The organism is Actinoplanes couchii (assembly GCF_016862075.1).
Taxonomy (GTDB): domain Bacteria; phylum Actinomycetota; class Actinomycetes; order Mycobacteriales; family Micromonosporaceae; genus Actinoplanes; species Actinoplanes couchii.
Map to the genome: position 1 here is coordinate 56,349 of NZ_BOMG01000080.1, position 57,040 is coordinate 113,388.

Annotated in this window: 52 protein-coding genes and 1 pseudogene (2 of these 53 only partly in view); 29 read left to right on the plus strand and 24 right to left on the minus strand. The window is 70.3% G+C overall.

The features are described from left to right. From Aco03nite_RS31980 to Aco03nite_RS54245, 4 genes are all read left to right on the plus strand, one after another. Window positions 1–289, plus strand: the 3' end of a protein-coding gene (locus Aco03nite_RS31980; RefSeq protein WP_203801520.1) for an acyl-CoA dehydrogenase family protein. It extends 1,406 nt beyond the left edge of the window; 289 of the gene's 1,695 nt are visible here — the last part of the coding sequence; its start codon lies off the left edge, out of view; it ends in the stop codon at window positions 287–289. A gap of 167 nt (window positions 290–456) precedes the next feature. Then, window positions 457–2,760 (plus strand): putative bifunctional diguanylate cyclase/phosphodiesterase, encoded by a 2,304-nt coding sequence (locus Aco03nite_RS31985; RefSeq protein WP_203801522.1) that lies wholly within the window; start codon window positions 457–459, stop codon window positions 2,758–2,760. A gap of 180 nt (window positions 2,761–2,940) precedes the next feature. Beyond that, window positions 2,941–4,065 (plus strand): acyltransferase family protein, encoded by a 1,125-nt coding sequence (locus Aco03nite_RS31990; protein WP_203801524.1) that lies wholly within the window; start codon window positions 2,941–2,943, stop codon window positions 4,063–4,065. Window positions 4,066–4,124: 59 nt separating this feature from the next. Then, a complete protein-coding gene (locus Aco03nite_RS54245; protein ID WP_203801526.1) occupies window positions 4,125–4,712 on the plus strand; it encodes a TetR/AcrR family transcriptional regulator in 588 nt (195 codons plus the stop codon). Between the two features lie 40 nt (window positions 4,713–4,752). Here Aco03nite_RS54245 and Aco03nite_RS32000 read toward each other — a convergent pair whose 3' ends face one another. Next, window positions 4,753–5,484 (minus strand): YwiC-like family protein, encoded by a 732-nt coding sequence (locus Aco03nite_RS32000; RefSeq protein WP_239145615.1) that lies wholly within the window; start codon window positions 5,482–5,484, stop codon window positions 4,753–4,755. A 406-nt stretch (window positions 5,485–5,890) separates the two neighbouring features. Here Aco03nite_RS32000 and epsC point away from each other — a divergent pair, with 406 nt between their 5' ends. Beyond that, the gene (gene epsC / locus Aco03nite_RS32005; RefSeq protein ID WP_203801531.1) at window positions 5,891–6,538 is read left to right on the plus strand and encodes a serine O-acetyltransferase EpsC; all 648 of its coding nucleotides are present in this window, start codon (window positions 5,891–5,893) and stop codon (window positions 6,536–6,538) included. Next, the gene (gene cysK, locus Aco03nite_RS32010) at window positions 6,535–7,455 is read left to right on the plus strand and encodes a cysteine synthase A (protein WP_203801533.1); all 921 of its coding nucleotides are present in this window, start codon (window positions 6,535–6,537) and stop codon (window positions 7,453–7,455) included. Before epsC ends, cysK begins: the two co-directional genes overlap by 4 nt. A gap of 54 nt (window positions 7,456–7,509) precedes the next feature. Here the strand turns inward: cysK and Aco03nite_RS32015 are convergent, their stop codons facing one another. Next, window positions 7,510–8,004 (minus strand): hypothetical protein, encoded by a 495-nt coding sequence (locus tag Aco03nite_RS32015; RefSeq protein WP_203801535.1) that lies wholly within the window; start codon window positions 8,002–8,004, stop codon window positions 7,510–7,512. Between the two features lie 290 nt (window positions 8,005–8,294). Between Aco03nite_RS32015 and Aco03nite_RS32020 the strand changes: the two genes are divergently transcribed. Beyond that, window positions 8,295–10,583: a putative bifunctional diguanylate cyclase/phosphodiesterase gene (locus Aco03nite_RS32020; protein WP_203801537.1), complete on the plus strand. Its 2,289-nt coding sequence runs from the start codon at window positions 8,295–8,297 to the stop codon at window positions 10,581–10,583. Between the two features lie 111 nt (window positions 10,584–10,694). Here the strand turns inward: Aco03nite_RS32020 and mnhG are convergent, their stop codons facing one another. Genes mnhG through Aco03nite_RS32055 form a run of 7 tightly spaced genes read right to left on the minus strand, consistent with a single transcriptional unit; the run spans window position 10,695 to window position 17,738 of the window. Next, entirely contained in the window at window positions 10,695–11,063 is a 369-nt protein-coding gene (mnhG, locus tag Aco03nite_RS32025) for a monovalent cation/H(+) antiporter subunit G (RefSeq protein ID WP_203801540.1), read from the minus strand. Next, on the minus strand, window positions 11,060–11,749 hold the full coding sequence (locus tag Aco03nite_RS54570) for an MrpF/PhaF family protein (RefSeq protein ID WP_203801542.1): 690 nt from the start codon (window positions 11,747–11,749) through the stop codon (window positions 11,060–11,062). The genes mnhG and Aco03nite_RS54570 overlap by 4 nt, the downstream gene beginning before the upstream one ends. Beyond that, on the minus strand, window positions 11,746–12,543 hold the full coding sequence (locus Aco03nite_RS32035) for a Na+/H+ antiporter subunit E (RefSeq protein WP_203801544.1): 798 nt from the start codon (window positions 12,541–12,543) through the stop codon (window positions 11,746–11,748). The genes Aco03nite_RS54570 and Aco03nite_RS32035 overlap by 4 nt, the downstream gene beginning before the upstream one ends. Then, the gene (locus tag Aco03nite_RS32040) at window positions 12,540–14,030 is read right to left on the minus strand and encodes a Na+/H+ antiporter subunit D (protein ID WP_203801546.1); all 1,491 of its coding nucleotides are present in this window, start codon (window positions 14,028–14,030) and stop codon (window positions 12,540–12,542) included. Before Aco03nite_RS32040 ends, Aco03nite_RS32035 begins: the two co-directional genes overlap by 4 nt. Then, entirely contained in the window at window positions 14,027–14,458 is a 432-nt protein-coding gene (locus tag Aco03nite_RS32045) for a Na(+)/H(+) antiporter subunit C (protein WP_203801548.1), read from the minus strand. The genes Aco03nite_RS32040 and Aco03nite_RS32045 overlap by 4 nt, the downstream gene beginning before the upstream one ends. Then, the gene (locus Aco03nite_RS32050; protein ID WP_203801550.1) at window positions 14,455–17,274 is read right to left on the minus strand and encodes a Na+/H+ antiporter subunit A; all 2,820 of its coding nucleotides are present in this window, start codon (window positions 17,272–17,274) and stop codon (window positions 14,455–14,457) included. Before Aco03nite_RS32050 ends, Aco03nite_RS32045 begins: the two co-directional genes overlap by 4 nt. Next, complete coding sequence (locus tag Aco03nite_RS32055) at window positions 17,268–17,738, minus strand: cation:proton antiporter regulatory subunit (protein ID WP_203801553.1); 471 nt, start codon at window positions 17,736–17,738, stop codon at window positions 17,268–17,270. The genes Aco03nite_RS32050 and Aco03nite_RS32055 overlap by 7 nt, the downstream gene beginning before the upstream one ends. Window positions 17,739–17,942: 204 nt before the next feature. Between Aco03nite_RS32055 and Aco03nite_RS32060 the strand changes: the two genes are divergently transcribed. Together Aco03nite_RS32060 and Aco03nite_RS32065 are read left to right on the plus strand one after the other, a co-directional pair. Beyond that, window positions 17,943–18,938, plus strand: coding sequence for a sensor histidine kinase (locus Aco03nite_RS32060; protein ID WP_203801556.1), 996 nt, complete (start codon window positions 17,943–17,945; stop codon window positions 18,936–18,938). Continuing rightward, window positions 18,935–19,594, plus strand: coding sequence for a response regulator (locus Aco03nite_RS32065; protein ID WP_203801559.1), 660 nt, complete (start codon window positions 18,935–18,937; stop codon window positions 19,592–19,594). Before Aco03nite_RS32060 ends, Aco03nite_RS32065 begins: the two co-directional genes overlap by 4 nt. A gap of 140 nt (window positions 19,595–19,734) precedes the next feature. On the opposite strand, the gene Aco03nite_RS32070 is transcribed toward Aco03nite_RS32065, so the two are convergent. The 4 genes from Aco03nite_RS32070 to Aco03nite_RS32085 all read right to left on the minus strand — a co-directional run bounded on the left by Aco03nite_RS32070 (window position 19,735) and on the right by Aco03nite_RS32085 (window position 23,101). Next, complete coding sequence (locus tag Aco03nite_RS32070) at window positions 19,735–20,343, minus strand: TetR/AcrR family transcriptional regulator (protein ID WP_239145616.1); 609 nt, start codon at window positions 20,341–20,343, stop codon at window positions 19,735–19,737. Then, window positions 20,340–20,666, minus strand: a complete 327-nt coding sequence (locus tag Aco03nite_RS32075) for a DMT family transporter (protein WP_203801561.1) — start codon at window positions 20,664–20,666, stop codon at window positions 20,340–20,342. Before Aco03nite_RS32075 ends, Aco03nite_RS32070 begins: the two co-directional genes overlap by 4 nt. A 55-nt stretch (window positions 20,667–20,721) precedes the next feature. Beyond that, on the minus strand, window positions 20,722–21,177 hold the full coding sequence (locus tag Aco03nite_RS32080) for a hypothetical protein (RefSeq protein WP_203801563.1): 456 nt from the start codon (window positions 21,175–21,177) through the stop codon (window positions 20,722–20,724). Between the two features lie 136 nt (window positions 21,178–21,313). After that, entirely contained in the window at window positions 21,314–23,101 is a 1,788-nt protein-coding gene (locus Aco03nite_RS32085; protein ID WP_203801565.1) for a carbohydrate-binding module family 20 domain-containing protein, read from the minus strand. Between the two features lie 321 nt (window positions 23,102–23,422). Between Aco03nite_RS32085 and Aco03nite_RS32090 the strand changes: the two genes are divergently transcribed. The 4 genes from Aco03nite_RS32090 (at window position 23,423) to Aco03nite_RS32105 (ending at window position 28,575) form a co-directional block, all read left to right on the plus strand. Beyond that, window positions 23,423–24,583: an MFS transporter gene (locus Aco03nite_RS32090; RefSeq protein WP_203801567.1), complete on the plus strand. Its 1,161-nt coding sequence runs from the start codon at window positions 23,423–23,425 to the stop codon at window positions 24,581–24,583. Then, window positions 24,583–24,972, plus strand: coding sequence for a VOC family protein (locus Aco03nite_RS32095; RefSeq protein ID WP_203801569.1), 390 nt, complete (start codon window positions 24,583–24,585; stop codon window positions 24,970–24,972). The genes Aco03nite_RS32090 and Aco03nite_RS32095 overlap by 1 nt, the downstream gene beginning before the upstream one ends. Window positions 24,973–25,303: 331 nt before the next feature. Further along, complete coding sequence (locus tag Aco03nite_RS32100) at window positions 25,304–28,039, plus strand: helix-turn-helix transcriptional regulator (RefSeq protein WP_239145617.1); 2,736 nt, start codon at window positions 25,304–25,306, stop codon at window positions 28,037–28,039. 239 nt (window positions 28,040–28,278) lie between these two features. Then, window positions 28,279–28,575: a hypothetical protein gene (locus Aco03nite_RS32105; RefSeq protein WP_203801571.1), complete on the plus strand. Its 297-nt coding sequence runs from the start codon at window positions 28,279–28,281 to the stop codon at window positions 28,573–28,575. Here Aco03nite_RS32105 and Aco03nite_RS32110 read toward each other — a convergent pair. Then, on the minus strand, window positions 28,557–28,973 hold the full coding sequence (locus Aco03nite_RS32110) for a VOC family protein (protein ID WP_203801573.1): 417 nt from the start codon (window positions 28,971–28,973) through the stop codon (window positions 28,557–28,559). The two genes, Aco03nite_RS32105 and Aco03nite_RS32110, sit on opposite strands and share 19 nt — an antisense overlap. A 63-nt stretch (window positions 28,974–29,036) precedes the next feature. Here Aco03nite_RS32110 and Aco03nite_RS32115 point away from each other — a divergent pair, with 63 nt between their 5' ends. The 9 genes and pseudogenes from Aco03nite_RS32115 to Aco03nite_RS32155 all read left to right on the plus strand — a co-directional run bounded on the left by Aco03nite_RS32115 (window position 29,037) and on the right by Aco03nite_RS32155 (window position 40,422). Beyond that, on the plus strand, window positions 29,037–29,963 hold the full coding sequence (locus tag Aco03nite_RS32115) for a helix-turn-helix transcriptional regulator (protein ID WP_203801577.1): 927 nt from the start codon (window positions 29,037–29,039) through the stop codon (window positions 29,961–29,963). Window positions 29,964–29,987: 24 nt separating this feature from the next. After that, complete coding sequence (locus tag Aco03nite_RS32120) at window positions 29,988–30,575, plus strand: helix-turn-helix domain-containing protein (RefSeq protein WP_203801580.1); 588 nt, start codon at window positions 29,988–29,990, stop codon at window positions 30,573–30,575. Continuing rightward, a complete protein-coding gene (locus tag Aco03nite_RS32125; RefSeq protein WP_203801583.1) occupies window positions 30,572–31,783 on the plus strand; it encodes an MFS transporter in 1,212 nt (403 codons plus the stop codon). Before Aco03nite_RS32120 ends, Aco03nite_RS32125 begins: the two co-directional genes overlap by 4 nt. Window positions 31,784–31,873: 90 nt before the next feature. Next, a complete protein-coding gene (locus Aco03nite_RS32130; protein WP_203801586.1) occupies window positions 31,874–33,190 on the plus strand; it encodes a hypothetical protein in 1,317 nt (438 codons plus the stop codon). Between the two features lie 123 nt (window positions 33,191–33,313). Continuing rightward, a complete protein-coding gene (locus Aco03nite_RS32135; RefSeq protein ID WP_373872648.1) occupies window positions 33,314–36,937 on the plus strand; it encodes a nitrate reductase subunit alpha in 3,624 nt (1,207 codons plus the stop codon). Next, a pseudogene (narH, locus tag Aco03nite_RS32140) lies at window positions 36,937–38,391 on the plus strand (nitrate reductase subunit beta); the annotation flags it as partial. The gene Aco03nite_RS32135 and the pseudogene narH, both read left to right, overlap by 1 nt. A gap of 47 nt (window positions 38,392–38,438) precedes the next feature. Next, a complete protein-coding gene (gene narJ, locus Aco03nite_RS32145; protein ID WP_203801592.1) occupies window positions 38,439–39,047 on the plus strand; it encodes a nitrate reductase molybdenum cofactor assembly chaperone in 609 nt (202 codons plus the stop codon). After that, a complete protein-coding gene (gene narI, locus Aco03nite_RS32150) occupies window positions 39,035–39,817 on the plus strand; it encodes a respiratory nitrate reductase subunit gamma (protein ID WP_203801595.1) in 783 nt (260 codons plus the stop codon). The genes narJ and narI overlap by 13 nt, the downstream gene beginning before the upstream one ends. After that, the gene (locus tag Aco03nite_RS32155; RefSeq protein WP_203801598.1) at window positions 39,814–40,422 is read left to right on the plus strand and encodes a class I SAM-dependent methyltransferase; all 609 of its coding nucleotides are present in this window, start codon (window positions 39,814–39,816) and stop codon (window positions 40,420–40,422) included. The genes narI and Aco03nite_RS32155 overlap by 4 nt, the downstream gene beginning before the upstream one ends. Before the next feature lie 76 nt (window positions 40,423–40,498). Here the strand turns inward: Aco03nite_RS32155 and Aco03nite_RS32160 are convergent, their stop codons facing one another. After that, window positions 40,499–40,795, minus strand: coding sequence for a hypothetical protein (locus Aco03nite_RS32160; protein ID WP_203801601.1), 297 nt, complete (start codon window positions 40,793–40,795; stop codon window positions 40,499–40,501). A gap of 144 nt (window positions 40,796–40,939) precedes the next feature. Here Aco03nite_RS32160 and Aco03nite_RS32165 point away from each other — a divergent pair, with 144 nt between their 5' ends. After that, window positions 40,940–42,124 carry an MFS transporter gene (locus Aco03nite_RS32165; protein ID WP_203801604.1) on the plus strand — a complete coding sequence of 395 codons (1,185 nt, stop codon included), beginning with the start codon at window positions 40,940–40,942 and terminating at the stop codon, window positions 42,122–42,124. Between the two features lie 235 nt (window positions 42,125–42,359). Here the strand turns inward: Aco03nite_RS32165 and Aco03nite_RS32170 are convergent, their stop codons facing one another. Both Aco03nite_RS32170 and Aco03nite_RS32175 read right to left on the minus strand, forming a co-directional pair. Beyond that, window positions 42,360–42,836: a hypothetical protein gene (locus Aco03nite_RS32170; RefSeq protein ID WP_203801606.1), complete on the minus strand. Its 477-nt coding sequence runs from the start codon at window positions 42,834–42,836 to the stop codon at window positions 42,360–42,362. 58 nt (window positions 42,837–42,894) lie between these two features. Continuing rightward, window positions 42,895–43,371: a hypothetical protein gene (locus Aco03nite_RS32175; protein ID WP_203801608.1), complete on the minus strand. Its 477-nt coding sequence runs from the start codon at window positions 43,369–43,371 to the stop codon at window positions 42,895–42,897. A 44-nt stretch (window positions 43,372–43,415) separates the two neighbouring features. Between Aco03nite_RS32175 and Aco03nite_RS32180 the strand changes: the two genes are divergently transcribed. Further along, window positions 43,416–43,943: a GrpB family protein gene (locus tag Aco03nite_RS32180; RefSeq protein WP_203801610.1), complete on the plus strand. Its 528-nt coding sequence runs from the start codon at window positions 43,416–43,418 to the stop codon at window positions 43,941–43,943. Next, window positions 43,940–44,302, plus strand: coding sequence for an iron chelate uptake ABC transporter family permease subunit (locus tag Aco03nite_RS32185; protein WP_203801612.1), 363 nt, complete (start codon window positions 43,940–43,942; stop codon window positions 44,300–44,302). The genes Aco03nite_RS32180 and Aco03nite_RS32185 overlap by 4 nt, the downstream gene beginning before the upstream one ends. Here Aco03nite_RS32185 and Aco03nite_RS32190 read toward each other — a convergent pair whose 3' ends face one another. Both Aco03nite_RS32190 and Aco03nite_RS53315 read right to left on the minus strand, forming a co-directional pair. Next, window positions 44,303–45,100, minus strand: a complete 798-nt coding sequence (locus Aco03nite_RS32190) for a hypothetical protein (protein WP_203801613.1) — start codon at window positions 45,098–45,100, stop codon at window positions 44,303–44,305. After that, window positions 45,097–45,684 carry a sigma factor-like helix-turn-helix DNA-binding protein gene (locus Aco03nite_RS53315; RefSeq protein ID WP_239145618.1) on the minus strand — a complete coding sequence of 196 codons (588 nt, stop codon included), beginning with the start codon at window positions 45,682–45,684 and terminating at the stop codon, window positions 45,097–45,099. Before Aco03nite_RS53315 ends, Aco03nite_RS32190 begins: the two co-directional genes overlap by 4 nt. Window positions 45,685–46,031: 347 nt before the next feature. On the opposite strand from Aco03nite_RS53315, the gene Aco03nite_RS32200 reads away from it, so the two are divergent. Together Aco03nite_RS32200 and Aco03nite_RS32205 are read left to right on the plus strand one after the other, a co-directional pair. Further along, window positions 46,032–48,191 carry an HIRAN domain-containing protein gene (locus tag Aco03nite_RS32200; RefSeq protein ID WP_203801614.1) on the plus strand — a complete coding sequence of 720 codons (2,160 nt, stop codon included), beginning with the start codon at window positions 46,032–46,034 and terminating at the stop codon, window positions 48,189–48,191. A gap of 41 nt (window positions 48,192–48,232) precedes the next feature. Further along, a complete protein-coding gene (locus tag Aco03nite_RS32205; protein WP_239145619.1) occupies window positions 48,233–49,867 on the plus strand; it encodes an SNIPE associated domain-containing protein in 1,635 nt (544 codons plus the stop codon). Window positions 49,868–49,990: 123 nt separating this feature from the next. Here Aco03nite_RS32205 and Aco03nite_RS32210 read toward each other — a convergent pair whose 3' ends face one another. Together Aco03nite_RS32210 and Aco03nite_RS32215 are read right to left on the minus strand one after the other, a co-directional pair. Then, window positions 49,991–50,950, minus strand: coding sequence for a rhamnogalacturonan acetylesterase (locus Aco03nite_RS32210; protein WP_203801616.1), 960 nt, complete (start codon window positions 50,948–50,950; stop codon window positions 49,991–49,993). Between the two features lie 61 nt (window positions 50,951–51,011). After that, on the minus strand, window positions 51,012–51,641 hold the full coding sequence (locus Aco03nite_RS32215; protein ID WP_239145620.1) for a hypothetical protein: 630 nt from the start codon (window positions 51,639–51,641) through the stop codon (window positions 51,012–51,014). 178 nt (window positions 51,642–51,819) lie between these two features. Between Aco03nite_RS32215 and Aco03nite_RS32220 the strand changes: the two genes are divergently transcribed. Both Aco03nite_RS32220 and Aco03nite_RS32225 read left to right on the plus strand, forming a co-directional pair. Beyond that, on the plus strand, window positions 51,820–52,836 hold the full coding sequence (locus Aco03nite_RS32220) for a LacI family DNA-binding transcriptional regulator (protein WP_203801618.1): 1,017 nt from the start codon (window positions 51,820–51,822) through the stop codon (window positions 52,834–52,836). Between the two features lie 83 nt (window positions 52,837–52,919). Further along, window positions 52,920–54,866 (plus strand): right-handed parallel beta-helix repeat-containing protein, encoded by a 1,947-nt coding sequence (locus Aco03nite_RS32225; RefSeq protein ID WP_203801620.1) that lies wholly within the window; start codon window positions 52,920–52,922, stop codon window positions 54,864–54,866. Here Aco03nite_RS32225 and Aco03nite_RS32230 read toward each other — a convergent pair whose 3' ends face one another. The 3 genes in view from Aco03nite_RS32230 to Aco03nite_RS32240 are tightly spaced (at most 15 nt apart) and all read right to left on the minus strand, a layout consistent with a single transcriptional unit that may run on beyond the window. Beyond that, window positions 54,867–56,333, minus strand: coding sequence for an acyl-CoA synthetase (locus Aco03nite_RS32230; protein WP_203801622.1), 1,467 nt, complete (start codon window positions 56,331–56,333; stop codon window positions 54,867–54,869). It abuts the gene before it with no gap. A 15-nt stretch (window positions 56,334–56,348) separates the two neighbouring features. After that, complete coding sequence (locus Aco03nite_RS32235) at window positions 56,349–56,804, minus strand: MaoC family dehydratase (protein ID WP_203801624.1); 456 nt, start codon at window positions 56,802–56,804, stop codon at window positions 56,349–56,351. After that, window positions 56,804–57,040, minus strand: partial view of an amidohydrolase family protein gene (locus tag Aco03nite_RS32240; protein WP_203801626.1) — the final stretch only. Its footprint extends 633 nt past the window's final position; 237 of the gene's 870 nt are visible here — the last part of the coding sequence; the start codon falls outside the window, past its right edge; the stop codon is at window positions 56,804–56,806. The genes Aco03nite_RS32235 and Aco03nite_RS32240 overlap by 1 nt, the downstream gene beginning before the upstream one ends.

Here is a 57,040-nt window from a genome sequence, read left to right on the forward strand (position 1 = left end):
TCTGGACTTCCTGCTGGCGATCGGGCACCTGTTCGCCCTGATCGTCTACGGCCAGTTGATCCTCGAGAAGGGCGGCGTGGGCGACCACCTGCTCGACGAGATCTTCGCGATCCTGGTGCGGGACTTCTCCGCGTACGCCACCGAGCTGCACGGCAAGATCGCCACCTCGGAGGAGCAGGCGGCATGGGCGCTGGCGCACATCCGCCGCCCGGTCGCCGACGAGGCCCGCGACGAGGCCGTCTGGCAGCAGGTCCTGGCACTGGCCGGCGCCTACGAGATGCGCCCCTGACCCGGGCCGGGGCTGCCCACCAGCAGAGGCGGGCGGTCCCGGTGTCGCGGCGCACCCTTGTTTCCCGGCGGCTAATCCTCGGATCGTGTCGGCGCCACCCGATCACTACGGCGATCACCGGGCGAGAGGACACGGGTTTGAGCGGCATGCAGCCAGCCGGACGGCCAGTGGATCACCTGCGCCGTGATCCGGTGCTCCGTGGTCTGATCGGGCTCACCTTTATCGGATTCGTGCTGTTCTTCGTGTTCTCCGGGCAGCCTGATCTGCAGGTCAAGACCTTCTGGTTGTTCCAGGTGCCCCTCGACGCGGCGCTGGCGGTCGGCGGGTGGCGGCTGCGGACCCTGGCACCCGCGCGCTATCGCCGGTTCTGGTCGATGATCGCTTTCGCCGGTGCCGCGTTCACCGTCGGCGACGCGTACCACAGCCTCTCGAACCTGATCTTCCCGACCGAGCCGTCGCTGAACGGTGGCCTGGTCCAGACAATCTGCTTCGCCGTGGGGATGAGCAGCAACGTCATCGCCTGCCTGATCTTCCCGCAGGGTCTGCGGACCGCGCGGGAGCGGTTCATCTTCTGGCTCGACGCCGCCACCGTGCTGGTCGGCGGAGGCGTGGTCGCCTGGTGCTTCGCGGTCAACCCGGTCGGCGGCTCGCACACCGACCGGCTCACCGCCGCTCTCACCGCGGCGCTGGTGCTGGTCGCGACGTTCAGCGCGACCAAGGTCGCCCTGATCAAGGACCCGCCGATGGCCCGGATGGCGGCTTGGCCGATGGTCTGCGCGGCGATGGTCCAGGGGGTCAGCACGTTCCTGCCCGGCCCGTTCCAAACCCTCGATCACCCGTACGTCTACGCGATCCGGCTCCTGCCCAGCCTGCTGATCGCCTGCGGCCCGTGGATCCAGATCATCGTGCTGCGTGTCGGCGACCCGAGCTCCGTCGCCAAGCGCCGCCCCTACAGCCTGCTGCCGTACGGCATGATCATGGTGACGTTCGCGGTGTTCTTCATGATGCTGCCGATGGCCGCATCGTCCCAGCTCGTCGGCGCGACCATCGGCGTCGTGGTGATCACCTGCCTGGTCGCCGGCCGTCAGCTGGTCGCCTTCCACGACAACATGAATTTGATCGGCAGGCTCGACGTCGCGCTCGGTGAGCTGCGGGATCAGGCCCTGTTCGACGGCCTGACCGGGCTGGCCAACCGGACCCACTTCAGCGCCGAGACGGTGCGCCTGCTCGACGCCGAGTCCACGCTGCTCCTGATCGACCTGGACGATTTCAAGACGGTCAACGACACGATGGGGCATGCCGCCGGTGACGCGCTTCTCGTCACGGTCGCGTCCCGGCTGCGCGGTTCGCTGCGCGAGACCGACGTGGTCGCCCGTCTCGGCGGCGACGAGTTCGCGGTGCTGCTGCCCCGGACCACCGCCGACGACGCCGGCCTCATCGTGCAGAACATGCTGAACCGCCTCGCCGAGCCGATCGTGCTGCTCCAGCACACCGTCGTCACCCGCGCCAGCGTCGGCATGACCGTGGCGCGTCCCGGTGACGACCCGTCGACCCTGCTCAGCACCGCCGACATCGCGATGTACGAGGCGAAACGCCGCGGCAAGGGCATGTGGGTCACCTACACCGACGAGATGGGATCCCGGATCTCCGCCGAGGCCGTCCTCATCCGCGAGCTGGACCAGGCCATCGAGGAGAACCAGTTCGTACTGGTCTACCAGCCGATCGTCCGGCTCGCCGATGGGGAGATCAGCGGGGTGGAGGCGCTGATCCGGTGGAACCATCCGGAGCGTGGGCTGGTCTCACCGATCGAGTTCATCCCGATCGCCGAACGCACCGGCCAGATCGTCGCCATCGGCCGCTGGGCCCTGCAGGAGTCCTGCCGCCAGGCCGCGGCGTGGCGGGCGGCATCGCCGGACACCGTTCCGCTGTACGTCGGCGTCAACGTCGCCGGCCGGCAGCTGCGTGACCCCGATCTGGTCACCGACGTGGCCGACGCGCTCGCCGCCGCCGGGCTGCCGGCCGGGCTGCTCGTCATCGAGGTCACCGAGACCGCGGTCCTCGACGACGAACAGTCCCACGCCACCATGGAAGCCCTGCGTGACCTGGGCGTGCGGCTCGCCCTCGACGACTTCGGGACCGCCGCGTCGTCGCTGGGACTGCTGCTGACCTGCCCGGTCAACTCCCTCAAGCTGGACCGCTCGTTCGTCGAGTCGATCAACACGGTGAGCCGTCAGGCGGCGGTCGCCACCGCGGTCAGCCAGATGGCGTCGGCGCTGGAGTTCGCGACGGTCGCCGAGGGCATCGAGACCGTGGAGCAGGCCGAGTTGCTCCAGGGCCTCGGCTACCGGTACGGGCAGGGCTATCTCTACTCACGCCCGGTCCCGCCCGACGGCATCGTCAGGCTGCGCTCCGCCCTCGCATTATCGGTGACCGGCATCGAGGGCGGCGTCCTGCTGGAGAGCGGCCGATGAAGAACTCGGCACCGATCGGCCGGGCCGCTCACACGTCCTATGTATAGTGATCAATTCTTATCCTCAGTTCATGCCACCCCTGCCGGAGAAGGGGCCGAAAGCATTGATCACCGGGCACGCTCTGGGCCGCCGGCAGGGCGTCCGCGCTGTCGTGAAGGAACCGTCAGGAAGTTGCCGAGAATGTCGCTGAGCCCCACGATCACGAGTTCGGCTCCGGCGCCATCGACGAGCGCCCCGGCCTCGCCGGGACTCGTACGGCTCCCGTCGCTCACCGGGCTCCGCTGGCTGGCGGCCTTCATGGTGTGGGGATATCACCTGGGAATCGTCAACCCCGCCCAGAACGCCGCCCTGGTGCCGTTCTTCCGGGCCGTGCACCACGGTGGCATCGGCGTCAGCTTCTTCTTCGTGCTGAGCGGCTTCGTGCTGGTCTGGAGTTTCCGGCCGAACGACACCACCCGCGCCTTCCTCCGGCGCCGCTTCGCCAAGATCTACCCCAACTACGCGTTCTCCCTGCTCTGTGCGCTCGTCATCATCGTTCTCACCGGCGGGGTCGTCAGCGGCTGGCCCCTGCTGGGTAACGTCCTGCTGGTCAACAGCTGGTTCCTGGGCGCCGGATTCCCGAACGCGATCAATCTGGTCGCCTGGACGCTCTGCTGCGAGGCGTTCTTCTACGTCTCGCTGCCCTACGTGCTGCCCCGGCTGCAGCGTCTCACCACCGAGCGGCTGTACACGTGGCTGGCCGTCGTCCCGGTCCTCGCCCTGCTGGGGAACACCGCCGCCGCCAACCTGCTCCCCGCCGAGGCCGCGGCCCACTTCGGTTTCTTCCCGCCGACCCGCTACCACGAGTTCCTGGTCGGTGTCATCGTCGGCGTGCTGGTCCTGCGCGGGAGCTGGGCCGGCCCCGGGCTCTGGCCGAGCACCGCTCTGGCCGTCGTCACCTATGTCGCGCACAGCTGGGCCGACGTCAGTGTCGTGGTGCCGCTGGTGTTCGCCGCCCTCATCGCCGCCGCCGCCAAGGCCGACGTCGACGGCCAGTGGTCACCCTGGCGGTGGCAGCCGGTCGTGGTCCTCGGCGAGGTCTCCTACGCCTTCTACCTCATGCACTTCCTGGTCATGACGGCCGCGGTCGACGTGATCCGGCACCTGGGCCAGGAGAGCTTCTGGTTCGGTGCGCAGCCGCTGGTCGGCGGTGCCGGGTTCTTCCTCGCCGGCACCATGATCGTCACTCTGCTGATCTCGTTCCCGATGTACTACTGGCTGGAGCGCCCGATGATGCGGGTGCTCGGCACGAAGAAGAGGCCCTGACACCCGCGGGGTGGGCACGGTGCTCTTCCCGGCCGTACCCCAGTGATTAAGGTTTGGTCGTGCCACGCGTCTCCGAAGCCCATCTTGCCGCCCGCCGCCAGCAGATCCTCGACGCCGCGGCACGGTGTTTCGCCCGCAACGGCTTCCATCAGACGTCGATGCAGGACGTGATCAAGGAGGCGGGCCTGTCGGTCGGAGCCTTCTACCGCTACTTCAAGAGCAAGAACGAGCTGATCACCGCCATCGCCGGTGAGAAGATCTCCGCGGTCACCGACGTCCTCGACCAGCTGCTGGAAACCGAGCCGATGCCGCCGATCCCCGTCATGCTGGAGCAGGTCCTGGAGGTCGTCGACGCCGCGGTCGACAACGGCGGCCCGGTGCTGATCGCCGTTCAGGTGTGGGGTGAGGCCGTCCACGACCCTGAGGTGGGGGCCCTGGTCGCGGAGATCTACGGCCGGGTCCGGGGCCGGGCCGTCCGGACCGCCGAACGGGCCCAGGCCACCGGCCAGCTCCCGCCCGACGCCGACCCGGCCGGCATCGGCGCCGCTTTCTTCGGCCTGGTGCAGGGTTACATCCTCCAGCGGGTCCTGCTCGGCAACGTCGACCGCCAGCTCTACATGAACGGGGTCCGGGCCCTCCTCGGCTGAGGCCTTCCCCGCTGTTCGGCTGGTCCTCGTTGCTCCATCGTCAAGGAACAGTCGCCGCCGCGACCAGGATCAGCACACTCGCGCCGATCTCCACGAAGCCGACCTGCTGGGGCGTCAGAGGCCGGCCGGGCAGCACCCACGCCCGGACCAGCAGGAGCCCGAACACCGCCGCGGCGAGCACTCCGAACATCGCCGCCGTGACGAGGGCGGCCACGTGGTAGAGCACCGACGCGCGCCGGTAGGTGACGCTGCCGCGTTCCCGGATCATCGTCTTCACGTAGAGCACCGTGCCGGTGAAGTACAGCAACACGATCAGGAACGGCTCCCAGCGCGGCTCGGTGGCGGCGACCACCGCGACGACCGGGACCATGAGACAGCTCTGCAGCACCGAGGCGAGGTCGTTGAGCAGAGCACGCTCGTGGCGACGCCAGGCGAACCAGGCATTGACTCCGAGCAGCGCGGCATAGGCCGGTGCGAACCACAGCAGCGCCGGCCGGGCCGCGATCACCGGTAGGGACAGGGCCACCGTCAGGGGCGCATAGAGCTGGATCTGAACGCGGAAACGTGCCAAGCGGCGGGTCTTGATCGCCTGGAGCACGTAGTAGGACAGCAGGTATCCGCACAGCCAGGCCCCGAGCAGCGGAAGGTCCGGCCAGGCGAACCCGAACGTGATCAACCCGGCCAGGTAGGGCAGCAGCAGCATCGCCCAGGCCCCGTGCTGCGGCGGGACGAACTGCCGGATCCTGCGCCGGCGTACGGGTGTGGTGGTCACGGGTTCACCTCGATCCGGCCGTGGGCACCGCGTTCGGTGTCCACGAGCGGACGTTACGACGGGGAACGACGTCGTGAACAGGGTCGGAGGTCCCGTCGGTTCGGGCCGGTGGGCCGGGCCCTTCAGCCCCTGAACAGCCCTGCCGTGATCGGTTAGCCTGGCCGTCATGAGTGAGCGGGACACCCTGCGGCGGTCGGCCGGTTACCGGTTCGCCGTGCCGATGGCGGGCCCGCACGTGCGACGGGTCTTCGACGAGCGCTGTCCCAGCCGGCCCGCCTGAGCCCGGCCCGGACTCCGGACATCTCCCGGCCTGCCTCCACCGTCCCGGACCCGGTGTGTCACGGTTGCCCCGGCCGGGGCCGGCGCCGTTCCCGCCTCCGCCCGCTCACCACCTGAGGAAAGACCCGTGCTGGAAGACATCCGCGCCTACTGCCGGCGCGACCCCGCCCTGTACGGGATCCGGGTGGCCGAAGTGCTGCTCTATCCCGGACTGTGGGCGCTCTGGGGCCACCGGACGGCCCACCTGCTGCACCGCGCCCGCATTCCGTTCCTGCCCCGCCTCGTCTCCCAGCTGATGAGGTTGTTCACCGGGATCGAGATCCATCCCGGCGCGGTGATCGGCAGACGGCTCTTCATCGACCACGGGGCGGGCGTGGTCGTCGGGGAGACGGCGCGCATCGGCGACGACGTCACCATGTACCACCAGGTCACACTCGGCGGCCGTGGCTGGCAACGGGACGCCAAGGGCAGCCGCCGTCACCCGGAGGTGGGAGATCGTGTGGTGCTCGGGGTCGGCGCCACCGTGCTCGGCCCGGTGCGGATCGGGGACGACGCGGAGATCGGGGCGCTCGCTCTCGTCCTCTCCGACGTTCCCGCGGGCGCCCGGTTGCGGGCGCCGGCCGCCGAAGCCGTACCTGATTCACGCCCGGATCCGGCGGCGGATCCGCATTCACGCCCGGATCCGGCGGCGGATCTGCGCAAAGACTCCTCACCACTCTCTGATAGACCGAACTACACCACGATCGCCGGCGCCAACCCAGGAGCGAGGACATGATTTACAACGACGTCACCGAGCTGATCGGCCGGACCCCGATGGTGCGGCTGACCCGTTTCGAACCCGGTCTGCCGGCCAAACTGATCGCCAAACTCGAGTCCGCCAACCCCGGCGGCAGTGTCAAGGACCGGATCGCCCTGGCGATGATCGAGGCCGCGGAGGCCACTGAGGAGCTGCGCCCCGGATCCTCGATCGTGGAGGCGACCAGCGGGAACACCGGCATCGGCCTGGCGCTGGTGGCAGCTGCCCGGGGGTACAGCCTGACCCTCACGATGCCGGACAGCATGAGCGCGGAGCGGCGGGCGCTGCTGCTGGCGTACGGCGCGAAACTGGTGTTGACCCCCGCTGCCGAAGGCATGAGGGGCGCCGTCAACCGGGCCCTGGAGATCGCCGAGGAGCAGCGTGCCTGGCTGCCGATGCAGTTCGACAACCCGGCCAACCCGGACATGCACCGGCGTACGACCGCGCTGGAGATCTGGAACGACACCGACGGGCGGCTGGACCTGTTCGTCGGCGGGGTCGGTACCGGCGGCACCCTGACCGGAGTCGGTCAGATCCTCAAGGAGAAGCGTCCCGAGCTGCAGGTCTACGCGGTCGAGCCGGACGAGTCGCCGGTGCTGTCCGGTGGCCCGTCGGGACCGCACGGGATCCAGGGCATCGGCGCCGGGTTCGTGCCGGAGGTGCTCGACCCGACCATTTACGACGAGGTCGTGCGGGTGACCGTCGACCAGGCCCGGGAAGCCGGGCGGCAGCTGGCCCGCACCGAGGGCATCCTGGCCGGGGTCTCCAGCGGCGCCGCCCTGCACGCCGCGCGGGAACTGGCCTGGCGGGCCGAGAACGTGGGCCGGACCATCGTCGTCATCCTGCCCGACACCGGCGAGCGTTACCTGAGCACCCCGCTGTTCGCGGAGTCCTGACAACGGCATGACGTCCCGGCGCGGACAGGCGCCGGGACGTCACCGGTCGGACGATCAGAAGTTGGTCTTGACGCCGGCCGACTTGCAGGCCGCGTTGAGCGCCTTGCTCGCCTTGCCCGACTCCGGGGAGTCGATGGCCGAAGCCGGGTCCGCGGCCTCGGTGGCCTTGGTCGTCTCCGCCGCGATGATCAGCACGTTCTTGCCGACCTCGGTGGTGGAGGTCCCGGCCGCCTCGGTCAGGCCCTTGGCGAAATCGGCCATCATCAGCTTGGCATCGGCCGGCGCGACCTCGCCGCCGGTGGTCTTGGCCAGTGCGATGAAGGCCTTCGAGAAGGACTCACCCGCCTTGTTGGCCTCCTCGCAGACGACCTTGTCCTCAGGAGCGGCGGCGGCAGCGGGGGTGGTGGCCTCGGCCTTCGGGGCGTCAGCGGACGCGACGGGAGCCGCGGCCTCGGTGCCACCGGTGGTGGCTTTCTCGTCGCCGCAAGCGGTCAGACCGAACAGGGAAACGCCGGCGAGTACGGCGGTGGCAATGCGCACAGAAATCACACAGGAAGACGCTAGTCGATCATGACTCTCATGATCAAGTCGTACTATCGTTCGATTGTGGACTCACCGGGAAGGCCGTATCGGGCGCGCAAACCGGCCGAAAACACCGCGGTGACAGAGGCTGTCCCGCCAGCGGATCGGCGGCGACCCCACCGGGCGAACCCGGCCGAGTCCCTCGGCGTCGCGCCCCGAACATGAGGTGACGAATCGGGCCATGGGGCCTCAGACGAGGCGAGGATCGGCCGATCGGATCTGCCGGGAGCAGATGCGCGGGCGAGGAGCCGAGGCCGATGAGTGGATCCGAGGTGACCGCGGGGCCACGGCCTGACCGCGCCCTCGTCGTACCACTGATCCTCGCTCTGCTCGCTCTCGCCGGCGCGCTCGGCTGGCTCGCTGTGCGTGATGCCGGAGACCACGTCCTCGGCAACCTCGGCGGCACCGTCACCACGGTGTGCGCGGCCGCGGCCTGCTACCGGGTGAGCCGCCTCGCCGCGGCGGTCCGCCCGGTTCGCGGTTTCTGGATGCTGTGGTCGGCATCGGCGGCCGTCCTGGTGCTCAGCACCCTGGCCGCCATGGTCCGCGGTGCCCGCGGGGACACCGGCATGCCCCTGTACGAGGCCATCCCCACCCTGGCCAGTCTCAACCTGGCGATGATCGCGTTCCGGAACGTCCCACTGACCCCGCGCACCCGCCTCGACTGGGCCCGGCTACTGCTCGACGGCACGGCGGTGACCGTGGCCGGGATGGTGTTCTTCGGTTACGTGGTGCTGAACTCGATCCCCGACGGAACCTCACTGGTCACCCGGTCCGCCGCGGGTGTGGTCGGCATCGGCTGCCTGCTGGCACTGGTCATCTTCGGCAAGGCCGCCATCAGCCCCGAAGGGCGCGTCGACCCGATCGCGCTGGGCATTCTCGCTGTCTGCCCACTGGCCGGGCTGGTCGCGGTGGTGCTGTTCCTCGGCGGCACCGAGACGGGCATGCTGCTGCTGTCGGTGGTGGGCTACCCGCTCGTCGGGCTCGGGATCTGCGCGGCGGCGTACCGGCAGGGAAATGCTCTGGACGGACCTCCCGCTCGCCGCCCGGCCTGGACCTTCGCCGACCCGCTGCAATTCCTCGCCATCGCGGTCACCGCGGTCCTGGTCATCATGGTGTCCGCTCGCGACCTCGACCTCCGAGGCCGCGCGGTGATCGTCGGGGCGGTGCTGATCGCCGCGATCGTGGTCGTCCGGCAACTGCTCAGCCTCAGCGGGATCCGCCGCCAGCAGGCCGAACTCGAACGACTCGCCCTCAACGACAACCTCACCGGTCTGCCGAACCGGACCGGGTTCATCATCGCCCTCACCGAACGTGTCGAGGCCGGCCACATCGCCACCGTCCTGCTGCTGGACATCGACGACTTCAAGATGATCAACGATACGATCGGGCCGGCCGCCGCCGATCAACTCCTCGACCAGGTCGCCCAGCGCCTCCAGCAGAGCATCGGCCGGTGCGAGTCGGTGGCCCGGCTCGGCGGAGACGAGTTCGCCGTGCTCCTGCCGATCGACGACGCGGCCGGGGCGGAGACCGCCGCCGCCCGCTTCCAGGCCACCATCGGCCGGCCCGTGACCGCCGGTGACCAGCAGTTCCTGCTGAACGCCAGCGTCGGCATCGCGATCTCCGCACCCGGCGAGACCGCCGACGAGGTGCTGCGCAACGCCGACATCGCCATGTACGCGGCGAAGGAATCCGGAAAGGCCTCCTGGGTACGGTTCGAACCGCGGATGCGGCACGACATGACCGAGTACGCCCGGGTGGCCTCCGAACTGCACGACGCCATCCTCGGCGGCCAACTGCGACTGCTCTACCAGCCGGTGTACGACCTGGTCACCGGCCGGATGCACGGATGCGAGGCCCTGGTGCAGTGGCAGCACCCGGTGCGTGGCTTCGTACCCCCGATCGACTTCATCCCGGTCGCCGAGCGCAGCGGCCTGATCGTTCCCCTGGGCGCCTGGGTCCTGCGGGAGTCGTGCGAGCAACTGACCCGCTGGCGGGCCGAACACGGTGCCGACACCATCGAGGCGGTCAACGTGAACGTGGCGGTCCGGCAGTTGAAGGATCCGGGCTTCGTCGACACGGTCGCCGCCGTCCTCAGCGACACCGGGCTGCGACCGCGGAACCTGATCCTCGAGGTCACCGAGTCGTCGGTGGTCGACGGGCCGCAGGTGGCGGAGACCCTGGGACTGCTGCACGAGATGGGGGTGCGGCTGGCCCTCGACGACTTCGGCACCGGTCAGTCCTCGCTCAGCCTGCTCCGGGCCTTTCCGGTCGACGTATTGAAACTGGACAAGTCGTTCGTCGACGGCATCGCCGACGGCACCGACCGGGGACGCCTCGCGGTGGCCGCGGCCGTCGCCCAGCTCGTGGAGTTCCTGCAGCTGAAGTCGGTCGCCGAAGGCATCGAGAGCCGAGCCCAGCTGGAACGGCTCCGGGATCTGGGCTACCGATACGGACAGGGCTACTTCATGGCCAAGCCGCTCCCGGCCGCCGAATGCGGAGCGTTGATGGCCGCCGAGCCCATGGCCGCCGTGACACACGGCTAACAGCGCCCGATCCACAGCCAGTGGCGTCGACCAGCGGACAGCGGTGGCCGGGCTGACGTGACACGCGGATGGCAGCTTTCCGGGGCGGGCGGTGACCGCCCGCGTTCGAGGCTATGAAGGCTTGTCGGCTTCGTCGGGGGAGTGGCGGGAGGCGGCCAGTTCGTCGGTGATCAGCAGGTCGCGGCGGAACAGGCCGGCCCGGTAGGCGGTCCGGCCCACCATGTGCGCGGCCACCGGGGCGGTTACCAGCTGGAACACCCCGACCAGGACCAGCGTCGTGATGTCCACGACGGTGCCGAGGCGGATCGCGGTGCCGGCCAGGATCAGCAGCAGGCCGAGGACCTGGGTCTTGGTGGCCGCGTGCATCCGGGAGAGCAGATCGGGGAAACGCAGCAGCCCGACACCTGCGGCCAGGCTGAGCAGTGCGCCGCCGATCAGGCAGATCCCGGCGACGGCGTCCAGTATCGCGGTGACGTTCACGGGCGGTCTCCGTTCGCGGAGTCGTCGCGGCGGTCCGGTGCGGGCTTCCCGGCTGTCCCGTCCGGGTCCGAGACCGGGGTGGCACCCGGCTCGGGAGCGTGTGATCGGCCCGGATCCGGCGCGGTCGCGTCACCCAGACCGGAGTCGACGACAACCGGCTTCGGAGCGTCGGACCTCGCCGCCACCTCATCGCGGTGGCTATTCGCGGCGCCGCTGTTCCAGCGAGCGGCGGAAACCGTCGCCGATCCCGATCCCAAGCCCGTTCCCGTTCCTGAGCCCGTTCCTGAGCCTGAGCCTGTGCCCGAGGCCGGGTCCGGCGCCGATCTCGAGGCTGTCGCCTGGGCGGGATCCGTCGCCTGGCCCGGAGTTCCGGCCGGGGTGAGGGCTGCGGTGGGGGCGAACACCGAGTCGGCGGGGTCGCCGGCTCGGCGGGCTGCCGGGTCGGCGAAGCGGGCCACCGCGATGGAACCCACGGCGCCGAGGAGGGACAGGCCCAGCAGGATCGGCAGGCCGGTGGCGTCGCGACTGTAGGCGGCTTCGGTGGCGATCGCACAGACCGTGATGGCCAGCAGCACGTCGGTGCCGACGATGCGGTCCAGCGTGGACGGGCCGCGGATGATGCGGACCAGGGCCATCCCGGCGGCGGCGGCCAGGAACACCGCCGCGATCACGGCGATGACGATCATCGGGATTCCCTTTCGTCCAGTCCGGCCGGGACGTGGTCGCTCGGAGGCTGCTCGTGATGGCCTCGGACGTGATTGCCCGGAGGCTGCTCATGATGGCCCGGGACGTGATTGCCCGGAGATTGCTCGTGATGGCCGAGGGCGTGGTTGCCCGGAGGTTGCTCGTGATGGCCGAGGGCGTGGTCGCCCGGAGGCCGCTCGTGACGGTCCAGGGCGTGGTCGCGTGGAGACTGCTCGTGATGGTCGAGGGGCCGTGCCGGCCGGCCGGGGGCGAGGCGGGTCAGGAGGGCGATCTCGGTGTCCGAGCCGACCGCCCGGATGATGCGCTCCTCGATGTCGCGCACGTCCTGCCGGAACCTCTCGATGTCGTCGTCACCGTCGACGTCGAAGACGTGGATGTAGAGGATCCCGGCAGCCCGGTCCGTGTCCACGATCAGACTGCCGGGGACCAGGGACACCGCCTCCGCACACAGGGTCATGTTGAGGTCGGAGCGGACGGCCAGCCGAACGGCGAGGACCGCGCTGCGCGGCACCCGGCGGGAGCCGACCGCCGTCCACGCCAGCTGGGCGCTCGCCACCACCAGGTCGGTCATGAACCGGATCGCGAACCGCAGGAGCCCGGCCGGCCGCAACCGCCCGGCGAACGTCACCTGCGGCAGCGGGAACACCGCCAGCACCAGCGCCGACACCAGCAGCCCACCGGCCAGGGTGAGCCAGGAGAAGACACCCCACAGCAGCATCCAGGTCACGGTCAGGGCGATGAGGGCGAGGAACCTGTCCCGGGCGCGGGCGATCACGGCAGCACCGCCTCTACGTACGGCGTCCGGGCGAGTAGATCCCCGGCGACACTCTCGGACAGTGAATACAGCGGGCCGGCCGCGAGCGTGAGCGCCGTCCCCGCGATGACCAGCGCCGCGGTCGGGCTGATCATCAACTTGGGCGACTTCAGCGGCGCCGCCGACGGGGTGTCCGCCGGGCTGCGCCAGAACGCCAGGTTCCACACCCGGGCCAGCGCGTACAGCGTGAGCAGGCTGGTGATCGCCGACCCGGCCACCAGCAGCCAGGACAGCACACTGCCGTCGGCGACCCCGGCCTGGATCAGGCCGAGTTTGCCCAGGAACCCGGAGAACGGTGGGATCCCGGCCAGATTCAGCGCCGGCAGGAAGAACAGCACCGCCAGCACCGGCGCCGTCCGGGCCAGACCGCCGAGCCGATCCAGCGCGGTGCTCCCGCCCCGGCGTTCGATCAGGCCCGTCACCAGGAACAACGTGGTCTGCACGACGATGTGGTGCAGCGTGTAGAAGACGGCCGCCGCGATCCCGGCCCGGGACGCCAGGCCGACCCCGAAGAGCAGGAAGCCGATATGGCTGACCAGTGTGAACGACAGCAACCGTTTGATGTCGGACTGCGCCACCGCGCCGAGGATGCCGACCAGCATGGTGGACAGGGCCGCCACCATCAGCAGGTCACCGACACGGCCGCCGGGGAACAGCAGCGTTTCGGTACGGATGATCGCGTACACCCCGACCTTGGTGAGCAGGCCCGCGAACACCGCCGTGACCGGGGCCGGCGCGGTCGGATAGCTGTCCGGCAGCCACGCCGACAGCGGGAAGATCGCCGCCTTGATGCCGAACGCCAGCAGCAGCATGCCCTGCAGCACCATCCGGGTGCCGTCCGGCAGCGCGTCCAGGCGCTCGACGAGCTGGGCCATGTTCAGGGTGCCGGTCGAGGCGTAGACCAGACCGATACCGCTCAGGAAGATGACCGACGACAGCAGACTGACCACGACGTACGTCGTACCGGCGCGGATGCGGGTCTCGGTCCCGCCGAGAGTGATCAGCACATAGCTGGCCGCCAGCAGGATCTCGAACCCGACGTACAGGTTGAACAGGTCGCCGGACAGGAACGCATTCGTCACGCCGGCGGTCATGATCAGGTAGGTCGGGTGGAACACCGACAGCGGATGTTCCTCGTCACCGTCGGCGTCGCCCTGCCCGATCGAGTAGAGCAGCACACACAGGGTCACCGCGGCCGACACCACCAGCATCAGGGTGGCGAGCTGGTCGGCGACGAGCACGATTCCCAGTGGTACGGGCCAGCCACCGACCGCTACGACCAGCGGACCGTCGGCGGAGAGCACCAGCAGCAGCGCCGACACCGCGAGGGTCGCGGTCAGCACGCTCACGCTGATCACCCGCTGCACCCGGGGGCGGCGGAACATCAACAGGGTGGCGGCCGCTCCGAGCAGCGGCATCATCACCGGCAGAGGCACGAGCCAGGTCATCGGCGCGTCTCCTCCAGCGTCTCGTTGTCCAGCTCGTCCGCGTCGAGTTCCTCGGCGTCCGAGCCCTCGTCACGCTCGGCCAGCTCGCGCACGCGGCGGTCCTCGGCGTCGTCCTGCACCTCGTCGTGGCCGGACAGACGCCAGCTGCGATAGGCCACCGCCAGCAGGAACGCCGTCATCCCGAGCGTGATCACGATGGCGGTCAGGATCATCGCCTGCGGCAGCGGATCGGTCATCTCGGCGGTGTCGGCGGTTCCGACGATCGGCGGCGCGCCCGGCTCGGCGGATGCCAGAACCAGCAGGTTGGCGCCGTTGCCGAGCAGCATCACCCCGAGCAGCACCCGGGTCAGCGTCCGTTCCAGCAGCAGGGTCGTCCCGGCGGCGAACAGCACGCCGACCGCGATCAACAGCACGATGCTCGGTCTCATACGAGTTCCTCCTGAGGCCGTTTCTCGTGGGCCGGGGCGGTGGGCTGGGCGTGCCTGTCGATCTCGGCGCCGAGGCTGCGCAGCACGTCCAAGACCAGGCCGATGACGATGAGGTAGACGCCGATGTCGAACAGCGCCGACGTCACCAGGTGCAGATGGCCGAGCAGCGGGATGTGCAGGTCGATGATCGCGCTCTGCAGCACCTCACCACCCAGGACCAGCGCGCCCACACCGGTGCCGACCGCCAGCAGCAGGCCCGCGCCGAGCACCGCGCCGGCGTCGACCGGGGCCGCCGCGGCCAGCTCGAACCGGCCGCCGGCCAGGTAGCGCACGGTCAGCGCCAGACCCGCGACGAGTCCGCCGGTGAATCCGCCGCCGGGCGTGTCGTGCCCGGTGAACAGCAGGTACACCGAGAGCAGCACGATGGCGTGGAACAGCAGCCGGGTGACCACCTCCAGCATGGTCGAGCGGCGCCCGGCCTCCATGGTGTGCCCGGCCATCAACCACACCGGCTCGCCCGCGGGCGGATCCGTCGGGGTGCCGACCGGGCCGCGCCGGTGCAGCTCACCGGCGTGCCGGAAGATCAGGCTGGCCACCCCGGTCGCGACCGCGACCAGCACGGCGATCTCACCCATCGTGTCCCAGGCGCGGATGTCGACGAGGATCACGTTGACGATGTTGTGCCCGCCGCCGTAGGTCACGGCCAGCTCCGGATAGTCGATCGACACCGGGATCGCCTGCCGCGCCGACACCGCCAGATAGCCGACGCCGGCCATCACCGTGCCGACCGCCATCCCGATCCCGACCCGGACCCGGCGCCGCCACGAACCCGGCCGCTGCGAGAAGTGACTCGGCAGCCGCCGCAGCACCAGCACCACCATGACCAGCGTGACCGTCTCCACCAGGAACTGGGTCAGCGCCAGGTCGGGAGCGCCGTGCAGCAGGAAGATCCCGGCGTTCGCGTAGCCGGTGATACCGACCAGGATCACCGCGGTCAGCCGCCGCCGGGCCGGCACCGCGAACACCGCGGCCACCACCGACACGGCCACCGGAAGCAGATGCAACGGCGTGTCCCAGAGCCGGAACTGCGAACCGGACGGCCAGCCCGCGATCATCGCCGGACCCGCCGTCGCGATCAGCACCAGCAGGATCGTCGCCAGGTAGAACGGCAGCGAACCCCGCTGCGTCGCACCGGTCACCTCCACGGCGAGCCGGTCCATCCCGGTCATGATCCGTTCGTAGACACCGCCGCCGGGTTTCGGCCCGGCCTTGCCGGCCGGCATCAGCCGGAACAGTGCCAGGCCTCCGGCCAGCACCAGAACCGACAACAGCAGCGGCACACCGAGTCCGTGCCACAGCGCCAGGTGGTCGGTGCTCGGGCCGTTTGCGAAGCCGCTGGTGTACGGCGAGAGCAGCTCGTCGACGAACCCGGCACCCACACCGGCCCCGATCCCGGCGACGGCCAGCACCACCGGGGCCACCAGCAGCGACCCGGCCGGTGCGGGCTCGGTCTGCTCACCGCCCTTGGACGCGAAGGCACCCCACAGGAACCGGGTCGTATAGGCCACCGTCAGCACCGACCCGGCCAGCACCCCGGCGAGCACGATCCACCCGGTGGTCCCGGAGTCGAGCAGCGCGGCGAACACCGCTTCCTTGCCGACGAAACCGATCGCCGGAGGCAGCCCGGCCATCGACGCCGCCGCCAGCACGGACGCCGCCAGCAGCACCGGGGCACGTCGCCCCAGCCCGTTGAGCTGCCGCAGGTCACGGGTGCCGGTGGTCTTGTCGACGACCCCGACGATCAGGAACAGGGCGGCTTTGAACAACGCGTGCCCGAGGACCATCGCCACCCCGGCGAGAGCCATCTCCGGCGAACCGAACCCGAGCACCGCCGTCAGCAGACCCAGTTGACTGACCGTGCCGTACGCCAGGAGCAGTTTGAGGTCCTGCTGGAACAGCGCGGCCCAGCCGCCGACGAGCATGGTGACCAGGCCCAGTCCGACGGACAGGGCCTGCCAGGTCACGGCTGCGGTGCCACCGGCCGCCACGACCGCCGGAGCGAGCTTGGCCACCAGGAACACGCCCGCCTTGACCATCGCGGCGGCGTGCAGGTAGGCGCTGACCGGAGTCGGCGCCGCCATCGCGGCCGGCAGCCAGAAGCTGACCGGGAAGATCGCCGATTTGGACAGCGCCCCGGCCAGGATCAGCACCACGGCGACCACCAGCGCAGTGCCGCCGGGCAGCGCGGTGGACATCTCCGACCAGCGGTAACTGCCCGCGTGCTGACCGAGGATGACGATGCCGACCAGCATCGCCAGGCCGCCCGCGGTGGTGACGATGAGCGCCTGCAACGCGGCCCGGCGACCCGGGCGGGCCGTGCCGTTGTGGCCGATCAGCAGGTAGGAGAAGACCGTGGTCAGTTCCCAGAACACATACATCAGGAGAAGGTCGTCACTGACGATCAGGCCCAGCATCGCGCCGGCGAAACCGGTGAACACCGCCGCGAACCGGCCCAGGCCAGGGTCGTCGGCCGAGAAGTAACGCGCGCAGTAGACCAGGACCAGGGCGCCGACCCCGCCGACCAGGGAAACCAGCAGCCACGACAGGGTGTCGACCCGCAGTGCCAAGGCGAGGCCCAGGTCCGGCACCCAGGGGTGGATCCACTCCCGGGGCGGCCCGCCGACGTTGGTGACCGCCCAGCCGAAGACGGCCAGCGGCACGGTCGCCAGCAGGTAGAACGCGCGCGGGCCGAGGACACGGACCAGTGCCGGCGCCAGCACTGCCGCGACCAGGTGCGCACCGAGCAGGATCAGCACGGCGCCGCCAGCAGGTCGTGCAGCCGGGCCAGAGCAGCCGAGCTGCCGATGGCGATCAGTATGTCGCCGGGCAGAAGCTTGAGTGTGGGGTCCGGGTGGGGGAGCACCCGGACTCCGCGGATCACGGCGACGACCTCGGTGCCGTGGGGTGTCGCGAGCGGCCGGTCGGTGAACGCGGAACCGGCCGGAACCCGGATCCGGACCGCCTGCAGACCACTCGCGGGCTGGGCGGGGCCGGCGACGTGGTCGAGCGTCACCGTCGCGTGCAGCACGTCGGCGACCAGGTGCGCCTCGTCCGGGCCGAGCATGACCGAGAGAGCCACCCGGTCCGGCTCGGCCGGGTCGTAGATGGCGATGTCGCGCCCGCCGTCGGGCCGGGCCACGATGCCCAGCCGCTCCCCGTCACGGGTGGTGAGCAGGTGTGACACGCCGACTCCGGGCAGACCGATCCGTTCCAGCGTCATCGCGGCACCTCCCACTCGTTTCTGCACGTCCTCCATCCAAGTCAGCGGGGCCGCCGGTGACCATCCGGCTAGCTCTCCATTTCTCGTGCGGGTAGCCACCCATCCCGAGTACGGACAGCCGAACCTTTAATGGGTGGCTGCCCGTATGGACGTTGCGTGCCCCGATCGGGGACGCTGGGCCGGACAGAGGTGATGATGGGCGGGATGATGCGAGAAACACAGCGGTTGTCCCTGTTCTGGCGGATATTCCTGCTCAACGCCGCGGTCGTCACGGTGGCGTTCGCCGTGCTGATGTTCGGCCCGTTCACGGTGTCCGCACCGGTGCTGATGACCGAGGCGGCGCTGCTCAGCGGGGTGCTGGTGGTGATGCTGGTCGCCAACGCCGGCCTGCTGCGCCTCGGGCTGGCCCCGCTGGAGCGGCTGGCCCGCACCATGTCCACGGTCGATCTCCTCCGTCCCGGTCACCGGCTCGCGGTCACCGGACGCAGTGGCATCGCAGACCTGATCAGGAGCTTCAACACCATGCTCGACCGCCTTGAGGCAGAACGCGCCACCAGCGCCGCCCGGGCGCTGTCGGCGCAGGAAGCCGAGCGCAAACGTATTGCCCAGGAGCTGCACGACGAGGTGGGGCAGACCCTCACGGCCGTGCTGCTGGAGCTGAAACGGGTCGCCGACCACGCTCCCGAGCCGGTCTCCGGTGAGGTGCGCCAGGTGCAGGAGACCATCCGGAACGGGCTCGACGAGATCCGGCGCATCGCCCGCCGGCTACGCCCCGGGGTGCTCGAGGAGCTGGGGCTGTCCAGTGCGCTCAAGTCGCTGGCCGGCGAGTTCTCCACCGGCGGGTTGACAGTGCGCCGCAATATCGACGGGGACCTGCCTGATCTTGGGAAGGAGGCGGAACTGGTGCTGTACCGGGTCGCACAGGAGTCGCTGACCAACACCGCACGGCATTCCGGCGCACGTCAGGTCAGCCTGTGCCTGTCACATGTGCCGGGCTCGGCCGCCGGGCCCGCCGAGATCGAGTTGCGGATCCGAGACGACGGGGCCGGTGTGGGTGGTGCCCCCGAGGGGGCCGGGATCCGGGGCATGCGTGAGCGGGCCCTGCTGATCGGCGCCGACCTGCACGTCGGTCCCGCTCCCGGGCAGGGCACCGAGATCCGGTTGCGTGTGCCACTCGGGGGAGAGGAAACCCACCCATGATCGACGGCCGGCCCGCCCGCATCCTGCTGGCTGACGACCACGCGCTGGTCCGCCGCGGGGTCAGGCTCATTCTCGACAGCGAACCCGACCTGACCGTGGTCGCGGAGGCGTCCGACGGGGCCGAGGCGGTCGCGCAGGCGCGGGCCGAGAGCCCCGATCTGGCGATCCTCGACATCGCGATGCCCCGGCTGACCGGGTTGCAGGCGGCGCGGGAGTTGTCGCGGCAGATGCCCGACCTGCGGATTCTGATCCTGACCATGTACGACAACGAGCAGTACTTCTTCGAGGCGCTGAAAGCCGGCGCCTCCGGATATGTGCTCAAGTCGGTTGCCGACCGGGACCTGGTCGAGGCGTGCCGGGCCGCGGTGCGGGGCGAGCCGTTCCTGTATCCCGGGGCGGTGAACGCGCTGATCCGCAACTACCTCGAGCGGGTCGCCGACGGGGAGGATCCGTCCGGGCGGACCATCACCGATCGTGAGGAGGAGGTGCTGAAGCTGGTCGCCGAGGGCCACTCGTCGAAGGAGATCGCCGACCTGCTCGTGATCAGCGTCAAGACGGTCGAGCGGCACCGCTCCAACCTGCTGCAGAAACTCGGTCTGCGGGACCGGCTGGAGCTGACCCGATACGCGATCCGGGCCGGCCTGATCGAACCCTGAGCCGCCACGGATTGCCGGTGCCGCGCCAGGCGATGCGCCGCACGTGACGCCGGGCGCTGGTCAGAGGAACGGGCGCTGGGCGCTGGGCGCCGGGCGGTGGTCAGGGGCTCAGGCACCGGGCGGTGGTGCGGTGGTCAGGCTCAACTGCCGGGCACCGGGTGGTGGTCCGGGCTCAGGCGGCGGATCGCCGCGGTCAGGCGGGTGGTGTCCAGTTCGGTGTCGGTGGCCAGGGCGCGGAGGATGAAGCCGTCCAGCACGGCGCAGACGTCGCGGGCGGTGTCGAGGCCGATGGTGGGTGCCAGCATGTCCGGGACGCCGTCCATCCAGGCCGTGGCCAGCGGGCGTAACGCGGTGTCGCGGGCGGCGGCGACGCAGAGTTCGTATTCGATGTGGACCTGGCGGCGGTCCTTCAGGTATTCCTGGGCCAGATCGGTCAGAGCTTCCGGCCAGTCCGGGGATTGGCGCAGACGCTCCTCCCAGATCCGCAGGTCGGCCTGGAGTGCGTCCAGTGCGTGGTGCAGACCGGCGGCGATCAGATCGTCCAGAGTGGGGAAGTAGTAGGTGGTCGCGCCCAGCGGCAGACCGGCCCGGGCGGCGACCGCGCGATGGGTGGTGCGGCCCACCCCGTTCTCGGCGACAACCTCCATGGCCGCCTTCGCCAGGGCGGCCCGGCGGGCCTCCGGATCGCGGGCCCGCTGCGGGCGGCGGCCTTCCGGAGCGCGGGAGGGCTGGGGGCGGCGGGGGGTCAATGAACCTTGCCGCCGGTTACGTTGAGCATTACCACTCCGGCGATGATGAGGGCGATTCCGGCCACTTTAGCGGTGGTCAGGGATTCGCCCAGGAAGGCCGCGCCGATGGCTACGATCGCGGCCGTTCCGACTCCGGACCAGATCGCGTAGGCGACGCCCACCTCGATCCGCTTCACTGCCTGGGCCAGCAGGACGAATGACGCGACGTAACCGACAAGGACGATCACTGTGGGCCACAACCGGGTGAAACCCTCGGTGGCTTTCATCAGGCTGGTGGCGATCAACTCGGCGGCGATGGCGGTGAACAGGAAGAAGTAGTGCACGGGCGCCTTCGATCACTCTTGTACGGATGTACAAGTACGATCGTACAAGAGTCACTCACTGCAAGGCCATCGCCAGAAAGCCCGCCCCCATCGCCGCGCACAGCAGCCCCAGGCCGATGACCAGCAGCGTGACCTGCCATGCCTGGTATGCCCCGAGTAGCGCCCCGCGCAAGGTCTCCCCCATGAACGCGGTCTCGCGCAGCCTGCTCAGGCTCTCGTCGGTCTTGTTCTTCTGGCACTCGGCGGCGATCTCGGCGTAGGTACGCCCACCCGTCGCCGCCACCACGTGATCGGCGATCAGGTCGGAGTAGGCCCGCGCCTCGATACCGGTGCGCACCGGCCGGCCGGCGTAGGCGCCCAGGGCGGCCGGCAGCCCGGACGGCGGGAACGAGATGCGCTGCTGGACGAGTTCACGGGTGACACTACGGCGGCCGAGCAGGCCCTGGAAGATCATGATCGGGGCGGCCACCAGCAGAACCAGGCCGACCAGGCCGAGAAGGAACGGAATCATGCCGCCGAGTCTGGTCCGGCACCGGCCCGCCCGGGCAGGGACGTACGGCCCGGATGTGCCCGGCACCGGTCCTGCGGTGCCGGGCAACCGTTGCCCGGCACCGCAGGACCGGTGCCGGGCAACGTGGCGGTGTTCGTCAGCGCCAGCTGCCGGTCACGGTCTGCGTGCAGGCGGAACCGACCGTGAGGGTGCGGTTGGCCCCGGTCTCCCAGGTGACCGTGTCGCCGTCCTTCTTCACGTACTTGTACTCGACACGCGTGTTCGCGGGCAGGTCGACGCGGCCCGACCAGATCGGATAGGCGCTGGCGGACAGGGCCACGCCGCCGCCGGTGTCCCAACTGTTCAGGGCACTGTGGTCGCCGAGCACGAAGACGTTCTCGCCCCACTCGGTGGTGACGTTCGCGTCGAAGGTGACCGCCACGGTCGTGCAGTTCGTGGCCCCGGTCGTGGTGGTGGCGTTGACGTCGACGGCCACCGCGCTGCCGGCCGGGATGGTGACCGTGGCCTTGCCGCCGGCGACCGTGACGGTGCTGCCGGTGCAACCGTCCGCCGAGGTCACGCCGGTGATCCGGTCGCAGTACGTGCCGTCGGGCAGTCCCGTCGGGTAGGTGGCGGTGGACGCCTTCGCGGAGGCGTTCAGGCCGAACCAGCCGAGCGAGCCGCGACGGAAACCGATGACGTTCCCGGCGGTCGCGGTGAAGTCGGCGGCGCTGGTCGCGGACTGGACCGTGTTGCGCCAGGCGACCATGCCCTTGACGGCGGCCGACTGGGTCAGGCACTGCCAGGCGCTGTTGGTGCAGTCGGTGTCGCTGACGTAACCGTTGTCGTCGGCGGGCGGCGACTGGCCGGTGTTGTCGTCGGAGAAGGTGAAGCCGTCGTACAGGAACGGCCTGCCGTGCGGGTAGGCGAGCATGAAGTAGTTGGCGAGCGTGTACTTCGTGCCGTCCTGGTACCGCAACGTGTTCCGGTCGCGTTCGGTGTCGTGGTTGACGACCATCGCGGCGGTGTCGGCGCTCGCCAGGTCGAGGCCCCAGTTCGGGATGCCGCCCAGCTCGGCGAGGGTGCCGTCGGTGAAGTGGTTCTTCAGCGCGTCGGCGTAGGAGAAGCCGAGGACGTCGCCGTTGCGGGTGTACTGCCCGGGCGCCAGGGATCCGGTGCCACCGTTCGCGACCTCCTGGGCGATGTACGGGGCGACACCCTCCGCGGTCGTGGTGTCCAGTCCGGCGACGATCCGGGCGAAGTCGTCCTGTGGGATGTGCTTGGCGGCGTCCACCCGGAAGCCGTCCACGCCCAGCCCGATCAGGTCGTTGAGATACGTGACGATCTTCCCGCGTACGGCAGCGGTCTCGGTCTTGAGGTCGGAGAGACCGGACAGCTCGCAGTTCTGCACCTCAGCGGGATCGTCCCAGGTGTCGATCTGGCCGTCCTCGTCGTTGCAGGAACCGTCACCGGCATGATGAAAATCGGTCGTCGTGTACGGGACGGCCGGGTAGCCGAAGCCCTTCGGGTCAAAGGTGCTGCCCGCGTACCCGCTGGTGTAGGTGTTGTTGCTGCCCGCGGTGTGGTTGATGACCGCGTCGACGTAGACGCGGACCCCGGCGGTGTGACACGCCTGGACCATGGCGGCGAACTGGTCACGGGTGCCCAGGCGGCTCTCGATCCGGTACGAGACCGGCTGGTACACCTCCCACCAAGGATGCGCGCCCCCGACGCTGGTCGGCAGCGTGACCGACTCCTGGGGCGGGGCGACCTGAACGGCGCCGTAACCGGCCGGGCCGAGCTGGGTGGTGCAGGCCTGGGAGATCGACTTCCAGTTCCACTCCCAGAGGTTGGCGGTGACGTCGCTGTCGTTGAGACGTTCGGCGGCGTCGGCCCGCTGGCTCAGCACGACTGCGGTCAGTCCACCGGCGACCATCAGGGTCATGCCGGATATCCGGGCTATGGCTACGCGCAGTTTTCGGTTCAAGAGGGCTCCCTCGCCACAAGCTGATCTTGGCGAGCGTGCATGAGCTGGGAATTCCCGTCAACGACGGTCGCCGGAGCTGATCGGCCGGTATTTATACGAGTGGTAGCCGCCTCCGTACGCCGTGACGCAGGGTGGCTGATATGCCCGGTATTAACCAGGATTTTCCAGTGGGATAGCTCTCCCGGGAGTGTCCCGGTTCATGGGACCTCGCTGACCGGAAGCGACCGGGTCATCGACATGGGGCGATTTTTGTCGGAGGGTTCGGATACGGTCCGACGCATGGATCGCTTGCGGCGTGGGCGGGTTGCCACCTCAGTCGTTTTTCTGTTGTTCGGGGTGGCTCTCGGGGTGTGGACGGCGCGGATTCCGGCGGTCAAGGAGAGCCTCGGGCTCAGTGACGGGCGGCTCAGCCTCGCGCTGCTGGCGTTCGCGGCGGGGTGCATCACCGGGATGGTGCTGATCGGGCGGCTCACCGACCGGTTCGGCAGTCACCGGGTGATGATCCCGGCCATGATGCTGGAGGGTGTGCTGCTCATCGGGCCGGGGCTCAGCGGCGGGCTGGTGACGCTCGGTGTCGCGCTGTTCGCCTTCGGGGCGGTGCACGGCACGCTCAACATCGCGATGAACGCGAATGCCGCCGAGGTCGAGCGGGAGACCGGGCGGCCGATCATGTCGTCGTTCCACGCGATCTACAGCATCGGCGGCTTCCTCGGCGCGGTCCTGGGCAGCGTCTTCGCCCACGCCGGGGCAAGCGTCGCCGCGACGCTGATCAATGTCGGACTGGCGGTGCTGGTGCTTGCCGCTCTCGCCTCGACCTGGGTGCTGCGGTCCCGGCCGGTGCCCGACGACCCGGGAGAGACCGGGACCGAGCGGGCCGGCGGCCGGCGGATGCTGCTGGTCTTCTACGGGATCGTGGTGCTCTGCACCCTGGTCGGTGAGGGCGCGGCAGCCGACTGGAGCGCGGTTCACCAGCGGGATGACCTGCGAACTTCGGAGAGCTTCGCGGCGTACGGGTACGCAGCCTTCGCCATCATGATGACGCTGGGCCGTTTTGTGGGAGACCGGGCCGCCGGGCGGTTCGGTCCGCTCGCGGTGATCCGGGCCAGCGGGCTGCTCGCCGCGGTGGGCCTCGGCGCCGGTCTGCTGGTGGCGCATCCGGTGGCGTTGATCGCCGGGTGGGGACTGTTCGGTCTCGGACTGGCGTGTGTGGCCCCCCAGTTCTTCACCGCGGCCGCCGGAGTGGACCCACGCCGGGCCGGGCAGGCGCTGTCGACAGTGGTCGGCATCGGTTACGTCGGCTTCCTGCTCGGCCCGATCCTGATCGGCGCGGCCTCGACGGTCGTCGGCCTGACCACGGCCCTGTGGATCCCGGTCGTCCTGGCGGTCTTCGTGGCCGCCAGCGCCGGCAGCATCCGCCGGTCCACGACTATAAAGGTGTGATGACCAGCCGAATTGCCACTGTTGCGATCGACGCTCTCGACGTGCCGCGGCTTGCCGAGTTCTGGATGGCCGTCCTGGGGTGGCGGATCCTCGAGGACGACGGCGAGGTGCTGACCATCGGGCCGCCGGACGGGACCTGGCCGACGATCGACCTCGTCCGGATCGGGGATCTCGAGGCCAAGACGACCAAGAACCGTCTGCACCTGGACCTGCGCGCCGACGGCAGCACGCAGGCGCTGGAGGTCGAGCGGGTGCTCGCCCTGGGTGCCCGTCATGCCGACGTGGGTCAGGGCCCGGACGTCTCGTGGGTGGTGCTCGCCGACCCGGAGGGCAACGAGTTCTGCATCCTGTCCCGCTCGGTCCAGGAGGCCGCACGACCCGGCACGTAGGTATACCTAGACGCCGGACGTACGCCATCTAAATGACTGTGACCTGGGAATATAGGTAGCACGCTCCCGATGTGGAGGGCCGTCGGACAGCCGAGGATCGATGTATCGGCGAACGACGGGAGAGAACGATGCTGGTGCATCCGAGTGTTCTGATGGATCTGGCCAACGACCACAATCGGGAACTGATCGCGGAGGCTGACCGGGACCGGCTGCTGGCCCTGGTGCGGTGCGTCCGGCGCAGGCGAAAAGTACGGAAAGAACCCGACAGGGGCGAGAAGAGCGGCGAGAAAAGGGCCGAAAGAAGGGGACAGCCCGCCGGTACCCTGGCGTCGTGCGAACAGTCCGTGGTGGTGCCAGTCCGGTGATGATCGGCCGGGAGAGCGAGCTGCGTCGATTGGCGCGGCTCGCCTCGTCGGGCGAGCCGGCGGTGGCGATCATCGCCGGCGAGCCGGGTGTCGGGAAGACCAGGCTGGTGCACGAGCTGCTGGCCACCCTGCCGGCCGAGACGGTCGTGCTGGTCGGGCAGGCGGAACCGGGCTCACTGTCCCGCCCCTACGAGGTGCTGCTGGACGCGATCGACGACTGGCCGCAAAAAGGGGCCGACATTGATGAGGAGCAGCTCGACGCGCTGACCGACGCCAGGCGCAGCCCGGTCGAGCGCCTGCACACCGGATTGGCCCTGGTGTCCGACCTGATCGGCGACGCCCCGGCGGTGATCGTCTTCGAGGACCTGCACTGGGCCGACTCGGAGAGCGCCGCCCTGTTCGAGCGCATCGCCGACCAGCGCGGCCCCCGGCTGCTGATCGGCACGTACCGCCCGGAGGAGGTGACCCGGCGGCAACCGGTGGCGGGACTGCTCGCCCGGATGGAGCGCCGGCACGCCGTCGCCCACGTGCGCTTGGACCGGCTCACCCCGTCGCAGACGGCGGCGCTGCTGGCCGCCGCGACCGGCGCGCCGGCCCCGATGCGGGCGGTGACGGCGCTGCACCACCGTACCGGCGGCAATCCGTTCTTTCTCGAGGAACTCCTACGTGCGCTGCCCGGTTTTGATCTCGACGAGCTGGTCGATCAGCCGCTGCCGTGGAGCCTGGCCGAGGTGCTGCGCCGTCAGGTCGACGATCTCGACCCGGTGAGTCACCGGATCGTCGAGGCGGCGACCGTGCTCGGGCACCGGATCCCGTTCGACCTGCTCGCCGACGTGACCGGCGCGGGCGAGGACGAGCTGATCACCGTGCTGCGCGATCTGGTCACCAGGGGTGTGCTGGTGGAGTCGGGGGTGGACGAGTTCGCGTTCCGGCACGCGCTGGTGCGTGAGGCGATCGCCGCTCAGATGCTCGGCCGGCAGCGCCGCCGGCTGCACGAGGCGGCGCTGGACGTACTGCTGCGGAACGGATCTTCCGACCCGGCCATGGTGGCGCATCACGCGTGCGGGGCCGGCCGGTACGACGACATGATCGCCGCGGCGCGCCGGGGTGCCGCGTCGTACCTGTCGATCGGGTCGGCGTACCAGGCGTTGCAGCTGGCCGAGATGGGTCTGGACGAGCTGCCGGACGACGTCGAGCTGCTGGCGTTCGGGGCCCGGTCGGCGTGGCTGGCCGGGTTGCTGGACGACGCGATCCGGTACGGCCGGCGGTGGCGGGATCTGGCCGGGTCGGCCACGGAGCGGGCCGAGTCGCTGTACCTGTTGGTGCGGCTGGCGTGGGAGCTGCGCGAGCACGCCGAGGTGCGGGCGCTGACCCGGGACATCGAGACCCTGATCGCGCGGCTTCCGCCGGGCGCCGACCAGGCACGGGCGATGACCGCGATTGCCCAGTCGGCGTACCTGACCGAGGACCACGACACGGTGCTGCTCTGGTCCGATCGGGCGCTGGCGCTGGCCGGCGAGTTCGACCTGCCCACGGTGCGCCTGGCGGCCCTGGTGGAGAAGGGTTCGACGCTCATCGACCGGGGCCGCACCAGCGCCGAGGGCCGGCGGATCCTGTCCGGGCTGGTCGACGAGGCGGAGGCGGCGGGCGAGTGGGTGCTGGCCGCGCGGGCGCTGCACGCCCTGGTCGACGGCGAGCCGCCGACGTCGCCGGCCGAGCACGGCGCCCTGCTGGAGCGGATGCGGGTGGACGCCGAGCGGGCCGGTTTCGAACAGCTCTCGGTGGCGACGTACTACCGCGGCCGGGCCCGTCTGGCGCTGCGGACCGGGGATCTGACCGGCGCGATCGAGGCGCTGGAGGAGGGCCGCGAGCGGGACCGCAACTACCGGCGGCGCGGGCGGTGGGCCGAGTACCACGGTGTCTTCCTGGCCGGTCTCTACCTGGAGGCCGGTGAGCTGGACCGGGTGGAGCGGGTGATCGCCGACCTGACCGCGGTGGCCGACAACCCGCCCGCCGCGATTCCGGGGCTGGCCTTCCACCTGGCCTGCCGGCGCGGGGATCTCGCGGCGGCCGAAGCGCGGATGACCGAATTCGTCACGGCGATGGCGGAGCAGACATGGCGCAGCGGCGAGCAGGCCCACGACCTGGTCTCGGCGGCGCTGGAGGTGGGCCTGGAGCCCGGGAAGCTGACGCGGCTGGCCGGGGTGCTGCTGGACGACGAGATGTGGGACGCCCACGAGATCCTGGTGAACGCCCAGCTCACCGAGGCGCGCGGCCGGCCCGGCGAGGCTCTGGCGGCCTATCTGTCGATTGCGGACGCCCACGTTCTCGGGCCGGTGATCCGCGGGACGGTACACGTCAACGCCGCCCGGTGCCTGCTGGCCGCCGACCGCCGGGCGGAGGCGGAGACCCATGCGGAGACGGCCGGAGGGCTGCTGGCGCAGTGGGGCGGCTGGCGGGTCGCGGAACTCAACCGGGTCCGTACCCGCCTGGGCTTGACCGAAAGCGATCAGGCGCCGTCGATGCTGACGCCGCGCGAGCGGGAGGTGGCGATACTGATCACCGACGGCCTCACCAACACCGAACTGGCCCGCCGCCTCTACATCTCCCCGAAGACCGCGGCGGTCCATGTCTCCAACATTCTCCGCAAACTGGGCATCTCCTCGCGTACCGAAGTCGCGGAGCTGTTGACCCGTTTTTAAGATCTTCCTGCGCCGGTACGCCAGACGGCCCCACAACCGCAGCGGCCCCGGCCGTCTCGTCACGCGAGGTGGTCCCGGGCCGGGACCGTCCGGCGACCGCCGGGCCGCATGCGGTGGTCCAGGCACGACAAGCCCGGCGGCGGTAGTATCGACGTGTCCGATCTGGAGAGGTGATCACGGTGCACCAGTTCTTATGACAGCCCCGCCCCGGGGCGTCACGGAGCCGAAAGGTGCCCGTTATGAGCAGGACGGACAAGACGCGACCCTGGTGGGTGCAGATGGCCGACGCGCCGATGGTGGCGTGCCGACCGGTGCACGACCACCGTTTCGGGCCGTGCACCCTGCCGGACGAGATCGACCGGTACACCACTGCGGGGCGCCCGGGTGGCTGCTACTGGGGCATCACCATGTCGTACTGGTTCCGCCGCAGGGAGAGCCACGGTTACCGGGAGGCGAGCCTCTACTGCCGCGAGCAGCGCCGCCGCGACCGGCACCGGGCCCGCCGCGACCTGCGCCGTCAGTTCCCCGAGGACTGAGTCCGGCAGGCCGCGACCGTGTCCAGGTAATGCTGGTTGAACATCACGCCGAGCACGTTGCCGAACGGGTCGACGACGGACGCCGTCACGTACCCCGGCCCGCGCTCGGTGGGTTTGTCGTGCTCGGTCGCGCCCAGTTCCCGTAGCCGCTGGTAGCTGGCCGCGACGTCGTCGACGGCCCAGTAGATGATCGCCCCGGACGGTTCCGGCCGGTGCGGGTGCGGGGCGAACCTGCTGTTCAGGATGCCGAATTCGTTCCGGTGGTCGCCGACGCGCCATTCCAGGTAGCCGCCGTCGCGCACGAAGTACGGCTCGATCCCGAACACGGTCGTGTACCAGGCGCGAGCCGCGTCCAGGTCGTCGGCGAAGAACGTGACTGTGGTGAACCCTCTCAACATGGGACCGACGTTGCCAGGAAAAGTGCTCACCCTCTGCGCACTTTTCCTGGCAACCTTCACGGCATGCGTGCCGATCGCCTCGTAGCCACCCTTCTGCTGATGCAGGCCCGCGGCCGGGTGACCGCCGCCGAGATCGCCGCCGAGCTGGAGGTGTCGGTCGCCACCGCCCGCCGGGATCTGGAGGCGCTGTCCGCGGCCGGGATCCCGGTCTATCCGCAGCCCGGACGGCACGGCGGCTGGTCGCTGGTGGGCGGCGCGCGTACCGACCTGACCGGCCTGTCGGCCGCCGAGGCGCGGGCGTTGTTCCTGCTCACCGGGCCGGTCGCGGGTGCCTCCGAGGAGGTTCGATCGGCACTGCGCAAGTTGGTACGGGCCCTGCCGGCTCCGTTCCGGGCCGACGCGGAAGCCGCCGCCGAATCCACCCTGATCGACCCGGCCGGCTGGGGTGAGCGGGAGAAACCGCGCCCGGAGATCGTCGACCGGCTCCAGGAGGCGGTGGTGCGCCGCCGGCGGATCCGGTTCACGTACCGCGGCGAGTCCCGCGAGGCCGACCCGTGGGGTGTCGTCGACAAGGGCGACGTCTGGTACCTGATCGCCGGCACCGCAGCCGGCCGCCGGACCTTCCGCGCCGACCGTTTCACGGACCTGCGGCTCACCGACGCGGTTTTCACCCGCCCGGCCGCTTTCGACCTGGACCTGGCATGGCGCGAGGTGGTCGGCGAGGTCGAGGAGAAGCGGGCCCGCACGAAGGCCACGCTGCTGATCGGGAACCGTTTCGTCTGGGTTCTGCGCAACCACTTCGGCAGGCACTGCGAGCTGCTGGAAGTCCTGGACGACGGCCGGGCCCGGGTGCGGGTGGGCGCGCCGGAGCCCCGCGACATCGCCCGCACCCTGAGCGGCTGGGGAGCGGCCGTCGAGGTGCTGGACCCGCCGGAGGTCCGTGCCGAGCTGACCCGAATCGGACAGGAGCTGGTCGGGCTTTACAAGTAGGACGTGAGAGATTACTTTCGAAACATGTCTCTCACTAATCCGATGGGTGATCTGACGATCACCGACCCGCAGGCGATGCGGGCGCTGGCCCACCCCGTCCGCCTCGCCGCCCTGACCCACCTGCAGCGCCACGGCCCCGCCACCGCCACACAGCTGTCCCCCCACGTCGGGGCGACCCCCTCGGTGGTCAGCTGGCATCTCCGTCACCTCGCGACGTTCGGGCTGGTCATGGACGCGGGGCCGGACGAGGCGCCGGCCGGCGGGCGACAGCGCTACTGGAAGGCCGCCTCCCGCGGATTCACCACCCGGCTCGCCGACGACGACGACTCACAGACCGCCCGGCGCCTGCTGTCCGGCCAGATGGAGGAGGCCGCCCGGCAGCAGGTCGAGAAGTGGTGGGCCGAGACCGAACCGGACCTCGATCACACCTGGCGTCGCCTGTCCGGGCTGTCCAACACCGGCGTCCGGCTCACCGCCGACGAGTTCGACGAACTCCAGAACGCCATCGACGAACTGATCGGTGCGTACGTGCGCCGGGCCGACGCCGACATCCCCGCGGACGCCCGCCGGGTCCGCATCCTGCGCCAGTACCTCCCGGAGGCGCAGTCATGACCGACCGCAGGTTCGCCTCGTTCTGGGCCGGCGAGACCGTCTCCCAGTTCGGCGACCGGATCAGTGAGCTGGCCATCCCGCTGATCGCGGTCACCCTGCTGGCCGCGACACCCGCCGAGGTCGGCCTGCTGACCGCCGCGATCTGGGCGCCCAACCTGCTGTCGATCGTCGTCGGCGCCTGGGTCGACAGGCAGGCCCACCGCAAGCGCCTGCTCGTCCTCGCCGACCTGCTGCGCGCCGCGGCCCTGCTCAGCCTGCCGATCGCGTGCTGGACGGGTGCTCTCGCCCTGCCCCAGCTCTTCGCGGTGGCGCTGCTGACCGGCGTGGGCCAGGTGCTGTTCTCCTGCTCCTACCAGTCCTTCTTCGTGACCCTGGTCGACCGGGACCACTACGTCGAGGCCAACAGCAAGCTCAGCACCAGCCGGTCGGCGTCGTTCGTGGCCGGCCCGGCCGCCGGTGGGTTCCTCATCCAGGCGCTGTCCGCACCGGTCGCGATTCTCATCGACGCCGTCTCGTTCCTGCTCTCGGCAGTGCTGATCGGCCGGATCCCCGCCGAGCCGACGCCGGTGGGCGAGCGGAAGTCCCTCGTGGCGGGCATCGGCGCCGGGCTGCGGTACGTGCTCGGCCATTCGTATCTGCGGGCGTCCCTGGCCTGCGTCACCACCGTCAACTTCTTCGGATTTGTCGCCCAGGCGCTGGTGATCCTCTACATCAGCCGGGAACTGGGCCTGCCGGCCGGACTGATCGGCCTCGCCTTCGGCCTCGGCGCGACCGGGGCCCTGCTCGGCGCGGTGATCACACCGAAACTGTCCGCCCGCTACGGCGTGGGCCGGACGGCGGTGGCCGGCGCGATCCTCTTCCCGGCGCCGACCGCGGCGATCGCCCTCGCCGACGGCCCGCAGTGGCTGATCGTGACGATCATCGTCCTGGCCGAGGCGGTCGCCGGCGCCGGAGTGATGCTGATGGACATCAACCTCAACTCGGTGCAGACGTCGGTCATCAGCGACGACATGCGCAGCCGGGTCTCTGGTGTCTTCGGCACCATCAATTACGGCGCCCGGCCGCTCGGCGCAATGATCGGCGGCCTGCTCGGCGAGTCGCTGGGCCTGCGCCCGACCCTGCTGATCGCCGCCGCCGGGGGAGTGCTGTCCTGCCTGTGGCTGCTCGGGTCGCCGATCCCGAAGCTGCGTTCGCTGACGCCAGCCTAACGCGGCCCGCTGCCCCGGGTCACTCGGGCGAACGACCGTTTCACCACTGTGGAACCGTCCGTAATGTCGGAGCCCGTCACCACTGCGACCTTGGAGGACGCTCTGACGGCCTGGAATTCCGAGACGACACCCGCCCGCGTGCACGGCCTGTCCCGCAACCCCGCTCTGCCGGATCCACTGGTGCTCCGGATCCTGGACCATCCGGCCGCCGCCATGTCCGACATCCTGTACGGGCGTGAGCTCTCCGACGAACTCTTCGGCATCCTCGCCGCCCACCCGGACGTACGTCTCCGGGAAGTGCTCGCCCGGTCCGGCGGGGTCACCCCGGACCAGCGGGCCCGACTGATCGACGACCCGAGTTCCTCGGTGGTGTTCACTCTTCTCGAATGGCCGGGCGTCCTGCCCGCATGGGGTTACCGGAAGCTGGCCGCTCACCCCAAGGTGAAGCGGAGGCTGCCGCTCTACCTGCCGATCGAGTTGCCGCGCGCGGTGGTGGCGGCCTTCGCCGAGGTCGACGACGAGGAGATCGCCGCCTGGGCACGGCCGAAACCGGATCCTGAGCCGCAAGCGGAGCCGGAGCCGAAGACCGCCGACCAGTACCGGACGATCGCCACCGGCGAATCGGCCTGGGAACGGGCGAGGATCGCGATGGACCCGGCCCTGCCCGCCGACCTGATCACCACCCTCGCCGCCGACCCCGAACCGCATGTCCGCCAGTACCTCTCGATGCGCCCCGGACTCAGCGAGGAGCAGCGCGCCGCGATCGACTACGAGGTGTCCACCGACGACCGTCTACCGGTGCTCGGCTGGGTCCTCGAAGCCCGCGGTGACCAGCTGCAACGCTGCGTCTCCTCGGCACATCCGGGGATCCGCCGCAGCGCCGCCTGCCACCCGGAGCTGACCGCGGACCAGATCGCGGCGCTCGCCGCCGACGACGACTTCCCGGTCCGGTTGCTGCTCTGCGAGAACCACGACGCGGTACCGGCCGACCTGGTCGTACGAACCTTCCTGGAGGCCCGTGTCATCACCCGCGGCAACCTGCTGTCGCATCCGGCGATGGCCGGCGCCGACCTGACCCGGTACGCGGACTCACCGTACTGGGGCGCCCGGGCCCTGGTCGTCCGTGACCCGCACGCACCGCCCGAGCTGATCGACCGCCTCAGCCGGGACGAGCACCCCGGCGTCCGGTACTGGATGGCCAGCGACCCGCGCCTGTCCCAGCAGCGGGTGCTGGAACTGTTCGACGACCCGGAGGTCACCGGATCGGCCGCCGCCAACCCGAAGCTGCCCGTCGAGCTGATGGTGGCGATCCTCGACGCACCGCTCGACACCGAGGACCCACCACAGGACCAGATCCTGGTGATGGGCCACACCATGCCGACCCACGAGCCGGTGGGCGAGGTCTGACCCCTACCTGAGTCACCTTCCATCAGGACTTTGGTCCCGTTCGGAAACCGACTGAAGGCTCGTGCGGGAGGGGATGGCGATCGGCAACTCTGGGGGAGCACCGGGTGACCGCCCGGTGCGCCCCTGGAGACGAGGACGAGAACCGTGGCACAGGACCTGTTGGGCGCCCGGCGCTTCCTCACCCGTGCGACAGTCGGCGACCACGGCCGCACCCTGCACCGCCTCGACGACAGCGAGTGGGATGCGTTCTATCGCGACCGCTGGCGCTTCGACAAGGTGGTCCGGTCCACCCACGGGGTCAACTGCACCGGCTCCTGCTCGTGGAACGTGTTCGTCAAGGACGGGCTGATCACCTGGGAGCACCAGGCCACCGACTATCCGACGACCGGCCCCGACTCGCCCGACTACGAGCCCCGCGGTTGCCCGCGAGGGGCGAGTTTCTCCTGGTACGAGTATTCGCCGTCGCGTGTCCGGCACCCGTACCTGCGCGGGGTGCTGGCCGAGATGTACCGGGAGGCGCGTCTGCGCCTCGGGGATGCCGTCGCCGCGTGGGCCGAGATCGTCGAGACCCCGCTGAAGGCGCTGGCCTACAAGTCGCAGCGCGGCCGCGGCGGATTCGTGCGCGCCTCCTGGGACGAGGCGATCGAGATGATGGCCGCCGCGCACGTCTACACCGTGAAGACGTACGGGCCGGACCGCGTGGTCGGGTTCTCGCCGATCCCGGCCATGTCGATGGCGTCGTTCGCGGCCGGCACCCGCTACCACGCGCTGCTCGGCGGCACCCTGCTCAGCTTCTACGACTGGTACGCGGATCTCCCGATCGCCTCCCCGCAGATCTGGGGTGACCAGACCGACGTGCCCGAGGCCGGTGACTGGTGGAACGCGACCTACCTGATGATGTGGGGGTCGAACATCCCGGTCACCCGCACGCCGGACGCGCACTTCCTGGCCGAGGCCCGCTACCGGGGGACCAAGGTCGTCGCGGTGAGCCCGGATTACGCCGACAACGTGAAGTTCGCCGACGACTGGATGGCCCCGCACCCCGGGACCGACGGCGCGCTGGCGATGGCGATGGGGCACGTGGTGCTGGCCGAGTTCTTCCGCGACCGCGAGGTGCCCTACTTCCTGGACTACATCCGGAAATTCACCGACATGCCGTTCCTGGTCACCGTCGTCGACGGCAAGGCTGATCGTTTCCTGACCGCCACCGACCTGGGCCACGACGACGGCGACCACAAGACCGTGCTGATCGACTCCGCCACCGGCGAGTTGACGGTACCGAACGGCTCGCTGGGCCACCGCTACGGCGAGCCCGGAAAGTGGAACCTCGACCTCGGCGACATCGTCCCGGCCCTGGGCATCGACACCGACGAAGCGATCGAGATCGACCTGGCCCGCTTCGACGTCGGCGCCACCGAGGGCGGCTCCACCATCCGGCGCGGCGTCCCGGTCCGGCGGGTCGGCGAGCACCTGGTCACCACCGTGTTCGACCTGGTCATGGCCACTTACGGGGTCAAGCGCGGCGACCTTCCCGGCGAGTGGCCCACCGGCTACGACGACGCCGACTCGCCGAACACCCCGGCCTGGCAGGAGAGGATCACCGGAGTGCCGGCAGCGCTGGCCGCCCGGATCGGCCGGGAGTTCGCCCGCAACGCCGAGCGCAGCCGGGGCCGGTCGATGATCGTCCTCGGCGCCGGCGCCAACCAGTGGTTCCACTCCGACATGACCTACCGGGCGTTCATCTCCCTGGTCACGCTCACCGGCTGCCAGGGTGTCAACGGCGGCGGCTGGGCACACTACGTCGGGCAGGAGAAGGCCCGGCCGGTCACCGGCCAGCAGCACATGAGCTTCGCCTTCGACTGGCAGCGGCCGATGCGGCACCAGGCGTCCACCCCGTTCTGGTACCTGCACACCGACCAGTGGCGTTACGAGCGGGTGCCCGCCGACGAGCTGGCGTCGCCGCTGGGCACCGGCCGGTTCGCCGGGATGGCGTTCGCCGACACGGTCGCCGCCGCGCAGCGGATGGGCTGGAGCCCGGGACACCCGTTCTTCGACCGCAACCCCCTGGATATCGCTCCCGCCGCGGCCGCCGCCGGGATGCCGGTGCCGGACTACGTCGTCGCCGCCCTGGCCGACGGCTCGCTGAAGACGACCGCCGAGGACCCGGACGACCCGGCGAACTTCCCGCGCTGCCTCACCCTGTGGCGGGCCAACCTGCTCGGCTCCTCCGGCAAGGGCAACGAGTACTTCATGCGCCACCTGCTCGGCGTCGAGGGCTCGGCCACCGCCACCGAGTGCGGCCCCGGCGAACGCCCCCGCGACGTGACCTGGCGTGCCGACGCCCCGACCGGCAAGCTCGACCTGCTGACCACCATGGACTTCCGGATGACCAATACCGGGCTGCACTCCGACCTGGTCCTGCCGGCCGCCACCTGGTACGAGAAGCACGACATCTCCACCACCGACATGCACCCGTTCGTGCACGCGTTCAGCCCGGCGGTCCCGCCGCCCGGCGACGCGCACACCGACTACGACACGTTCCTGGCCCTGGCCGACAAGGTCAGCGAGCTTTCCGAAACCCATTTGGGCGTACGTACGGACGTGCTGGCCGTCCCGTTGCAGCACGACACCCCGGACGAGCTGGCCATGCCCAGTGGCCGGGTGCGGGACTGGAAATTCGGCGAGTGCGAGCCGGTGCCCGGCAGGACGATGCCGAAGCTGGTCACGATCGAGCGCGACTACACGCTGATCGGGAAGAAGATGCGCACCGTCGGGCCGCTGATGGACACGCTCGGCACCACCGCCAAGGCCATCACGGTCGACGTGCGGCCCGAGGTCGACTACCTCAAGCACCAGAACGGGGTGATCGACGGCCGCCCCTCGCTGGCGACCGCCGACCGGATGTGCGAGGCGATCCTGGCCTTCTCCGGCACCACCAACGGCCGGGTCGCCCGGGCCGGGTTCGAGCAGCTGCAGGAGCGTACCGGCCAGAGGTTCGTGGATCTGATCGAAGGCCACGAACAGGACCGGATCACCTATCCGGAGACCCAGGAAGCGCCGCAACCGGTCTTCACCAGCCCGGAGTGGTCCGGCTCGGAGAAGGGCGGCCGCCGCTACTCGCCGTTCACCATCAACGTCGAGCGACTCAAGCCGTGGCACACGATCACCGGGCGCCAGCACTTCTTCGTCGAGCACGACTGGGTCGCCGAGCTGGGCGAGCAGCTGCCCGGCTTCCGGCCGCCGCTGAACATGGCCCGCCACTTCGGCAAGCCCGGCGACGCCGTGGACGGGGGCGTGACCGTGCGGTTCCTGACCCCGCACGCCAAGTGGTCGATCCACTCGATGTACCACGACAACGAGCTGATGCTGGCCCTGTCGAGGGGTGGGCCGGTGATCTGGATGAGCGTCCAGGACGCCGCCAAGATCGGGATCCGGGACAACGACTGGATCGAGGCCCACAACCGCAACGGCGTCGTGGTGGCCCGCGCGGTGGTCAGCCACCGGATGCCCGAGGGCACCGTCTTCCAGTACCACTCGCCGGAACGCACCGTGAACGTGCCGAAGGCCGAGAAGTCGAAGAAGCGCGGCGGCTACCACAACTCGATGACCCGGCTGCTGATCAAACCGACCCACCTGGCCGGCGGGCACGCCCAGCTCACCTACGCCTTCAACTACTACGGCCCGATCGGCAGCCAGCGCGACGAGATCACCGTGATCCGCCGCCGTACCCAGGAGGTGGAGTACTGATGCGGATCCGCGCACAGGTCGCCATGGTGATGAACCTGGACAAGTGCATCGGCTGCCACACCTGCTCGGTCACCTGCAAACAGACGTGGACCAACCGCGAGGGCACCGAGTACGTCTGGTTCAACAACGTCGAGACCAAACCCGGCATCGGCTACCCGAAGTTCTACGAGGACCAGGACCGCTGGAAGGGCGGCTGGAAACTCGACGGCAAGGGCCGCCTGACGTTGCGGTCCGGGGGACGGCTCGCCCGCCTCGGCAAGATCTTCGCCAACCCGGACCTGCCGAGCATCGACGACTACTACGAGCCGGCCACCTTCGACAAGGACATCCTGGTCAACGCCCCGGCGGGACTGGCGGACACCCCGGTCAAGCAGCCGTACTCGACGCTGACCGGCGAACCCATGAAGATCGAATGGGGTGCCAACTGGGAGGACTCGCTCGGCGGCGACACCTTCGAGCAGGACCCGAACATGAGGAACATGACCGAGAAGGTCAAGTTCGAGTTCGAGACGACCTTCATGTTCCACCTGCCGCGGATCTGCGAGCACTGCCTCAACCCGGCCTGCGTGTCGGCCTGCCCGTCCGGGGCGATGTACAAGCGCGAGGAGGACGGCATCGTCCTGGTCGACCAGGACCGCTGCCGCGGCTGGCGGATGTGCGTGTCGGCCTGCCCGTACAAGAAGGTCTACGTCAACCACGCCACCGGCAAGGCCGAGAAGTGCACCTTCTGCTTCCCGCGCCTGGAAGCCGGGCAGCCGACCATCTGCTCCGAGACGTGTGTCGGCCGGCTGCGCTACCTGGGCATCCTCTGGTACGACGAGGACGCGGTGCTCGCCGCTGCCTCGGTGCCCACACCGGAGCTGCTGGACGCGCAGCGGGGTGTCTTCCTCGACCCGCGCGACCCGGCGGTGCAGCGGGCCGCCCGCGACGCCGGCCACCCCGAGGAGTGGATCGAGGCGGCGCAGGCCTCGCCGGTGTGGAAACTGATCAGTGAGTACCGGATCGCGCTGCCGCTGCACCCGGAGTACCGGACCCTGCCGATGGTCTGGTACGTGCCGCCGCTGTCCCCGGTCCTGGACGCCGTCGGCGCGGCCGGGCGGGACGACACCGACGCCGACGACGTCTTCCACACCATCCAGGACCTGCGGATCCCGGTCGAATACCTGGCGTCGCTGTTCACCGCCGGGGACACCGAGGCCGCCGGGGGAGTGCTGATGAAACTGGCGGCCATGCGCTCCTACATGCGGGCCCGCACCCTGGACGGCACCGTGGCCCGGGACCTCCTCGACGGCATCGGCATGACCGGCGACCAGGTCGAGGCCATGTACCGGCTGCTGGCCATCGCCAAGTACGACGAGCGCTACGTCATACCGGCCGCGCACACCGGGCAGGCCGCCGCACTCGAAGCGTCGATGGACTCGTGCTCGCTGGACTGCGAGGGCGGTCCCGGCATGGGCGGCGCCACCCGGGTGCCGGTCACCATCAGCCGGAGGCCGCCGTCATGATCACCCGCTCCGAGCTGTTCCAGCTCGCCTCGCTGCTGCTCACCTACCCCGACCGGGAACTGCTCGACGCCGGCGACGAACTGCGCGCGGCGGCCGCCGGGGTCGAGGAGTACGAACGGTTCCTCGACTGGCTGCTCACCGGCACCGCCGTGGAAGCGCAACGGCACTACGTCGAGACGTTCGACCTGCGGCGGCGCTCCGGGCTGTACCTCACCTACTACCTGCACGGCGACACCCGCAAGCGCGGGATGGCGCTGCTCATGCTCAAACAGCGCTACCGGGCACACGGGCTCCAGCTCACCGGCGGGGAACTGCCCGATCTGCTGCCGATCGTGCTCGAGTTCGCGGCCGTCGCCGGGCCCGGCGACGGCGAGGCGCCACTGCGCCAGCACCGGCAGGGCATCGAACTGCTGCGGGCGGCCCTGCACGAGGTTCGTACGCCGTACGCGCTGATCCTCGACGTCGTCTGCGCCGCCCTGCCGCAACTGACCGACGACGATCTCACCGCGCTGACCGCCCTGGCCGTCGACGGTCCTCCGGAGGAGACCGTCGGTCTCGGCCCCGACATGTCACTCGTCGAAGAGGTGTCCCGATGCACACCCTGATCTGGGTCGTGGTCCCCTACGCCTGCCTGGCCGTCTTCGTCGCCGGCCACGTCTGGCGCTGGCGGCACGACCAGTTCGGCTGGACCACCCACACCAGCCAGATCCTGGAGAACCGGCTGCTCCGGCTCGGATCGCCGCTGTTCCACCTGGGCGCCTTCGGCGTGATCGCCGGGCACGCGATGGGCCTGCTCATCCCGGAGTCGCTGACCGCGGCGATCGGCGTCGACGAGCACACCTACCACCTGGTGTCGGTCTCCGGCGGCGTCGTCACCGGCGTGATGCTGGTGGCCGGGCTGGCCCTGCTGATCGCCCGCCGGTTCGTCAGCGGCCGGATCCGCCGGGTCACCACGACGATGGACAAGGTCCTGTACGTGGCGCTCACCGCGATGGTCGTCCTCGGGATGAGCGGCACCGTGGTGATCAACCTGTTCGGGGAGGGCTACAACTACCGGGAGACGATCTCGGTCTGGTTCCGGGGCGTCTTCTGGTTCCGGCCCGACCCGGCCCTGATGGCCGACGCGCCGCTCGTCTTCCAGCTGCACGCCATCGGCGGATTCCTGTTCCTCGCGCTCTGGCCGTTCACCCGGCTCGTGCACGTGTGGTCGGCGCCGCTCGCCTACCTGTGGCGGCCTTACGTCGTCTACCGCGGCCGCCGCACCCCGGCGCCCGCTCCCCAGCCGGCCCCGGCCGCACTCCGGGTCGTCGAACCTGCGACTCCGGACACCACCGCTCCTCGGAGCGCCGAACCCGCGACTACGGTGAAATCATGATCGACCTGCCTCCGACCGACAACCTCTGGCTCCAGAAGATCGCCGCCGACCCCGAGCACTCCCGCTGGTACATCGAACGGTTCCGGGCCATGGACGCCCGCGGCGACGACCTCGGTGGTGAAGCCCGCACGATCGACACCATGCTGCCCCGCGGCGCGGCAGTCCTCGACGCCGGCTGCGGCACCGGCCGGGTCGGCGGGCGGCTCGCCGCGGCCGGGCACCGGGTCACCGGCGTCGACCTCGACCCCGAGCTGATCGCCGAAGCCCGGGCCCAGCACCCCGGCTCGCAGTGGCAGGTCGGTGACCTCAGCACGTTCGTCTCACCCGACCGGTTCGACGCGATCGTGTGCGCGGGCAACGTGATGGCGTTCGCCGGGCCGTCCCAGCGGGTCGACATCCTGAAGGGCTTCGCCATCCACCTGGCCGAGGGCGGGCGTGCCGTCGTCGGGTTCGGGGCGGGCCGCGGCTACGAATTCGACGACTTCATCGCCGACGCGGAGAAGGGCGGGCTCGTCCCCGACCTGCTGCTGAGCACCTGGGACCTGCGCCCGTTCCACCAGGAAGCCGACTTCCTGGTGGCGATCCTGAAAGCCGCCGACGAGTAGCGGCGACTCCGGCCTTTCTGCGGGGATTGCCCCACTCGCGCCCGTCTAATTCGTCCTCGCGGCGTTCGCGCGCCTGTCAGAAATGGCTCTCCGGGCGGTTCTCCAGGGATCTCTGGAGTGCCCGGCACACCATGTTGAACACCCGGGGGTCCGGGTGTTCGTAGAGCACCACCAGCACCCCGCGGTGCCAGGCCCGGAGGCGCAAGCCCCGGGCCCGGCGCCACACACGCCATCGTGGGCCGTCGATCACCTCCGTGGTGACGTCGGTGATCTCCGCGATGGCGAACACCGTCTGGCCGTTCGCCGAGTAGCGCACGAACCGTTCGTTCGTCACCTCGGCGGTCGGCCCTCGGTAATAGACCACCCTTCGCACCAGGTCATGGTCACACGGGTGTCGACAGTGCTCAATGCGTCCGGATTTCGGGCCCGGTGACGTCGGGACCTTGGTCCCTGCCGCCCGGGGTTCCGCGAGCGAATGCTGAGGTCAGCACCGCACAACGGATCTTGGAGTGGACTCATGCGCACACCGCGACGGGCCGGCCTGATGCTCGCCCTGGCGACCATCGGGTTCGCCGTCAACTTCTGGGCCTGGGCGCTGCTCAGCCCGCTCGCCACCACATTCCAGACCGCCCTCGACCTCAGCCCGTTCCAGCAGGCGTTGCTGGTGGCGGTCCCGGTCGTCGTCGGTTCCGTCGGGCGCATCCCGGTGGGCGCGCTCACCGACCGGTACGGCGGGCGGATCATGTTCCCGCTGGTCTCCCTGGTCACCATCGTGCCGGTCCTCTACCTGGGCCTCGCCGGCCACGACGCGCTGACATCACTGCTGGTCGGCGGCTTCTTCCTGGGCATCGGCGGCACCGCGTTCGCGATCGGCGTGCCGTTCGTCAACGCCTGGTTCCCACCGGAACGCCGCGGGTTCGCGGTCGGCGTCTTCGGTGTCGGCATGGGCGGCACCGCGATCAGCGCCCTCACCACGGTCCGGCTGGTCGACGCGGGCAGCACCGCCACTCCGTTCCTGATCACGGCGGGTGTGCTCCTCGCGTACGCGGCGATCTCCTGGCTCCTCCTGCGCGACGCACCCGGTCGTCCGGTGCCCACCGCGCCCCTCGCTCGACGTCTCGGCGCGGTCCTGCGACTGCGTGTCACGTGGCACGCGTCGGCTCTGTACGCGGTGGCTTTCGGAGGATATGTGGCCTTCTCCGTGTACCTACCGGCCTACCTGAAGACCGCCTACGGCCTCACCCAGGCCGACGCCGCCAACCGGATGGCCGGATTTGTCCTGCTCGCCGTGGTCATGCGCCCGGTGGGCGGCTGGCTCTCCGACCGGTTCGCCGCCAGCCGCGTCCTCGCCGTCTCGCTGGGCGTGGTCGTCCTCGGCGCGGTGGTCCAGGCGTTCACCCCGGGCCTGGCGCCCGTCGGGACCGTGGCTTTCCTGGCCATGGCCGCCGCCCTCGGTGCCGGTAGCGGAGCGACGTTCGCCCTGGTGGCACAACTGGCGCCGGCCAACCAGGTGGGCGCGGTGACCGGCGTGGTCGGTGCGGCCGGTGGCTTGGGCGGCTTCGTGCCACCGCTGGTGATGGGCGCGATCTACGGCCAGTTCCAGTCGTACGCGCTGGGGCTGGTCCTCCTCGGCGTGGTGGCGCTGGCCGCCCTCCTGCTCGACATCCTCTCCGTCGGCCGCCGCCGGCCCGCCGCAGCCTGACCGTCGTCTCAAGGCCGGTCGTCGTCTCGGCCCGCCCTTCCCCTGCCGGTCGTCGTTTCGGCGTGGCTTTCCCCTGCCGGTCGTCGTTTCGGCCTGGCCTTTCCCTGGCGGCCGTCGTTTCGGTCTGGCTTTCCCCTGGCGGACGCACTCGTTTTCGGGTGATCGTCGGGTCTGGAGCGCTGACGTCCTGGAGCCGAGTGGCCGGCCGGTGGGCGGGGCGGCCGGGAGACGTTGGTCAGCCGCGACCGGAACCGATCACCAGGAAGGTGTTGTCGGGCCAGCCCGCCCGGTCTTCCGGGTTTGTCGGTGGGCGGAGGAAGACGACCTCGACCCGGCGCGGCGACCAGAAAGCCGATTCGGTCCAGCGGCACCGGATGCGCTTCTCGCCGGTGTCGAGGCAGTCGCCGGTCTGTTCCCAGTCCGGAAGCTGGCCGGCCACCCCGGACCGGATCTGATCCCACGCGGCGGACGGCGGCAGCAGGTAGGTGTTGACCGTCGCCGGGCCTCGGTCGGTGCGCAGGTCGTGGTGGACCTCGGAAGTACGCAGGTCGACGACGGTCTCGTACCGGCCCTCGGGCAGTTGTTCGGAAGCGCCGTCCGGCGCCGCGACGAGGACCGGTTCGCCGGCCGTCAGCCAGCGGACTCCCGCCACCGCGGCGACACCCGCCACCACGACGGCCAGGATCACGATCATCAGTCGGCGGGCTCGCACAGTCGGAGTTTAGAAAAGCCTGGCCGGCAGAGACCGGCGCCCAGGCGAACAGGAGAAGTCAGGCGGGGAACTCGGCGGTCAGGATCCAGGTCTCCCACTCCTCGGTGCTGACCGACGTGGCCGCGTGACCGTCCACGGCGAGAGCGACAAAACCGATCGCCTGCCCGGGCAGACCGACCCGGCTGGCGCGGGCCGTGACCTTACCCCCGCCGGAAGAGACGCCGGAAGAAGAACCCGAGTCGGGGCTGATCCGGACACGCAGCCACGGCAGACGGCCGGCGCCCTCGACCGAGAGCAGCAGCGTGCCGTCGGCGCTGATGGTGCCGTTCTCCCTGCTCAGGCGGATCCATTCGCGGTCGAGGTGGCCGTCGGGGTCGGACTCGTGGTCGGGTATTCGGACGGCCGGCACCGCCGAGGCGCGGACGAACGGCTTCCACACGGTCATCGGTTCCGGCTGGTGACCGGGGTCCACGAAGTCCTCGACGGTGAAACCTGCCCGGGCCACCACGGCCCGTACCGTCTGGGGGTCGGCCATTCGTGCTCCTCAAGATGCCGTTGTCGAGTCCGTAGCATGGTGGCATGTCGGACGCCGAACGGCAGGACCCGATTCGAAGGGTGTCCTACGACACCACTTGGGTCGTTGAATTCGACCGCGAACGGCGGCGGGTCGAGAGTGCGCTCGCGCCCTGGCTGGCGGGCCCGGTCGAGCATGTCGGGAGCACCGCGGTGCCCGGGCTGGCCGCGAAACCGATCATCGACATGGCGGTGTGTGTCGCGGAGTACGAGAACGGGCGCGAGGCGGTGGCCGCGCTCGCCCGGATCGGCTGGGTCCACGCACCGGAGCCCGGCGACGAAGCCGGGCGCAAATGGTCCTTCTGTTTTCCGGACCGGGCCCGGCGCAGCCACCACCTGCACGTCTACGAGATCGGCAACCCGATCCCGGTGTCGCTGATCGCCTTCCGTGATCACCTGCGGTCCAGTCCGGAGGACGCGGCGGAGTACGGCCGGATCAAGACCGCGCTGGCCGCCGAGGACGACACGGACCGGCCCCGTTACCGGGCGGGCAAGGCGCCTTTCATCCGCGGTGTCCTCGATCGGCTCAGGTGATCGGTGGCGTCGGCTCCCCGGCGGCGGCGCGCATGGCGGCGTGGGTGGCGGGGGCGGAGTGGCCCTGGCCGAGGGATCCGGCGATCAACTCCAGCCCGGGCCGCCCTGGCCGCGGTGGCCGTCGCGACCGCCGGCCGATCGGATTCCTGGCGATGGTCGCGCCGCAGCTGGCCCGCACCGTCACCCGCGCGCCGGGCATCCCGCCGGCGGCGTCGACGGCGCTGGGCGCGGTGCTGCTGTCCGCCGGTGATCTGCTCGCCCAGCGTCTGCTGAGCCCGTTCCAGATCCCGGTCGGCCTGGTCACCGCCGCGGCCGGCGGACTGTGCCTCCTCTGGCTGCTGACCTGGCGAAAGGCCTGACTAGAGGGCGGAACCGCGATAGGTCTTCGCACCGGCCGCGGTGTGCACGACAAAACTCAGTTCCTCGCCCATGCCGTTGCCCTCCCGCCCCGGCCACCACGCCAGCCACCAGCCGGACCGGGTGGTGGCCCGGATCACCGAATCGTCCGGCAGCACCACGTCCACATCGGTCACGCCCGGCCCGACCCGGCCGACGATCTGCGAATACCAGGCCTTGTCACCGCTTGCGCCCTGGGACTCGACGCTCACCCGGCCCGCCTCGGGAACAACCGCCTCCGGGTCCAGGGCCGAAGCCCCGGCGACCCCGTCGGCGGGATCGAGGATGTCGCAGACCACCAGGCCACCGTCGTCCTTGGTGACGAGCAGGGTGGTGGCGATCCCGCGTCGTTCGGCGAGCATCACGTCGGCAGCGGTCGGCGGGTTCGCCCAGCCCTCCGTCCACCCGGCCGCGCACCGTTGCGCCTCGGGCAGAGCCTCGGCACCGGTCAGCTGCTCCGGGACGGGCGTCCACGACGCGTAGGCCGCGTCCACGTCCCCCGGCAGCAGACCGGGAACGATCAGGACGCCGGTGATCGCGGCGCACGCGGCAACGGCCGCGCTGGTCGCGAGCCCCCACCGCGACGCGACCGAGAAGGAGGACCATCGGCTCTGCCGCTTCGAGGGGTGCGGGATCGCGCCAGAAGTCGCCGAGGAGGCGGTCAACTCGTCGATGAGAGCGGCCGACCGTGCGCGGCGGGCCGGATCGGGTTCCCAGTCCCGGGCCGGATCCAGGGAGGACAGGAGTTCCAGGTCGTTCATGCGGGGCTCCAGGATTTTTCGGTGGACGGCTCGGGGCGGGGGCGGGACATGGCGTCGCGCAGGCGGCGGCGGGCTCGGCTCAACCGCATCCGGTAGGTGGTGGGCCGGCAACCCAGAACCGTTGCCGCCTGGGTGTCGGTCAGACCGTCGAAAGCGACAAGTGCCAGCACCTCACGATCGGCGGGTGTCAGCGTCCACCAGGCCCGGACCAGGTCGACGCGGGCCGCGACGCCGGGGGCACCGTCGTCCTCGACCATGCGCACGTCGACGACGCCACGCCGGTTACGCCGTCGCGACTGGGCGGCCATCACGTTGCGGGCCACCCCGAACAGCCACGGCACCGCGTCCCCGGGCCACCCGCCGTCCGCCCGCCCGGCGTTGTCTGCCTGCTCGGCGTTGTCCGCCCGCCCGGCGTTGTCTGCCTGCTCGGCGTTGTCCGCCCGCCCGGCGTTGTCTGTCCGCCCGGCGTTGTCTGTCCGCTCGGCTTTGTCCGCCCGCCCGGCTTTGTCTGCGCGCTCGGTGCCGCCCGCTCGTGCGGCAGCGGCCGCTCCGGGCTCAAGAGGCGCGGCAGACGCGGAAGTCATCGGTGTGGAAGGGGATGACCGGGAGGTGGGCGGACGGCTTACCGGGGGGAGGCCGGGCAGTTCGCCCAGGCGGCGCCAAGCGATCATGAAAACGGTCGAGACGATGTCGTCCACCTCGTCGTCCGGAACCCGGCGACGGACGAAACGCATCAGATCGGTGTACGCGGCGTCGTGCAGACGCCGAAAGTGTTCCTCTGCGGTCACATCTGGATATGTCGCATCGACCCTCAGGTGTAACACCTCATTCTTTCGCCGGAGGCGGTCCGCTGTCCGGGCAGAGGAAACGGGAGGTTCGCGGGAGCGCCGCAGATCGCATGGATCACCAGGTCAGCCTACGGTTGGGGACTATGTCAGAACCGTTCGAGCTGTGGGGTCAACGAGGCTGGGCCTCGGTTGAGGCCGTCGGCGAGTCACATTTCATCGACGCGATCCGGGCACTCTTCGGATCCCCCGTGAAGCCGGAGGGTGACGAGATCACGGTGCCGGTCGGTCTGCTGCCGGAACCGACGAACGCGCACGACCGCAACGCCGTCGGAGTCTGGGCTGGCACCGGCCAGATCGGCTACCTGTCCCGCCGCGACGCCGCCCGGTTCGCCCCGATCCTCGCCGAGTTGGTGGCGCAGGGCCGGATTCCGCACGTCGCGGCCCGGGTCTGGGCAACCACCGACCACAGCGGGGTCACCGGCTCGGTCCGCCTGCACCTGGGCGAACCCCACCGGATCGTCCCGGCGAACCGCCCGCCCGGCCCGCCGCACCGGATGATGCCGGTCGGCGCGGCCATCCAGGTGACGGGCGAGGAACGGCATCTCGACACACTGTCACGATGGCTGCGCCCGGAGGGCGAGTGCTGGGTCTACGCGACACTCCACGAGATCGTCGAGAACACGCCCCGCAGCGAACGGGTCCTGGTCGAGGTCCGCATCGACAACGAGGTCGTCGGCCGGCTCACCCCGCGAATGAGCGCCGAGGTCCTGCCCGCGATGCGCCACCTCGCGGCGCAGCAGATGGTCACGGTCACGCAGGCGGTGGTCAAGGGCACCCAGATCAAGACCGAGGTTTCCCTGTACGCGGTGAGAGCCCACGAACTCCCGGAAAGCTGGCTGGCGGCCCCCGCCCACAGCCCGGTCGAAGCCCCGGACCTGCCCTCCCACGGCCCGAAGCCCCCGGCCACACACTCGATGGCCCCGTCATCGGCCGGAACAGCGGGCCCGACGGCCCCGTCGTCGGTGGCCCCGGCCCCACCGATGGCCCCTGACCAGCAGGCGGCTCCCGCCCAGCAGTTGGCCTCCGGCCAGCCGGTGTCCGCTGACCAACAGGTGGTTCCGGGCCAGCCGGTGCCCTTCGTCCAGCAGTTGGGCTCTGACCAACAGGTGGCCCCCGGCCAGCCGATGTCCGTCGCTCAGCAGATGTCCCCTAGCCAGCAGGTAGGCCCCGCCCCACACGTGGGACCTGCCCAGCAGTTGGCCCCGCTGGCGGATCCGGCCGCGTGGTCGGGCCCGACCACCCAGGCCGAGCTGGTGCGCCCGGCGGCCTCACCGGAGAAGCCGGAGAAGCCGGACACTCCGGGATCCCCGGGACAGCCGGTCTCCGGGGCTCCCGCGCCGGTCACCCGGACATCGGTGCCGGGCGAGGCTTCGACCGTCCGTCTGAAGACCAGCCGTCAGCACAGCGGCATCGTTCCGGGGCAGCCGACGTCGCGCCGTTCCTCCGCAGCGGAAAAACGTGCCCCGGAAAATGGCGTCCCGGAGCAGCGCATGTCGGATCATCGAGCCTCGGGTGCGTCGGAGACTCGCATGTCGGATCATCACGCCTCGGATGCGTCGGAGACACGCATGTCGGGCCACCACGCCCCAGGCGCGCCGGAGACTCGCGTGCCGGATCACCGTGTCCCGGGTGCGTCGGAGCCCGTCGTGGAGTCGCAGCCGGCGGCGGCCCGGACGGCCCGGAGCCGTTTCAATCCGCCGCCGAACTGGCCGGCGCCTCCCTCCGGCTGGCAGCCCGAGGCCGGGTGGGCCCCCGACCCGGCGTGGGGTGAACCGCCACCCGGCTGGCAGCTGTGGATCGAGGACGTCCCGGACCTCACCGAACCCGGCCGGGAATCCGCCGCCGGTGCCGACGCGCCGGGCGCGGAGCCCGGTGCCGTCGCGGTGGACATGGAGCGCCGTGCCGCCGTGCCGGGCGTCGAGCTCGGTGTCGTCGCCGTGGATGCGCAGCGCCATGCTGTCACGTCGGGCGTCGAGTCCGGTGTCGTCGGGGCGGATGCGCAGCGACGTGCTGTCACGCCGGGCGTGGAGTCCGGTGTCGTCGGGGTGGATGCGCAGCGCCGTGCTGTCACGCCGGATGTTGAGCGTCGTGCCGTCGTGCCGTCGTGCCGGGCGTGGAGCCCGGAGCCGTCGCGGTGCATGGGGACCTCCGGGGCGGCGCGGTGGACGTGGACCTCCGAGGCGGCGCGTTGGATGTGGATGGAGCCGGTCCGGAATTCGGCGCGAACGGCTCGGTGGCCATGAGTGGGCCGGACGCTGCGGCGGCCCGGCTGACGGAGGTGGTGGTGCCCCAGCCCAGGCAGGCCTCGCTCGCCCCGTCCACCGAGATTCCGGTTTTCGGGGCCCGCAACCGGGCCCGCGAACTGGCCGCCGAAGTGGACCGCCTGCGTGCGGAGGGCGATCTGCTGCGTGCGGAGGAAGGCCGCCTGCGCGAGGAGGGCGATCTGCTGCGCGCGGAAGAGGGCCGGTTGCGTGAGGAGGGCGATCTGCTGCGCACGGAGAGGGACCGCCTGCGCGAGGAGAGCGATCTGTTGCGTGCGGACGGCGGCCGTCTACGCGAGGAGAGCGATCTGCTGCGTGCGGACGGTGGCCGGTGGCGCGAGGAGGGTGATCTGCTGCGCGCGGAGAGGGACCAGCTGCGCGCGGACCGGGACCGGTTGCATGAGGAGAGCGACCTGCTGCGCGCGGAGGGAGACCGGCTGCGGGCGGAAGGGGATCGACTGCGTCTCGACAGCGAGCGGTTCAGGATCGACGCGGAGCGCTACCGGGAGCAGCTCGACCGGTACGGTGTCGCCGAGGTTCGTGAGCTGCAGGAACAGCGTGAGTTTCTGCGTGACGAGCACGCCCGGTTGCGCCGGCAGCTGGACGAGCTGCGGCAGTGGGTGGCGGTGACCGAGGACCGGGCGCTGCTGCAGGAGGCTGGTTTCTACCAGTATCAGCACCCGCTCGATGACGCGGTCGGCTACCAGCAGGCGCTTGCCGCGTTGCAGGAGGAGATCAAGGCGGTCATCCGGATCGACGGTGGCGCGGTCCGGGCGGCGTCCGGCCGGACCGGTGACGGCTCGGCCGGCGAGGGCCGGACGATGCCTGCCGACTACGCGATGCTGATGCTGCGGGCCTACAACGCCGAAGCCGACAATCTGGTACGCACGTTGCAGCCGCACAAGCTTCCGGCGGCGATCGACCGGCTCGGCAAGGTGGCGGTCACGATCGCGCGTCTCGGCCGGACCATGGAGATCCGGATCACCGACGAGTACCACCGTCTGCGGGTGCGGGAACTCGGCCTGACCGCGGACTTCCAGGAGAAACTTGTCGAGGTGCGGGAGCAGGAACGGGACGAGAAGGCCCGGCTGCGGGAGCAGGCGCGGCTGCATCAGGAGTTCGAGCGGGAGCGGGCCGGTCTGCAGAACGAGCGCCTGCACTACGCGAACGCGTTCGCCGCACTGCAGGCGCACGGTGACGAGGCCGGGATGGGCCCGATCCGGGAGCGGCTGGAGGCGATCGACAACATGATCGCGGATGTCGACTACCGGGCCGCGAACGTGACCGCCGGGTACGTCTACGTGATCTCGAATCTGGGCGCGTTCGGCGAGAACATGATCAAAATCGGGATGACGCGGCGGCTCGATCCGATGGACCGGGTGCGGGAGATGGGTGACGCCTCGGTGCCGTTCGGGTTCGACGTGCACGCGCTGTTCTTCTCCGACGACGCTGCCGGGATCGAGGCGCAGATGCACGCCCGGTTCGCCGGCCGCCGGGTCAACCAGGTGAATCCGCGGCGCGAGTTCTTCTACGCCACTCCCGCCGAGGCGAAACAACACCTGATGGACCTGACCGGAAACCTGCTGCGGTACGAGGAGATCCCGGCGGCCCTGGAGTTCCGCCAGAGCCGCCAGGCAGCCGGTGCCGGCCCGCAATAAAAAGCCAACGCCGGCCCGCAATAAAAGCGAGCGCCCGCCCGCAATAAAAGCGAGCGCCGGCCCGCGATGAAAGCAAGCGTCAGCTGACAGAGAGGCGAGCGTCAGCCGGGGTGAAAGCGAGCGTCAGCCCGCGGGGGAGGCGAGGAAAGCGGCCGCGTCGTCGAACGACGAGCGGAACAGTTCGACGACGAGCCGCGCGACCGTGTCCGCCCCGTACTCGCTGAAATGGGTGTCGTCGTCGCACTCCGCGGTCAGATAGATCGAGGTGGACGCGGCCGGCCCCAGCCCGGTGACGAGTTCCGCGCTGGCGGCGGTGAGGTCGAGGAGGGGAACCTTCTCGGCCGCACCGATCTGCCGCAGCTGCCCGGGCAGGTCGACGCCGACACTGTTGACGTGCCGCGCGTACGACGTGAGCCGCCCTTGCTCATCGAACTCCCGGCGCACCGGCGGACTGATCAGGATCGGCCGGCCACCCCGCTCCCGTACCGCGGTGATCATGGTGGTGAGGTCGGCGCGGTAGTCCGCGGCGGTGGTGGTCTTGTCGTTGTGACCGAACTGGAGCAGCACCGGATCGCCCGGCCGGGTGGCGGCGAGCACCGCCTGGAACAGCCGCGGATCCTCCTGGAACGTCCGTGATCCACGCCCCGAGTCGGCGTAGTTGGCCACCACGATCTCCGGCCGCAGGTACGGCGGAATCATCTGCCCCCAGCCGGTAAACGGATGGTTGTGCTGGTCGCAGACGGTGGAGTCGCCGCCGAGCAGGAGCGTGGGCCGCCCGTCGGTGATCGGCTCGACGCTGATCACCCGGCCGTGCGGGGCGGCGCCGGTGAAGACCAGGTCCAGTCCGGTGGACGGCGGCGATCCCTCCCAGACCGGCTGCCCTTTCGGGTCGCGCAGGTTGACGGCGAACCGCCGCCGGACGAGTTGCCCGGCCGCGGTGCCGGTCTCTGCCAGCATCCGCCGCCGGGCCTCGACTGTCACTCCGGTGGACGCCGGCCGATCGGGACTGCCCAGCTCGACGGTCACGTTGTAGTTCCCGGGGGGAACCTCGTGGTGATGGGCGACGGTCAATGGATCGATCACCCGGTCAAGCTATCCGATCGCCGGCTTTCTCCCACCTACCGGAGGATCAGAGGTTCCGGGATCAGAGCCGCAGGATGGCCAGGATCTGGTTCAGCAGGTCGATCAGGAACGCCAGCGGCAGGCTGATGCCGCCGTTCAGGAGGTTGGTGATCGCGCAGAGCAGGTTGCCGAGCAGGTTGCCGGCACCGGACTGGGCGACGACGTCCAGGACGACCCGGTTCAGGTCGACGACCAGGCCGAGCAGGTCCAGATGCAGCGGGCCGAGAACCAGGTTGAGCACGTCGCACGCGACCAGCGCGTCGGCGGCGGCCTTGCTGGCGGCTGCGGTCTCGGGCAGCTGGACCGGGAGGGAGACGGTCTTCTCGACGGTGCCCAGGTCGACACCGAGCGAGTCGGTCAGCGTGCTGGTCAGCGTACCGACGGCAACGATCTTGCCGTTGTCCTCGGTGAACTCGGTGGGGCTGAACGTGCCGGTGACCGTGCCCGGCGCGCCGAGCGCGTCGGTGAAGGAGCCGCTGACCGTGGAGGTCAGCGAGCCGGCCTCGGACTCCAGCGTGGGTGCGGCGGGCGCGGCCGCCGGTGCCGGTGCGTGTGCGGTGGGGGAGGCCTGGGCGGCGCCGCCGCTCGCCGCGGTGACGGTCAGGGCCAGGGTGGCCGCTAAGGCCGATGTGACGATTCGTTGCAGGCGCATGGAGATCCTTTCATCGAAGTATATGCATGCGTCGCTGTGCCCGGGTTCACGTCCCGGAAACGAGGTCGTTCGATCGGCGAATTCATTTGGCGCGATGTCGACTTTGACCGGCTCTGCCCGAAGGGCCGCTGCGGAAGATTGCGACAATTACCGGGGGAACTTGCGAGAAGGGGTGGGTATGGCGGAGGAGAGAGCGGCGCCCCGGGCGACCCTGGCGGCCATCGCCAGGGCGGCCGGGGTGTCGGTGCCGACGGTCTCCAAGGTGGTCAACGGGCGGGCCGACGTCGCCCCGGAGACCCGGGAGCGGGTGGCGAACCTGCTGGCCGGGCACGGATACGTGGCCCGCGGGCCGGGCGGCGCGCGGCCGGAGCGCCGGAGCGTCGCCCTGGTGTTCGACGCCATGCGGGCGATGAACAACCTGGAGACGCTGCGCGGCGTGCTGGAGGCCGCGGCGGACGGTGGTGTCGACGTGGTCGTGGACGTGGTGCCCGACGATCCGCTCGGCGCCCGGTGGGCCCGCCGGATGACCGCGGGCGGGCGGGCCGGCGTGATCCTGGTGACCTCCGGCATCACCGGCCAGCAGTGGCGGCACTTCACCGAGCAGAGGCTTCCGATCGTGATGATCGACCCGGTGAACCTGCCCGGCCCGGAAGTGCCCAGCGTGGGCGCCTCCAACTTCAACGGCGGTATGGCGGCCACCGAGCACCTGCTGGAGCTGGGGCATCGCCGGGTCGGGTTCATCGAGGGCCCGCCCGCGTCGATGATGAGCATCGCCCGGCTGCACGGTTACCGGGCGGCGCTGTCCCGGGCCGGGATCGCCGCCGACCCGGAGCTCACGATCGCCGCCGACTTCAGCTTCGACGGCGGGTTCGCGGCGGCGACCCGGCTGCTGGCGCGGGAGCCGCGGCCGACCGCGATCTTCGCCTCCAACGACCTGCAGGCGTTCGGCGCCATCGAGGCGGCCCGGATCCTCGGGCTGCGGATTCCGGAGGATCTGAGCATCGCCGGCTTCGACGACACGCCCGCCGCCCAGTGGTCGGCGCCGCCGCTGACCTCGGTGCGGCAGCCGTTCGCCGAGATGGGCCGGGTCGCGATGCGGAGTCTGCTGCGGCTCGCCGACGGCGGGGAGCTCGAATCGCCGCGGGTCGAGCTGGCCACCCGGCTGATCGTGCGGAAGTCCACCGCCCGGATCTGACCGTCCGCGTCTGATCGTCTGGGCCCGATTGCCGAAAGTTTTCGAACTGTTGACACCTGCTTTTCGCAAATTAGGGTGAGGCCATGGCGCTTCATGTGGCGACGACAGGTGACGACGACGCTGACGGCTCCGCGGCACAGCCGTTCCGCACGATCAACCGGGCGGCCGCCGTCGCCCGGCCCGGCGACACGGTGACCGTGCACGCCGGGGAGTACCGGGAGTGGGTCAAACCGCGGCGCGGTGGTCTCAGCGACAGCCGCCGGATCACCTACCAGGCGGCCCCCGGCGAGCACGTGGTGATCAAGGGGTCGGAGCGGGTGACCGGCTGGGAACCCGACGGCGGCACCGTGTGGCGTGCCGAGGTGCCGAACACGCTGTTCGGGGATTTCAACCCGTTCGCGCGGGAGGTCGGCGGGGACTGGATCGTCTACCGGGACGGGGCCCCGGTCAAACACCTGGGCGACGTCTACCTCGACGGAGTCGGCTTCTACGAGGTGGCCGGCCGGGACGAGGTCACCGATCCGCCGCTGCGGACCGAGGTCGTCGACGACTGGACCGGCGTCACCGTCCCGATTCGTGATCCGGAACGGACCCGGCTGGTGTGGTTCGCCGAGGTCGGCCGGTCGTCGACCACGATCTGGGCGAACTTCCAGGGGGCGGATCCGAACACCGCACTGGTCGAGATCAACGTACGCCGATCAGTTTTTTATCCTGAAGTGAATCATCTGGACTTCATCACCGTGCGTGGATTCGAGTTGGCGCAGGCGGCCTGTCCGTGGACACCGCCGACCGCCGACCAGCCCGGACTGATCGGGCCGAACTGGGCCAAGGGCTGGATCATCGAGGACAACCACATCCACGACGCGAAATGCTCGGCGATCTCGATCGGCAAGGAAGCCTCGACCGGGCACAACTTCGCCACCGAGCGGGGTGACAAACCCGGGTACCAGTACCAGCTGGAATCGGTCTTCTCGGCCCGGCAGATCGGCTGGGACCGCGAGCACGTCGGCTCGCACGTGATCCGCCGCAACCACATCCACGACTGCGGGCAGAACGCCATCGTCGGGCACCTGGGCTGCGTGTTCTCCACCATCGAGGACAACCACATCCACGACGTCGCGACAAAACGGGAGTTCTACGGGTACGAGATCGGCGGCATCAAGCTGCACGCCGCGATCGACGTGGTGATCGGGCACAACCACATCCACGACTGCACCCTCGGCATCTGGCTGGACTGGCAGACCCAGGGCACCCGGATCACCCGCAACGTCCTGCACGCCAACAGCCGGGACCTGTTCGTCGAGGTCAGCCACGGCCCCTACCTCGCCGACCACAACGTGCTCGGTTCCCCGGCCGCGGTCGAGTTGTTCAGCCAGGGCGGCGCTTTTGTCAACAACCTCCTGCTCGGCACGGTACGACTGGAGCAGGTGCTCGACCGGGCCACGCCCTACCACCGCCCGCACAGCACCCAGGTCGCCGGTTACGGGGTGATCGTCGGCGGCGACGACAGGTGGATCGGCAACCTGTTCCTCGGCATCGACCCGGCGGTCGCCTACGCCCCGGTCCGCGAGGGCGCCGGCCCGCCGGTCAGTGGCCTGGCCGCCTACGACGGTCACCCGGCGTCGTTCGCCGAGTTCCTGCAGAGCGTCGACCGCCCCGGCGACCACCAGCGTTTCCTCGGCGTCAAACAGGCGGTGTACGCCCGCGACAACGTCTACGCCCCCGGCGCCGACCCGTTCACCGGCGAGACCGATCCGCGGATCCTGGCCTCCGGTTCCGCGACGATCGTCACCGACGGCGACGAGGTCCACCTGGAGACGAACCTGCCGGAACTGACCAGCCTCACCACCATCACCGGCCGGGACCTGCCCCGCGTCCGCCTCGCCGACGCCGACTTCGAGGAACCGGACGGCACCCCGGCCCAGATCGACGTGGACGTGACCGGCCACCACAAACCGGCGGGCGACCTGTTCCCGGCCGGCCCGGTGGCCGCCCTCACCACCGGAGGCAACCGCATCCGGATCTGGTAGTCAGGGCAGCGGGCGGGCGCGCAGCGGGCCCTTGCGGACCTTGCCGGAACCGGTGCGGGGGAGGTCGTCGACGATGTCCACGTGGGCCGGGATCTTGTAGGCGGCGACGCGGCCGGTCAGGAACTCGCGGACGTCGGTGGGGGTCAACGGCATTCCCCGCGTCGGTACGACGAACGCCCGGCCCACCTCGCCCCAGCGGTCGTCGGGGACGCCGACTATCGCGGCCTCGGCGATCGCCGGGTGGTCGAACAGGGCCGCCTCCACCTCGGCCGGGTAGACGTTCTCGCCGCCGGAGATGTACATGTCCTTGGTGCGGTCGACGATGCGGAGGTGGCCGGACCCGTCGACCACCGCCAGGTCACCGGAGCGGAGCCAGCCGTCGGTGAAAGCGGCCGCCGTGGCCGCCGGATCGTTCCAGTAGCCGGGGGTCACGTTCGGGCCGCGGACCAGGATCTCGCCCGGTTCGCCGGGACCGGCGGGGGTGAGATCGGGGCGGGTCACCCGTACGTCGGCGAAGAAGACCGGAAGTCCCGCCGACCCGATGTGGTCCCGGCTCTCCCCGGCTTCCAGGAACGTCGCCCCCGGCGACGTCTCCGTCATGCCGTAACCCTGGCAGAACACCAGTCCGCGCTCCTGGAAGATCCGGATCAGGGCTTCCGGTACGGGCGCGCCACCGGTCATCAGGGTGCGTACCGACGACAGGTCGGCGCTCGCCCAGCGCGGTGACCGGGACAGACCGGCGAACATCTGCGTGACCCCGAACATCCAGGTGATCCGGTGCCGGGCGATGGCGTCGAAACAGCCGTCGACGTCCCAGCCGGGCATGATCACCGAGGTGCCGCCCTTGAGGATCGTCGGCAGCAGGCACTGGTTGAGCGCGGCCACGTGGAAGAGCGGTGCGCTGACCAGGGTCACCTCGTCCCCGGCCACGTCGACGCTGACCAGGAGGTTGTAGCAGTTCCAGACCAGGTTGCCGTGGGTGAGCACGGCGCCTTTGGGGTGCCCGGTGGTGCCGGACGTGTAGAGGATGAGCGCGGCGGTGTCCGGCCCGGCCGGTTCGGCGTGGTGGTCCGGGTCCGCCGCGAGGAGCGGGTCCAGGTCGTCCAGGCGCAGGTGCAGCGGGACGTCGGCGTCGATCGGGACGGCCGAGATCAGCGCGGTCGCCCCGCTGTGCCGCAGCTGGTAGGTGAGCTCCGGTTCGGTCAGCCGGACGTTCAGCGGGACGAAGACCGCCCCGATCCGCCACGTCGCGAACATCGTCTCCACGAACGACGGGTGGTTCGGCCCGAGATAGGCGACCCGGTCACCGGGGCGGATGCCGGCGGCGCGCAGGGCCGCGACCAGGCGTGTGATCCGTTCGTACAGTTCGGCATAGGTGGTCCGCCGGTCGGCGAACACCATGGCGGTACGGCCGGGTGACATCGCCGCCCGGCGCGCCGGCCACGACCCGAGTCCCGCGTCGCGCATCGCCGCCGTCCTCTCTCAGGGGTACCAGCGGTAGACCGGGCGGGCCACACAGGCGGGTTTCGGCGCGCCCTCGATCTCGACGACGAAGTCGAAGGTGCCCTGCAACCCGCCCGGCACCTCGTCGACGCTCACCACGGTCGCGGACATCCGGATCCGGGCGCCGACCGGCACCGGACTGGGGAAACGCACCTTGTCCAGGCCGTAGTTGACGCCCATCGTGACGCCCTCGACCTGGAGCAGCTGGCCGAACAGCGGGATCACCAGCGACAGCGTGAGGTAGCCGTGGGCGATCGGGGCGCCGAACGGGCCGTTCTTCGCGCGCTCGACGTCGACGTGGATCCACTGGTGGTCGCCGGTGGCGTCGGCGAACGTGTCGACCCGCTCCTGGGTGATCTCCAGCCACGGACCGTGGCCGAGATCCGTACCGGCGAGGGCTTTGAGGCCTTCCAAGCCGTTGACGATCGTGGTCATCATTTCTCCCGGAACAGTAGGCGGACGGCGTTGTCTTTGAGGATCTTGGGGCGGACGGTGTCCTTGATGTCGAGTGTCGCGAAGTCGGCGAGCCAGCGGTCCGGGGTGAGCACCGGATAGTCCGAGCCGAAGAGCACCTTGTCCTGGAGCAGGCTGTTGGCGTACCGGATCAGCTGGGGCGGGAAGTATTTCGGCGACCAGCCGGACAGGTCGATGTGGACGTGCTCCTTGTGGCC

Coding starts and splice junctions, on each gene's coding strand:
- Aco03nite_RS31990 (WP_203801524.1), top strand. CDS start 2,941: ATGTCGCTGAGCCCCACGATCACGAGTTCGGCTCCGGCGCCATCGACG.
- cysK (WP_203801533.1), top strand. CDS start 6,535: ATGATTTACAACGACGTCACCGAGCTGATCGGCCGGACCCCGATGGTG.
- Aco03nite_RS32020 (WP_203801537.1), top strand. CDS start 8,295: ATGAGTGGATCCGAGGTGACCGCGGGGCCACGGCCTGACCGCGCCCTC.
- Aco03nite_RS54570 (WP_203801542.1), bottom strand. CDS start 11,749: ATGATCGTCATCGCCGTGATCGCGGCGGTGTTCCTGGCCGCCGCCGCC.
- Aco03nite_RS32040 (WP_203801546.1), bottom strand. CDS start 14,030: ATGACCTGGCTCGTGCCTCTGCCGGTGATGATGCCGCTGCTCGGAGCG.
- Aco03nite_RS32045 (WP_203801548.1), bottom strand. CDS start 14,458: ATGAGACCGAGCATCGTGCTGTTGATCGCGGTCGGCGTGCTGTTCGCC.
- Aco03nite_RS32055 (WP_203801553.1), bottom strand. CDS start 17,738: ATGACGCTGGAACGGATCGGTCTGCCCGGAGTCGGCGTGTCACACCTG.
- Aco03nite_RS32060 (WP_203801556.1), top strand. CDS start 17,943: ATGATGCGAGAAACACAGCGGTTGTCCCTGTTCTGGCGGATATTCCTG.
- Aco03nite_RS32065 (WP_203801559.1), top strand. CDS start 18,935: ATGATCGACGGCCGGCCCGCCCGCATCCTGCTGGCTGACGACCACGCG.
- Aco03nite_RS32080 (WP_203801563.1), bottom strand. CDS start 21,177: ATGATTCCGTTCCTTCTCGGCCTGGTCGGCCTGGTTCTGCTGGTGGCC.
- Aco03nite_RS32085 (WP_203801565.1), bottom strand. CDS start 23,101: ATGACCCTGATGGTCGCCGGTGGACTGACCGCAGTCGTGCTGAGCCAG.
- Aco03nite_RS32090 (WP_203801567.1), top strand. CDS start 23,423: ATGGATCGCTTGCGGCGTGGGCGGGTTGCCACCTCAGTCGTTTTTCTG.
- Aco03nite_RS32095 (WP_203801569.1), top strand. CDS start 24,583: ATGACCAGCCGAATTGCCACTGTTGCGATCGACGCTCTCGACGTGCCG.
- Aco03nite_RS32105 (WP_203801571.1), top strand. CDS start 28,279: ATGAGCAGGACGGACAAGACGCGACCCTGGTGGGTGCAGATGGCCGAC.
- Aco03nite_RS32110 (WP_203801573.1), bottom strand. CDS start 28,973: ATGTTGAGAGGGTTCACCACAGTCACGTTCTTCGCCGACGACCTGGAC.
- Aco03nite_RS32115 (WP_203801577.1), top strand. CDS start 29,037: ATGCGTGCCGATCGCCTCGTAGCCACCCTTCTGCTGATGCAGGCCCGC.
- Aco03nite_RS32120 (WP_203801580.1), top strand. CDS start 29,988: ATGTCTCTCACTAATCCGATGGGTGATCTGACGATCACCGACCCGCAG.
- Aco03nite_RS32125 (WP_203801583.1), top strand. CDS start 30,572: ATGACCGACCGCAGGTTCGCCTCGTTCTGGGCCGGCGAGACCGTCTCC.
- narJ (WP_203801592.1), top strand. CDS start 38,439: ATGATCACCCGCTCCGAGCTGTTCCAGCTCGCCTCGCTGCTGCTCACC.
- narI (WP_203801595.1), top strand. CDS start 39,035: ATGCACACCCTGATCTGGGTCGTGGTCCCCTACGCCTGCCTGGCCGTC.
- Aco03nite_RS32155 (WP_203801598.1), top strand. CDS start 39,814: ATGATCGACCTGCCTCCGACCGACAACCTCTGGCTCCAGAAGATCGCC.
- Aco03nite_RS32165 (WP_203801604.1), top strand. CDS start 40,940: ATGCGCACACCGCGACGGGCCGGCCTGATGCTCGCCCTGGCGACCATC.
- Aco03nite_RS32175 (WP_203801608.1), bottom strand. CDS start 43,371: ATGGCCGACCCCCAGACGGTACGGGCCGTGGTGGCCCGGGCAGGTTTC.
- Aco03nite_RS32180 (WP_203801610.1), top strand. CDS start 43,416: ATGTCGGACGCCGAACGGCAGGACCCGATTCGAAGGGTGTCCTACGAC.
- Aco03nite_RS32190 (WP_203801613.1), bottom strand. CDS start 45,100: ATGAACGACCTGGAACTCCTGTCCTCCCTGGATCCGGCCCGGGACTGG.
- Aco03nite_RS53315 (WP_239145618.1), bottom strand. CDS start 45,684: ATGACTTCCGCGTCTGCCGCGCCTCTTGAGCCCGGAGCGGCCGCTGCC.
- Aco03nite_RS32200 (WP_203801614.1), top strand. CDS start 46,032: ATGTCAGAACCGTTCGAGCTGTGGGGTCAACGAGGCTGGGCCTCGGTT.
- Aco03nite_RS32215 (WP_239145620.1), bottom strand. CDS start 51,641: ATGCGCCTGCAACGAATCGTCACATCGGCCTTAGCGGCCACCCTGGCC.
- Aco03nite_RS32220 (WP_203801618.1), top strand. CDS start 51,820: ATGGCGGAGGAGAGAGCGGCGCCCCGGGCGACCCTGGCGGCCATCGCC.
- Aco03nite_RS32225 (WP_203801620.1), top strand. CDS start 52,920: ATGGCGCTTCATGTGGCGACGACAGGTGACGACGACGCTGACGGCTCC.
- Aco03nite_RS32230 (WP_203801622.1), bottom strand. CDS start 56,333: ATGCGCGACGCGGGACTCGGGTCGTGGCCGGCGCGCCGGGCGGCGATG.
- Aco03nite_RS32235 (WP_203801624.1), bottom strand. CDS start 56,804: ATGACCACGATCGTCAACGGCTTGGAAGGCCTCAAAGCCCTCGCCGGT.